This is a genomic window from Candidatus Poriferisodalis sp., assembly GCF_965221945.1.
GTDB lineage: Bacteria > Actinomycetota > Acidimicrobiia > Acidimicrobiales > Poriferisodalaceae > Poriferisodalis.
In genome coordinates this window covers 3,719,267-3,776,459 of sequence record NZ_OZ244925.1, presented here as the reverse complement: position 1 = coordinate 3,776,459, position 57,193 = coordinate 3,719,267, and the positions used below count along the sequence as shown (strand labels likewise).

At 66.1% G+C, this 57,193-nt stretch carries 56 protein-coding genes and 1 tRNA gene (2 of these 57 cut by a window edge); 18 read left to right on the top strand and 39 right to left on the bottom strand.

The genetic code is table 11. From position 1 onward, the window contains the following. Positions 1-289: the 3' portion of an ABC transporter permease subunit gene (locus tag ACOQPH_RS17690; RefSeq protein ID WP_420622622.1), read on the top strand. 1,406 nt of this gene lie to the left of the window's left edge; the window shows 289 of its 1,695 coding nt (coding positions 1,407-1,695); the start codon falls outside the window, past its left edge; its stop codon occupies positions 287-289. After that, the gene (locus ACOQPH_RS17685) at positions 286-1,014 is read left to right on the top strand and encodes an ABC transporter ATP-binding protein (RefSeq protein ID WP_420622621.1); all 729 of its coding nucleotides are present in this window, start codon (positions 286-288) and stop codon (positions 1,012-1,014) included. The genes ACOQPH_RS17690 and ACOQPH_RS17685 overlap by 4 nt, the downstream gene beginning before the upstream one ends. On the opposite strand, the gene ACOQPH_RS17680 is transcribed toward ACOQPH_RS17685, so the two are convergent. Further along, complete coding sequence (locus tag ACOQPH_RS17680; protein ID WP_420622620.1) at positions 960-1,772, bottom strand: response regulator transcription factor; 813 nt, start codon at positions 1,770-1,772, stop codon at positions 960-962. The genes ACOQPH_RS17685 and ACOQPH_RS17680 overlap by 55 nt on opposite strands. A gap of 412 nt (positions 1,773-2,184) precedes the next feature. Here ACOQPH_RS17680 and ACOQPH_RS17675 point away from each other — a divergent pair, with 412 nt between their 5' ends. Genes ACOQPH_RS17675 through ACOQPH_RS17665 form a run of 3 tightly spaced genes read left to right on the top strand, consistent with a single transcriptional unit; the run spans position 2,185 to position 2,988 of the window. Continuing rightward, the gene (locus ACOQPH_RS17675; RefSeq protein WP_420622619.1) at positions 2,185-2,424 is read left to right on the top strand and encodes a hypothetical protein; all 240 of its coding nucleotides are present in this window, start codon (positions 2,185-2,187) and stop codon (positions 2,422-2,424) included. Between the two features lie 55 nt (positions 2,425-2,479). Then, positions 2,480-2,614: a hypothetical protein gene (locus tag ACOQPH_RS17670; RefSeq protein ID WP_420622618.1), complete on the top strand. Its 135-nt coding sequence runs from the start codon at positions 2,480-2,482 to the stop codon at positions 2,612-2,614. After that, positions 2,611-2,988 (top strand): PIN domain-containing protein, encoded by a 378-nt coding sequence (locus ACOQPH_RS17665; RefSeq protein ID WP_420622617.1) that lies wholly within the window; start codon positions 2,611-2,613, stop codon positions 2,986-2,988. The genes ACOQPH_RS17670 and ACOQPH_RS17665 overlap by 4 nt, the downstream gene beginning before the upstream one ends. A 182-nt stretch (positions 2,989-3,170) precedes the next feature. Here the strand turns inward: ACOQPH_RS17665 and ACOQPH_RS17660 are convergent, their stop codons facing one another. From ACOQPH_RS17660 to ACOQPH_RS17650, 3 genes are all read right to left on the bottom strand, one after another. Then, the gene (locus ACOQPH_RS17660; RefSeq protein ID WP_420622616.1) at positions 3,171-3,794 is read right to left on the bottom strand and encodes a helix-turn-helix domain-containing protein; all 624 of its coding nucleotides are present in this window, start codon (positions 3,792-3,794) and stop codon (positions 3,171-3,173) included. A gap of 109 nt (positions 3,795-3,903) precedes the next feature. Continuing rightward, on the bottom strand, positions 3,904-4,122 hold the full coding sequence (locus ACOQPH_RS17655; protein ID WP_420622615.1) for a type II toxin-antitoxin system VapC family toxin: 219 nt from the start codon (positions 4,120-4,122) through the stop codon (positions 3,904-3,906). Continuing rightward, complete coding sequence (locus tag ACOQPH_RS17650) at positions 4,119-4,361, bottom strand: type II toxin-antitoxin system Phd/YefM family antitoxin (RefSeq protein WP_419551769.1); 243 nt, start codon at positions 4,359-4,361, stop codon at positions 4,119-4,121. The genes ACOQPH_RS17655 and ACOQPH_RS17650 overlap by 4 nt, the downstream gene beginning before the upstream one ends. A 289-nt stretch (positions 4,362-4,650) precedes the next feature. Here ACOQPH_RS17650 and ACOQPH_RS17645 point away from each other — a divergent pair, with 289 nt between their 5' ends. Beyond that, the gene (locus tag ACOQPH_RS17645) at positions 4,651-4,845 is read left to right on the top strand and encodes a hypothetical protein (RefSeq protein ID WP_420622614.1); all 195 of its coding nucleotides are present in this window, start codon (positions 4,651-4,653) and stop codon (positions 4,843-4,845) included. A gap of 303 nt (positions 4,846-5,148) precedes the next feature. Here the strand turns inward: ACOQPH_RS17645 and ACOQPH_RS17640 are convergent, their stop codons facing one another. Both ACOQPH_RS17640 and ACOQPH_RS17635 read right to left on the bottom strand, forming a co-directional pair. Next, positions 5,149-5,322, bottom strand: coding sequence for a hypothetical protein (locus ACOQPH_RS17640; RefSeq protein ID WP_420622613.1), 174 nt, complete (start codon positions 5,320-5,322; stop codon positions 5,149-5,151). Positions 5,323-5,380: 58 nt separating this feature from the next. Continuing rightward, positions 5,381-7,255 (bottom strand): RCC1 domain-containing protein, encoded by a 1,875-nt coding sequence (locus ACOQPH_RS17635; protein ID WP_420622612.1) that lies wholly within the window; start codon positions 7,253-7,255, stop codon positions 5,381-5,383. 394 nt (positions 7,256-7,649) lie between these two features. Between ACOQPH_RS17635 and ACOQPH_RS17630 the strand changes: the two genes are divergently transcribed. Both ACOQPH_RS17630 and ACOQPH_RS17625 read left to right on the top strand, forming a co-directional pair. Continuing rightward, positions 7,650-7,973 carry a hypothetical protein gene (locus ACOQPH_RS17630; protein ID WP_420622611.1) on the top strand — a complete coding sequence of 108 codons (324 nt, stop codon included), beginning with the start codon at positions 7,650-7,652 and terminating at the stop codon, positions 7,971-7,973. A gap of 21 nt (positions 7,974-7,994) precedes the next feature. Continuing rightward, a complete protein-coding gene (locus ACOQPH_RS17625; RefSeq protein ID WP_420622610.1) occupies positions 7,995-8,408 on the top strand; it encodes a putative toxin-antitoxin system toxin component, PIN family in 414 nt (137 codons plus the stop codon). 245 nt (positions 8,409-8,653) lie between these two features. Here ACOQPH_RS17625 and ACOQPH_RS17620 read toward each other — a convergent pair whose 3' ends face one another. From ACOQPH_RS17620 to ACOQPH_RS17585, 8 genes are all read right to left on the bottom strand, one after another. Continuing rightward, positions 8,654-8,806 (bottom strand): hypothetical protein, encoded by a 153-nt coding sequence (locus ACOQPH_RS17620; RefSeq protein ID WP_420622609.1) that lies wholly within the window; start codon positions 8,804-8,806, stop codon positions 8,654-8,656. Positions 8,807-8,825: 19 nt separating this feature from the next. Next, complete coding sequence (locus ACOQPH_RS17615) at positions 8,826-9,080, bottom strand: hypothetical protein (RefSeq protein ID WP_420622608.1); 255 nt, start codon at positions 9,078-9,080, stop codon at positions 8,826-8,828. Then, positions 9,074-9,274: a hypothetical protein gene (locus ACOQPH_RS17610; protein WP_420622607.1), complete on the bottom strand. Its 201-nt coding sequence runs from the start codon at positions 9,272-9,274 to the stop codon at positions 9,074-9,076. Before ACOQPH_RS17610 ends, ACOQPH_RS17615 begins: the two co-directional genes overlap by 7 nt. Next, a complete protein-coding gene (locus ACOQPH_RS17605; protein ID WP_420622606.1) occupies positions 9,271-9,867 on the bottom strand; it encodes a hypothetical protein in 597 nt (198 codons plus the stop codon). The genes ACOQPH_RS17610 and ACOQPH_RS17605 overlap by 4 nt, the downstream gene beginning before the upstream one ends. A gap of 178 nt (positions 9,868-10,045) precedes the next feature. After that, entirely contained in the window at positions 10,046-10,243 is a 198-nt protein-coding gene (locus ACOQPH_RS17600; RefSeq protein WP_420622605.1) for a hypothetical protein, read from the bottom strand. Positions 10,244-10,314: 71 nt separating this feature from the next. Then, entirely contained in the window at positions 10,315-10,503 is a 189-nt protein-coding gene (locus ACOQPH_RS17595) for a hypothetical protein (protein WP_420622604.1), read from the bottom strand. A 206-nt stretch (positions 10,504-10,709) separates the two neighbouring features. Further along, positions 10,710-11,420, bottom strand: a complete 711-nt coding sequence (locus ACOQPH_RS17590; protein ID WP_420622603.1) for a DUF3800 domain-containing protein — start codon at positions 11,418-11,420, stop codon at positions 10,710-10,712. A 585-nt stretch (positions 11,421-12,005) separates the two neighbouring features. Beyond that, positions 12,006-12,311, bottom strand: a complete 306-nt coding sequence (locus ACOQPH_RS17585) for a hypothetical protein (protein ID WP_420622602.1) — start codon at positions 12,309-12,311, stop codon at positions 12,006-12,008. 135 nt (positions 12,312-12,446) lie between these two features. Between ACOQPH_RS17585 and ACOQPH_RS17580 the strand changes: the two genes are divergently transcribed. The 3 genes from ACOQPH_RS17580 (at position 12,447) to ACOQPH_RS17570 (ending at position 14,925) form a co-directional block, all read left to right on the top strand. Next, entirely contained in the window at positions 12,447-13,658 is a 1,212-nt protein-coding gene (locus ACOQPH_RS17580) for an ISL3 family transposase (RefSeq protein WP_420622601.1), read from the top strand. Positions 13,659-14,296: 638 nt separating this feature from the next. Then, the gene (locus tag ACOQPH_RS17575) at positions 14,297-14,521 is read left to right on the top strand and encodes a ribbon-helix-helix protein, CopG family (protein WP_420622600.1); all 225 of its coding nucleotides are present in this window, start codon (positions 14,297-14,299) and stop codon (positions 14,519-14,521) included. Then, positions 14,458-14,925, top strand: a complete 468-nt coding sequence (locus tag ACOQPH_RS17570) for a type II toxin-antitoxin system VapC family toxin (protein WP_420622599.1) — start codon at positions 14,458-14,460, stop codon at positions 14,923-14,925. Before ACOQPH_RS17575 ends, ACOQPH_RS17570 begins: the two co-directional genes overlap by 64 nt. Before the next feature lie 329 nt (positions 14,926-15,254). Here ACOQPH_RS17570 and ACOQPH_RS17565 read toward each other — a convergent pair whose 3' ends face one another. The 5 genes from ACOQPH_RS17565 to ACOQPH_RS17545 all read right to left on the bottom strand — a co-directional run bounded on the left by ACOQPH_RS17565 (position 15,255) and on the right by ACOQPH_RS17545 (position 17,847). Next, on the bottom strand, positions 15,255-15,455 hold the full coding sequence (locus ACOQPH_RS17565) for a DUF2283 domain-containing protein (protein WP_419840507.1): 201 nt from the start codon (positions 15,453-15,455) through the stop codon (positions 15,255-15,257). Positions 15,456-15,561: 106 nt separating this feature from the next. Further along, the gene (locus tag ACOQPH_RS17560) at positions 15,562-15,906 is read right to left on the bottom strand and encodes a type II toxin-antitoxin system HicB family antitoxin (protein WP_420622598.1); all 345 of its coding nucleotides are present in this window, start codon (positions 15,904-15,906) and stop codon (positions 15,562-15,564) included. Then, the gene (locus tag ACOQPH_RS17555; protein WP_419551720.1) at positions 15,903-16,103 is read right to left on the bottom strand and encodes a type II toxin-antitoxin system HicA family toxin; all 201 of its coding nucleotides are present in this window, start codon (positions 16,101-16,103) and stop codon (positions 15,903-15,905) included. Before ACOQPH_RS17555 ends, ACOQPH_RS17560 begins: the two co-directional genes overlap by 4 nt. Positions 16,104-16,430: 327 nt before the next feature. After that, positions 16,431-16,664 (bottom strand): type II toxin-antitoxin system HicB family antitoxin, encoded by a 234-nt coding sequence (locus ACOQPH_RS17550; RefSeq protein ID WP_420622597.1) that lies wholly within the window; start codon positions 16,662-16,664, stop codon positions 16,431-16,433. Positions 16,665-16,710: 46 nt separating this feature from the next. Beyond that, positions 16,711-17,847, bottom strand: a complete 1,137-nt coding sequence (locus ACOQPH_RS17545; protein WP_420622596.1) for a Fic family protein — start codon at positions 17,845-17,847, stop codon at positions 16,711-16,713. 244 nt (positions 17,848-18,091) lie between these two features. Here ACOQPH_RS17545 and ACOQPH_RS17540 point away from each other — a divergent pair, with 244 nt between their 5' ends. Beyond that, a complete protein-coding gene (locus tag ACOQPH_RS17540) occupies positions 18,092-19,228 on the top strand; it encodes a metallophosphoesterase (protein ID WP_420622595.1) in 1,137 nt (378 codons plus the stop codon). 96 nt (positions 19,229-19,324) lie between these two features. Continuing rightward, positions 19,325-19,666, top strand: a complete 342-nt coding sequence (locus ACOQPH_RS17535) for an HNH endonuclease (protein WP_420622594.1) — start codon at positions 19,325-19,327, stop codon at positions 19,664-19,666. 33 nt (positions 19,667-19,699) lie between these two features. Here ACOQPH_RS17535 and ACOQPH_RS17530 read toward each other — a convergent pair whose 3' ends face one another. After that, complete coding sequence (locus tag ACOQPH_RS17530; RefSeq protein ID WP_420622593.1) at positions 19,700-19,945, bottom strand: hypothetical protein; 246 nt, start codon at positions 19,943-19,945, stop codon at positions 19,700-19,702. A gap of 251 nt (positions 19,946-20,196) precedes the next feature. On the opposite strand from ACOQPH_RS17530, the gene ACOQPH_RS17525 reads away from it, so the two are divergent. From ACOQPH_RS17525 to ACOQPH_RS17515, 3 genes are all read left to right on the top strand, one after another. Next, positions 20,197-20,269, top strand: a tRNA-Arg gene (locus ACOQPH_RS17525). A 254-nt stretch (positions 20,270-20,523) separates the two neighbouring features. Continuing rightward, on the top strand, positions 20,524-22,686 hold the full coding sequence (locus tag ACOQPH_RS17520; RefSeq protein WP_420622592.1) for a YncE family protein: 2,163 nt from the start codon (positions 20,524-20,526) through the stop codon (positions 22,684-22,686). 197 nt (positions 22,687-22,883) lie between these two features. Continuing rightward, the gene (locus ACOQPH_RS17515; protein ID WP_420622591.1) at positions 22,884-23,918 is read left to right on the top strand and encodes a TIGR03617 family F420-dependent LLM class oxidoreductase; all 1,035 of its coding nucleotides are present in this window, start codon (positions 22,884-22,886) and stop codon (positions 23,916-23,918) included. A gap of 27 nt (positions 23,919-23,945) precedes the next feature. Here the strand turns inward: ACOQPH_RS17515 and ACOQPH_RS17510 are convergent, their stop codons facing one another. From ACOQPH_RS17510 to ACOQPH_RS17455, 12 genes are all read right to left on the bottom strand, one after another. Then, positions 23,946-24,827, bottom strand: coding sequence for a DM13 domain-containing protein (locus ACOQPH_RS17510; protein WP_420622590.1), 882 nt, complete (start codon positions 24,825-24,827; stop codon positions 23,946-23,948). Positions 24,828-24,903: 76 nt separating this feature from the next. Next, on the bottom strand, positions 24,904-25,410 hold the full coding sequence (locus tag ACOQPH_RS17505) for a disulfide bond formation protein B (protein WP_420622589.1): 507 nt from the start codon (positions 25,408-25,410) through the stop codon (positions 24,904-24,906). 54 nt (positions 25,411-25,464) lie between these two features. Next, complete coding sequence (locus ACOQPH_RS17500; RefSeq protein ID WP_420622588.1) at positions 25,465-27,045, bottom strand: MFS transporter; 1,581 nt, start codon at positions 27,043-27,045, stop codon at positions 25,465-25,467. Between the two features lie 82 nt (positions 27,046-27,127). After that, positions 27,128-27,958 carry an enoyl-CoA hydratase-related protein gene (locus ACOQPH_RS17495; RefSeq protein ID WP_420622587.1) on the bottom strand — a complete coding sequence of 277 codons (831 nt, stop codon included), beginning with the start codon at positions 27,956-27,958 and terminating at the stop codon, positions 27,128-27,130. Between the two features lie 88 nt (positions 27,959-28,046). Continuing rightward, positions 28,047-29,621 carry a S1C family serine protease gene (locus ACOQPH_RS17490; protein ID WP_420622586.1) on the bottom strand — a complete coding sequence of 525 codons (1,575 nt, stop codon included), beginning with the start codon at positions 29,619-29,621 and terminating at the stop codon, positions 28,047-28,049. A gap of 19 nt (positions 29,622-29,640) precedes the next feature. Next, entirely contained in the window at positions 29,641-30,660 is a 1,020-nt protein-coding gene (locus tag ACOQPH_RS17485; RefSeq protein WP_420622585.1) for a phosphotransferase family protein, read from the bottom strand. After that, entirely contained in the window at positions 30,661-31,515 is an 855-nt protein-coding gene (locus ACOQPH_RS17480) for a 3-hydroxybutyryl-CoA dehydrogenase (RefSeq protein WP_420624383.1), read from the bottom strand. 79 nt (positions 31,516-31,594) lie between these two features. Next, positions 31,595-32,008, bottom strand: a complete 414-nt coding sequence (locus ACOQPH_RS17475) for a cobalamin B12-binding domain-containing protein (RefSeq protein WP_420622584.1) — start codon at positions 32,006-32,008, stop codon at positions 31,595-31,597. 9 nt (positions 32,009-32,017) lie between these two features. Further along, entirely contained in the window at positions 32,018-35,722 is a 3,705-nt protein-coding gene (locus tag ACOQPH_RS17470) for an adenylate/guanylate cyclase domain-containing protein (protein ID WP_420622583.1), read from the bottom strand. 84 nt (positions 35,723-35,806) lie between these two features. Then, complete coding sequence (locus tag ACOQPH_RS17465; protein ID WP_420622582.1) at positions 35,807-38,446, bottom strand: ABC transporter permease; 2,640 nt, start codon at positions 38,444-38,446, stop codon at positions 35,807-35,809. A 48-nt stretch (positions 38,447-38,494) separates the two neighbouring features. Beyond that, on the bottom strand, positions 38,495-41,071 hold the full coding sequence (locus ACOQPH_RS17460; RefSeq protein WP_420622581.1) for an ABC transporter permease: 2,577 nt from the start codon (positions 41,069-41,071) through the stop codon (positions 38,495-38,497). Between the two features lie 28 nt (positions 41,072-41,099). Beyond that, entirely contained in the window at positions 41,100-41,837 is a 738-nt protein-coding gene (locus tag ACOQPH_RS17455) for an ABC transporter ATP-binding protein (protein WP_420624382.1), read from the bottom strand. Positions 41,838-42,052: 215 nt separating this feature from the next. Here ACOQPH_RS17455 and ACOQPH_RS17450 point away from each other — a divergent pair, with 215 nt between their 5' ends. Next, the gene (locus ACOQPH_RS17450) at positions 42,053-45,424 is read left to right on the top strand and encodes a type ISP restriction/modification enzyme (protein ID WP_420622580.1); all 3,372 of its coding nucleotides are present in this window, start codon (positions 42,053-42,055) and stop codon (positions 45,422-45,424) included. Then, complete coding sequence (locus tag ACOQPH_RS17445; protein ID WP_420622579.1) at positions 45,415-45,828, top strand: PIN domain-containing protein; 414 nt, start codon at positions 45,415-45,417, stop codon at positions 45,826-45,828. Before ACOQPH_RS17450 ends, ACOQPH_RS17445 begins: the two co-directional genes overlap by 10 nt. 412 nt (positions 45,829-46,240) lie before the next feature. Here ACOQPH_RS17445 and ACOQPH_RS17440 read toward each other — a convergent pair whose 3' ends face one another. From ACOQPH_RS17440 to hemG, 7 genes are all read right to left on the bottom strand, one after another. Further along, entirely contained in the window at positions 46,241-46,603 is a 363-nt protein-coding gene (locus ACOQPH_RS17440) for a DUF5615 family PIN-like protein (protein WP_420622578.1), read from the bottom strand. 7 nt (positions 46,604-46,610) lie between these two features. Further along, complete coding sequence (locus ACOQPH_RS17435) at positions 46,611-47,093, bottom strand: hypothetical protein (RefSeq protein WP_420622577.1); 483 nt, start codon at positions 47,091-47,093, stop codon at positions 46,611-46,613. Between the two features lie 51 nt (positions 47,094-47,144). Beyond that, the gene (locus ACOQPH_RS17430; RefSeq protein ID WP_420624381.1) at positions 47,145-51,995 is read right to left on the bottom strand and encodes a DEAD/DEAH box helicase; all 4,851 of its coding nucleotides are present in this window, start codon (positions 51,993-51,995) and stop codon (positions 47,145-47,147) included. Further along, the gene (locus ACOQPH_RS17425; protein WP_420622575.1) at positions 51,965-52,168 is read right to left on the bottom strand and encodes a CDGSH iron-sulfur domain-containing protein; all 204 of its coding nucleotides are present in this window, start codon (positions 52,166-52,168) and stop codon (positions 51,965-51,967) included. The genes ACOQPH_RS17430 and ACOQPH_RS17425 overlap by 31 nt, the downstream gene beginning before the upstream one ends. Further along, a complete protein-coding gene (locus tag ACOQPH_RS17420; RefSeq protein WP_420622574.1) occupies positions 52,161-54,401 on the bottom strand; it encodes a HelD family protein in 2,241 nt (746 codons plus the stop codon). Before ACOQPH_RS17420 ends, ACOQPH_RS17425 begins: the two co-directional genes overlap by 8 nt. Before the next feature lie 140 nt (positions 54,402-54,541). After that, a complete protein-coding gene (gene lnt, locus ACOQPH_RS17415; RefSeq protein ID WP_420622573.1) occupies positions 54,542-55,996 on the bottom strand; it encodes an apolipoprotein N-acyltransferase in 1,455 nt (484 codons plus the stop codon). 11 nt (positions 55,997-56,007) lie between these two features. After that, positions 56,008-57,193: the 3' portion of a protoporphyrinogen oxidase gene (hemG, locus tag ACOQPH_RS17410; RefSeq protein ID WP_420622572.1), read on the bottom strand. It continues 383 nt past the right edge of the window; the window shows 1,186 of its 1,569 coding nt (coding positions 384-1,569); its start codon lies beyond the right edge, outside the window — the gene reads right to left on this strand; the stop codon is at positions 56,008-56,010.

Below are 57,193 nucleotides of genomic sequence, written 5' to 3'. Positions count from 1 at the left end.
TGTCGCCGCGCTCTGCTCGGTGCCTGCAGTTGCTCTCTTGGACGAGCCCGCGGCCGGCCTGACCGACACCGAGTCAAGACTGCTCGGATCAGCTCTGACCTGCGTAGCTGGCGAATGGGGCATCGGCCTGTTGATCATCGAGCACGATCTGCGGCTGATTCGCGATGTCTGTGAGACGGTTGTCGTCTTGGATCAAGGACAGTCGATCGCCGCAGGCCCGACCGCTCCGACATTGGCGAGCGAGCAAGTGGTTGCGAGTTACCTCGGCATAGAGCGGAAAGTCACATGAACTCAGCGCGGCGCCCTGCGCTCACAGTCCTCGATCTCGACGTGCGGCGCAATGGTGTGCCTGTCGTTCGCCACACCAGCTTCAACATCTGGCCATCAGAAGTCGTCGCCCTGGTGGGTGCCAACGGCTCAGGCAAGACGACGTTGCTCGAAGCGGTATCGGGGGTCGTCAAACCGTTCGAAGGCGCAATTCAGCTCCACGGCAACGACGTCACGAACAAATCGCGCCGCCATCGCAACCGGTGTGGCCTCCGCCACGTGCGACAGGGTCGACGGATCTTCGCTGATCTTTCAGTCGAGGAGAACCTGCGTGTCGCCTCGAACGATGTCGCGCTTGCGTATGAGGTCTTTCCGGAGCTTCGGCCCAAGGCTCGCATGCGCTCAAGCGATCTGTCGGGTGGGGAACAACAGATGCTCGTCCTTGCCCGCGCCCTCATCACGGACCCTTCGGTCCTGCTGATCGATGAGATTTCGCTTGGTCTTGCACCCCGCGTCATTCAGAGGCTGATCGGCGTCGTGAAGTCCGCGGCTGAGGCGGGTGTCGCAGTACTGCTCGTCGAGCAGTTCGCCACTATCGCCCTCGAGGTTGCGGAGACTGTCTTGGTGCTCGCACGTGGGCAAGTCGTCCTGGAGGAACGGGCAGATGTCCTGTTGAAAGATCCCAGTCCGCTTCACCGCGCATACTTCGGCCCAACCGCGGTCCCCAGTCGAGAAGAAAGTTTTTGACACGACTGACCTCGCGGCCGATGCGACTCAGGATGCTTATCGGCCTGGTCGAGGGGAATCAATCCCAGCCCAAGTCCAATGACCGCCGCGTGCGCACGATTAGCCGCGCCCAGCTTGGACAGGATGTGCTCTACATGGGTCGCGACGGTGCGCTGGGCGATGTACAGCGTCGCAGCGATTTGCGCGTTCGAATCGCCTCTTGCGACAAGTCCGAGAACTTCTCGCTCTCTCTCGCTGAGCAGGGCGCGCACGCTCGTTCTGGGGACGCAGGCCACGACGTTGTCCAGCGTCGGGGCAATAATGCACAGGCTCAAGTGCGCCAGGTCTGTGATGTCATCTTCCGTCTCGGTAGAGAAGTGCATGCCGCCGAATGCGTCGTCGTGGGTTGACAAAGGAACCGACACGCCGCCGCCGAAGCCCGCAGGTATGACGTAGTCCACCACTGTCTCCGGGAGTGGTTCAAGGCTCAGCGCCTCGTTCAATCGGGTTCCGCGTTGTGGCGGCTGCATTTCTCGCCACTCGTCGAAGAACGACTTGCTGCTCAGGTGCGTGACGAGGTCGTGAGAGTACCCCCGGCTGGACACGATCTCGCTCCGTCCGAGAGAGTCGGGCGGTGCCGTAATGCATGCCCCCACGAACGGCAGGACGTCGCTGACCTCGTCGAGAATGTCTTCGACTCGGTCCTCAGCCGGCGCGGAAGAAGAAGCGACAGCGGCCACAGAACCGACGAATCTCGCGACATCGGATTGCGACTTCACGGATGGACGCTACCACGCTGCTCTCATTCGCCAAGTCAGAACGATACGTTTGTTCGATCATTTCTCGCACCTGACGCGAGCGGTCAAGAACGCTGGCGCGCAACTACGAAACCATTCAGAAGGGATCCATGCGAGTGTGATCTCGCAGTGACGTCGACCGCGGTCAGCGGCTCCTAGGCGGTGATCGCGAGCACCGCCCTGATCGAAGGCGACCTCGCCACCCTCACAACCCGCACTTGACATCTATAGAAACGTCCCAGGGTGAATCAACGGGCAAACTGCGGGAGTGCGCGTGCTGTGGCGCGGATTGACGTTGGCCTGCCCGTCCTGTGGCAACCGCGGCTTGTTTCGACGTTGGGCCATGTTCGATATACGAGAGCGGTGTCCAAGCTGCGGCTTGAGATTCGAACGCATGGAAGGTCATTGGCTGGGCGCAGTGGCCGTGAACACGGTCGTGTCCGCAGCCGCCGTGCTGGCGACCGTCGTTGCGGCGATGCTGGTCTGGGGCACTGATATCAGCCGCAGCTTGCTGCTGGCGCTCGCCGCTCCTGTCGGGGTGCTGGTGCCGGTGCTGTTCGACCCGGTGTCGCGCACTTTGTGGACGGCGATCGACGCACTGATGAGGCCCCCGAGCCCGAGCGACTTCGACTGACCGACGGCGGGGCATAGTTCGAACGCTTCAACGAGGCGTCAGGTGCGAACACTGCGTGCGATGCCAGCTCGCGGCCGACGCTGACTTCGACGTGCTGCTGGCCACAATGCTCGACGAGACCGGCGGGCCGCTCACACCCGACGAACGCGCTGCGGCCAGGCACGTGCTGTCGGGCGACGCTGCTGCGTGAACAGCGCAGTTATCGACACCGGGGCACTCATCGCGTGGGAACGCGCGACCCGCACCATGATCGCGCTCGTCGCAGAAGCACGAGCTATCGGCGTGACGCTGACGGTCCCGGCGGGCTGTGTCGCCCAAGCGTGGCGCAACCCACGCCGTCAAACACGACTCGCAGCCCTGCTTCGCAGGCCCGAGATCGACATCGTGCCGCTGGATGCGAGCGACGCGCGTCTGGTCGGCGTGCTGCTGGCATCGACGCAGACCACCGACACCGTCGACGCGCACGTTGCCATCTGCGCCCTGCGTTTGGGCCTGCCGGTGCTCACCAGCGACCCGGGCGACCTGTCACGCCTATCGGCTGAGATCCAGACGGTCCGCGTGTAGCCACCAAGTCACTCGGTGAGCCGCCGGGGTTCACTCTGCCTTCGGGTTCGTATTCGGCCTGGGTCTTGAGCGGAAGGAGTCGGCGCAGATCCTTGGCGACTGCATTGCCGTCGGCGAACTCTTGAGCTTTGCGGGCGTATGCACGCACTTGAGCAGCTGACACGGGTCTTGTCCGAGACGATCTAGGCATTGGCCATGTCCTGGAGTTCGTCCAGGGACGCACCGAAGACAGCTACGCCATCGCGTTCGATTTCTTCCCACACCGGCCCACCGTCCGACAGCCTCTCGACGGCTTCGGTCAGCCCGACCTCGATGACCTCGATGTCGTTCCCCGCGATCGCTCGGGCGTTCTCGCGCCACCGATCGATCCCTTCGGCCCATGCGTCATCGTCGGGGTCCACCTCGTCGGGGCGCACCACGACGACATCGATGTCGCTGGTCCGGTCAGCCTCGCGGCGGCCGAATGACCCGAAGATGATGATGCTCGCAGGCGGCTGGGGCAGATTCCCTGCAGCGGTGCCGATTCGCTCGAGCACGTTGTCTCGCAATCGAGCCAGCTCGACGACGACTCGAGCGGCCTCGTTGTGGCGATTGAGGCGGAACAATGACGACGGCGGCACCTCTCGTCGCTCCACCAAGCCGAGTTCCACGAGGCCGGGAATCACACGCGACGCTTGTGATGCGCTCACGCCGGCCAGCCGAGCCACGGTGCGCAGGTTGAGCTCAGCAGATGTCTCCGCGAGCACAGCGAGCACTTGTCCTTGCGCTCCTGGGATCACGGCACTGACCGGATGCACGAAGTCCATGCCGACAGCCTAGTTCTATAGCCAGCATAAATGCAACAATCGTTGCATATTTGACCTATTCGGGCGTTGCGGTCGGGATCTGGTACTGCGAGTCCAAGCTGGCGGCCCTTCAGCGGTAGGTGGAAACAGAGACGCCGGTGAGGCCCTCAAACCCTTTGGGGTCGGCGGTGACGACAGTCCGATTCGTTGCTCGTGCAGTGGCAGCGATGATGAGGTCGTGGGCGCCGCGCGCCCGGCCGGCTCGTTGGGCCTCAGCCAGCAGCTCGGCGTGGACGACGGCGACTTCGGCGTCGATGAGGACAGTCGTGTCCAGCAGCAGCGCTGTCATGCGCGATCGTCGACCTCAAGCAGCCTGCGCAGCTCCGCGAGCTCGTCGGCCCATGCGGGGTCCGGACGTGCGGCGGAAAGCAGTTCCTTAACTTCACGGCCGTCGCCGCGGCCGAGCGGCTCGATGCGGGCGACCGCCTTGCCGCGCCGGACCACAGTGAATTGCTCGCCGCGGTGCTCGACGGCATCGAGGACGGAAGCGAAACCCCGTGCCGCATCGGTTGCGCTGATCTCCGCCATGGAATCAGATTATCCGATAAGCGCTCTTGCTTCACCCGAATTTCCGGCCGGTCGCAGCAGCGGCGGAGGCTCGGGCGGCGAGCTCGTCGGCCCGGCTGATCTGCCCTGCAGCGGTTCTTCGACAGCCGGCGTCTCGCCTCCGGATGGGGCTGCGGTTCGCGAGCGCTTGGTCGCGTAGTTTCGGCTCATCACGCCAGACCGTCCAAGGGTTCCCGCCACGGCCACGCCAGCTCGCCGAACACCCACGTTCGACGCCGCCAACGTCCCCCCGGCGCTGACCAAGTCCCATGTGACATCGACATGGGCCGAACTCGTCGTGGTCGACGGCTCGGTGCTGTTCGTCGATGACACGCCGCGGCGAGTCCACGCAGCGGCGGGAGAACGCGTTCCGATCATTCCCGGCGCCAGCCATCACATCGAACCCGCGCACGACGCCGCGTTCTATGTCCAGTTCTACGAACGCATGCCAGAAGCCCCCGATTGAGCCGAGGCGCCTGCGGACGACCTCGCGCAATGCGGCAGTCAGCCCTCTTCGATCATGGCTTTGAGGAGTCTGAGTTGTTTGCCGTCGGACACTCGGATGGCGATGCGCGGCAGGGGCGACATCAACCGCCACAACACGCCGGTGCTCCGGTCGTCCGTTGTGCCCCTGAGCACCTGGGTGCCCGAAATCCGGTGACCGGCCGGGGTTACGTCTTTCCAGGATCCGACACGTCCGGCACCGACGGCAACGGGGCTGGCGTCAATCACGCCTGCCGTGTGCGCAGTGCGACTCCGAGAGCGGCTGCTAGCCGCCCCGCCAACCCTGAGCCAACACGACCGCGGGAACCGTCGGCGTCAGGCCTTCTGAGAGTACCCCCTGATGCAACGCCCACACCCGTCGGTTATTGCGTTCCATCTGCACGAATGCGGGGATCCCCGCAGCGATCTTGCCGACCACGCTGCGTGCGCGAGGTTCCACATCGGCGTGGAGACGAAATTCCCGTCCCAGTCGATGAACGCCGCGGCCGTCCGACTGCTCAGAACCCGAACGTTGCCTTGGCTCGTTGCTCGGCGAAGGCCTGCGGGAACGGCTCAAAGGCCACGCCGCCGGGTGCTGGGGTCACTGCACCCCAGCAGTCGATCGTCCCGTCGGTGAACAGCGCGCAAACGTGCGTGGAGCCGCTCGACACCTGTGCCAATTCGCCCGCCATCGATTCGGGAGGACTGAAGACACCGACGTTGGAGGTACCGACCTGAAGCACGAGCCCGTCATTTTCACGGTCCTCGATCGGCCAGCAGGCGAGTTGCTTGTCGGTTTGCACGCCGCATGCGAATCCGGTTGAGACTGATATGTCGGTGAAGGTCTGATCCCCGATAGCGGTTGTGTCGCCGGAGAACGTGCCCCAACAGGCGACCTCGCCTAACGTCTGCAACGCGCACGAACCCAAGAAGCCTGCAGCGACCTGGGAGAACTTCCCAGCCGGCACGTCCAGGATCGGATCAGGAAACTCGTCGCTGAGGCCAAAGATGTCCCAGCACACCAGCGATCCGTCGTCCCGGACCCCGCAGGAGTTGTTGAGCGTTGAACTGATCGCCTGGAATGACCCTTCCGGGGCTTCTACGTAGGGATCAACGCTTGACTCCTCGAAACTCCAGCACGTGGCCGCGCCGTCCGGTCGCAGACCGCAAGCATGGTGGACGCCGGTGGACACGGCCGTGAACTCACCGGCCGGTGCCCATAGCTCACCGATGTCGATCGACGAGGTGGCCGAATCGCTGGCGTTGAACGTCAATCCCCAGCAGGCAATCGTCCCGTCGGTCCGCAGTCCGCAGTTGTGCCACAGGCCCAAGGAGACACCGGCGAACTTGCCCTCGGGGATGCCGCCTTGCCGGGGGAACTGGTTTCCCCAGCAGACGATCTCACCGCCGGCGGACACCGCGCACGCCCGTGCGTCGGCACTCGACACATCAGTGAACTCGCCATCAGGCACATCGAGGATCGCGGCGGGGTCATCGCCCCAGCAGATGATGTCGCCCGACGATCGAACGCCGCACACTGCCGAACTCGACACCGATATGGAATCCAGTCCCGTGTCGAACGTCACGGCTTCGGCAACTTCCTGCTCGCTGTCGGGCACCCAGCAGCTCGCCGTTCCCCCTGCACCCAGAACGCACGCCATCTCAATGCCGACCGACAACTGGTCGAATGCGCCCGCGGGAACGCTCAACGAACGCTGCTCGTAGTGATCCCAGCAGCCGACCTCGCCGCTCTCGTCGAGGGCGCAGGTGAAGCTCTCCCCCAATGCGATGTCGCCGAATCGGCGGCCGGGATCGATGAACGGATCGTCGATGGACACGCCGCCGCCCCAGCAGGAAAACGTCGCATTCTCCCCAAGAGCACAGGCGTGGTCGATATCGGCATCGACGGCAACAGCCCCCTCGGTCGGCGGCGCGCCGCGGTCGTAGTACGAGTTGCCCCAGCAGATGACAGCGGTGTCGGCCGTGACGCCACACGAGGTCCAGCCGCTCGTGGACAGCGTTACGAAATTCTCGTCAGGGGGCGACGCTTGCCCTGAGTTGTCACTGCCCCAGCACACCGCCGAACCCCCGGTCTCCAGTGCGCACGCGTGACTCGCTCCCGCCACGACCTCGGTGAATTCGCCATCTGGTGCGTCGGTTTGGCCGGCGTAGTTGTCACCCCAGCACGCGATCGAGCCGTCGTTAACGAGGCCGCAGACGAACCCCCTCCCGACCGTCACCGATGCAAACGACAGTGCGGGCCCCGACTCATCTGACTCGCCGTTCGCACCGTTGCTGCATGCGCCCAGGAAGATCAGGACAGCGGCGAGCGCCCACGGAACTGAGTTCCTCCGATGGGCTTGGCTACGCAGTGCCCGACCCCACACTGACACGACGGCCAGTATGACGTGACTCTGTCGACGAGCCGAGCCGCGAGGCCGATGAATCGGCATCGGCGCGGCTTGGGCGAGCGGGCGAAGTTGCGGCGCCGGAGCCGGTCTCGCCCGCTGGGCACCATTTCGGTCCGGGTTCCGGTGGGACCCGCTTTGCTGCCGATCTCTGTCGAGGTCCCGCTGGGACTCCCACTGGGGGTCCCATTATTCGTTTGGCGGGAGTTGTCGCCAGACATAGCGTCGCCGGGGTGTCGGGCAACTGCGCAGCGTTTGTCGATGTGGGCTACCTGCGCGGTCTAGCAGCAGAACAGCGGCAACTCACTGATGGGGTCTCTGCACGAACGCCGGGATTTCCGCAGCGGACTTGGTTATGTTGTCAGGCTAAGCTGACAACATGAGCCTCATCGCTTTCGATCGCCTGTCGGCGAAGCCCATCGAAGCGCTGCGAGAACTCGTGCGCGCTATCGACGAGTGCGACGATCTCAAGCGCGAGACGGTGGCGGCTGCTCGCGAAATGGGCGCGACTTGGGAAGCCATCGGCAAGGCCTTGGGCATCACTCGACAGTCCGCTTGGGCGCTCTACTCGGCCGACGCTGCTGCCATCAGCGCTGACCTAGCTGCGAACGCCGCGAACAACCCAGACCTTTCCGAAGACGAGGCGCTCGACATTGCCGTCGAGGGAGTTCGGGCAGTCCGCAGAGCTCGCCGAGCACGCTGATCCAGCCCAATGCGAGTTGTGGTGGACGCGAATGTGTTCGTGTCAGCTGTGATCACGAAGGGCTCGCCACACCGCATCTTCCAACGGTGGCTCGGAGGCTCAGACTTCGAGATCATCGCCTGCCAGCAGATGCTGGACGAAGTCCACGAAGTCTTGACGACCCGGCCGCGGGTGAGCCGGCGCGTCGACCAACAGCTCGCGAACAGGCTGATCTCGCACTTGGTCACAGGGATCGGTCTTGTGCCTGATCCCACCGACGTTCAGCAATGGACACGCGACGGCGACGACGACTATCTCGTAGCGCTCGCGAGAGAGCACGGCGCTGACTACATCGTGAGCAGAGACAAGGATCTCTTGGAATGGGATAAGCAGGCACCTCCCGTGATCACCCCGTCGGAGTTCGAGACGATCCTGGGACCGATACCGAAGCACTAGATCGCCGGCTCGTCTCAGGCAGCAGCGGCGGCATGGGCGACCAGCAGGCAGAGCTGGGCGACGGCCGGAGTGGCAACAAGGCGAGAAGCAAATCGAACTTGAACGAGCGGCCGGCCGGTCCGGACCGGTCTTCGACTCTGCCGATGAGTTTCTCGACGCTCTGCGAACCAGCGCCGACCAAGCCACCGGCCCAACCGCCATCGACGACTGAAACAACCGCGACCCGACTGGCGGCGAGTCGGAACTCATGCAATCTCGCGGCGTCCGTACCCTGCTGTCTGGGCGACGAGCGGGCGGAGCTGCTCGGCGGCTCGGTGCTGGCTGTCGAGCGTGTCGAGGATGCCGTCGCATTCCATCTGGGTGAACGCCGGAATCCCCGCAGCGATCTTGCGCACCACGCTGCGCCCGCAGCCGGTGCTAGAGCAGGTTGGCGAGTGCGTGAACTCGCTTGCAGCACTCCTCAAATGTCGACGTTTCGGCGTTGGGCCAAACCAGGAGCCGGAGGGCGTCGTTGTAGGACTGCTCAACTTCGTCCTGGCCGGATGCCCACGCGGGGCTTTGGGCAAGGCCGCCTGCGGGTCGCTCAGCACTCGGCAGGCCAGCCGCCGTGGAGTGCCGGGCGACCTCGCGCGCCAAGATGTCGGCGCCTTGCAGCTTGAGTTGGTTCAGCACTGCCCTGCTGCGCAAGAGCACATCGACGTCGTAGTAGTGCCGCGCAGTATCGCGGCGGCGTTCGCGACTCCTCGCAGTGCCTCAGTGATCCAGAAGTCCTTCTCGACGTGTTGCTGCGGAATTCCTGCAACTCGTGCCACGGCACTGGCGTAGCCCTCCATCTCGCTCGGGTCGTCGAGCATTCCAAAAGTCATCGTTGCAACATCTCTTCGAGGCGCTGCCAGCGGGCACGAGTGCCGGAATGGTGTTCATCGTGAATCTGCTCAGCAATCGTGGGAAGCCGAATCTCGCCCTTTGCCGCGAGTTGCGCCAGAGCGGCCACGGCGCTCTCCCAGTCCGCCCCGGCGAATCGGAGACCGTCGCGCAGCACTTCGATGACGGCGACTTCGAGGAAGCGCAGCTTCCGGATCCGGCGCTCAACTGATCGCGACACGAACTGCACGCCTTGAGGCGGCGTTGGAGGCCGTCCGGCAACCGCGACGACTTCCACAGATGGAACCTGGCTAGTCAATCCCAACGCCGCTGCGGCTGAGAACTCCGCTGGTCCGGCGCCGTCGACTGCCACTTCCAGCCCCACTTGCATCGGCCGTGGCGCCGGAATTCCGGCTCGTGTACGCGGCCCTTTCCAGTACAGCCCCTTGCGCACTCGCAGCAGTTCGTTCCTGTCAACGAGGCGCGCGAATTCGCAGTCGACCGCATGCGGAGGTGCTTGCAGCTCGCTGCTGAAAACAAACGAACGCTCTGGCATCCGTGCGACATGATCGCGGACTAGCCGGGCGGTGCTCATGAGAGCTTATTGTAGCGAAAACCTCCGAAACTCGTTGAGGCATCGGCGGCGTGGGCGACGGGCGCGCGGAGCTGCTCGCCGGTCTTGTCCTGATGCTCGCAACTGTGTCTTCTAGAACTGTCTGTCGTTGAGCAGGTCCGTCAGCGATGCTGCGAAGTCATGTGCCTGCCCACCGAGGTCACTCGGCACGAGGCGGCAAACAGCACCAGGTCTGACGTGCCAGTTCGGTCTCGAACCGACCGGCACATGCCTGTTCCTCAAGTTCCTCCCGTGTGAATCCGGTCTCGGCGATCGCCGCGTCAAGCGCTTCCTGAGCCTCGTCAGGAGTCGGCCGATGCACGACGATCTCGCTCGGCTCGGTGTACGAGGCAGACACTTGCTCACCCCTTTTCGCGGGTTGCATCTGGGCGTGGTCCAGTTGCTGCCAAGACTGACAGACCCCCAAGCTCAGTCGAACAGGCCGGGGCGCCCAACACGCTCGGCGCAACCAAGCTCATCGAGGACTTCTGCTGCTCGTAGCAGAAATGCGGCTTCATCTTGGCTGATGTGCCGGTTCTCGCTCCGAAGGTGGTGATGCGCAAAGCGCTTCACTGCTTCACCGAGCGTGAGGCCCCGGTAGTTGTCTTCGTCAGGCACGCCGGACATTCTCGCGCCCGCGACGCGCGTAACCAGGATGGTCGTGAGATGACGCCGAGCGCCGGCCGGTGCGGTAGGCCGATGATCTCTACCCGGTCGCCGTTTCCCGCAATAGTGGTCCTCACGGTAGATGCGGGCTATAGGTCGCGCATCCGCGCTGTAAGGACGGGACATTCTTCACGAGTTAACCGGTGTAAATCACCCACTCATCGCCGGCTGGCGCAGGCGGGACACCGGCAGCTTCCGAAGTAATCGCTGTCGTGGATGAGGCCGTGCATTCGTCCGCGGTCGGCATCGAAGTGTGGCCAGAGACGGCGCGCGTAGCGCTCATCGAGCCGTCCACCAGGTTTCGAGTAGTACCTGAACAGCGCGTACGCAACGAGGTCCGCCGCCTGGAGGGCTCTCGTGGCCCGAGAATCTGCGAACAATGGAACGTCAGCAAGGTTTCGCAGCTGGCCGAGCGAACTGCTCGCCGTGCGCCACTGATTCGTCCAGTTCTGCAGGCTGCCCTCGACATTGCTTCGATCGTGGACGATGAGGCCCCTCTGTTGCTGTCCCTGACGGCTCATCCGGTTCACGAAGTCGTCGAACTTCTTGGTCAGCAGTTCGTACGCCCGAAGCCGCTGGTTGTGGGGATCCCGTTCCATGACCGCACCGATGAGGCGCCACGGAAGTTCAGGATTGACCGGCGCGTAACCGGCAAGCGTCGCATAGGCGCCTGCGAGCACCTGGCGGCGGTCTGATTCGGCGATGTTTCCCCACCGTTTCCGGCCCCGCCAGATCTCGGTCGCATGAAGCTCGAACATGGTGTGGTCGTGCCCCAAAGGGCGGAACTTGCGGAACAGGAATGAATCAAGGCGCTGCTGGAGATGCCAGGCATCTTCCTCGTGGACAATGATCCCCCCGACCACGAACACGGGACTGGCGCCGTGTGACCCCGACTCATCGACGAAGCAGAGATACAAACTGACCCCCAAACGCGTTCGTGCCCCGCCGAAGCGGGGCACGTTCTGCGAGTCAGCAGAGGAGCAAGCTCACGGCACCGAATACTCGGGTCCTCTCCGCTGCGGACATGATACACACTGCCGTCGCACCGTACAGTCGGATTCCGAGAGGACAAGCACGGTTTTTTCAGGGCCTCATGATCACCCTTCGGTCTGGGCAAACTCGGCGGCAGCAGCGGCCTGTGCGACGAGCGGACGGAGTTGTTTGGCGGCGCGGTGCTAGCTGTCGAGCGTCTTGAGGATGCCTTCGCGTTCCATCTGGATGAACGTCGGAATCCCCGCAGCGATCTTGCGGACCACGCTGCGCCTGCAGCCGGCGATGACCTCGGCGACCATGTCCGCGAGCTCACCGGTCCGATCGCCCTACACGCCGACCCTGCACACCCACCGGAGCACGTCGTTTCGATCCCTTGTGGTTCCAGGCAAGTCGCAGGGAGCACGTTTTCGAACGACTTGCTGGCGACGATTTGGGCCGCTAGCGAGACGGCCAGCGACGCATCAGAGCAGAAGGTGCTCAAGTTGGCTGCGAAGCAGGGCGTAGTCCCACGGTGTCTTCGTGGTCTTGCGCTCGTTGACGAGGGTTTCCAGGTCATCGTCGCAGAGCGTGAGCACGTAACCGCGCCCATCGGCTGCGGTGTCCTTGCAGCGAGCAGTCCAGCGCGCTCGCCGCTGGAACGAACGACAGCAGATGATGCCGAGCCTTCCTCGTGCCTGTAAAAAGCGTCCGGTGAGCTGGTCGATCTCGGGGTTGGCGAGGTCGCTGCCGTGGTTCTTGCACTCGACGAACACGTATGGCGCGCCCATGACCTTGCCGTTAGCCCAAGCGAAAAATCCGGCTCTTCGTCTTTTGTTGGGATGAGGGGGGTTGTGGGTCCGCGTTGATGGGTCGAGGCCCTGCTGGGATCGGTGTTTGGACACGCCGAACCCTGGAGGGCCTCGATGGCGAGAGATGTTATTTCGGTGCGGCTGTGGCTGCCGCGTATCAGGGTGCTGGGGGTCGTCGTGGACGCGCCCGAGCGGCTGGAGGTGCGGGTGGCGTCGACGGTGCTGCGCCCGCGGTGCCCGGACTGCGGGACGGCGTGCAGCAGGGTGCATGACCGCCGTGACAACAAGGTGCGCGACTTGGAGGTCTCGGGCCGGCTGGTGACGCTGGTGTGGGAACGGCGGCGCATGGTGTGTGCGGGCTGTGGGCGGCGCTTTAGCGAGGATCATCGGGCGTTCGAGGGCAGCGTCACGGCGCGTCTGGCTCGGCGGCTGGTCAAAGACGCCCGGGCGATGACAGTCAACGCCGCAGCCCGCCGTCACCAGGTGAGCTGGAAGCTGGTCAACGCGTTGGTGGTCGCCTGGGCGGGGCTGGTCGCGGACCATCGCCGGCAGCGGCGCTGCCGGGTGCTGCTGGTGGACGAGACCTCGATCCGCAAACGGCATCGGTACGTGACGGTGCTGGTGAACGGCGACACCGGCGAGGTGCTCGCGATGGTGCCCCACCGCAGCGCGCAGGCGCTGTCGGGGTTCCTGGCCTCTCAGGGGCACCGATGGTGCAAGGGCGTCAAGGTCGTCGTGTCCGACGGCTCGAAGGCGTACAAGACAGCGATCGAGCAGCGGCTGGGCCACGCACGCCACGTCCTGGACCGCTTCCACGTCATCGGGTGGTTCGCCGCCGGGCTCACCGCGGCCCGCCGCAGCATCCAGCGTCGCCCCGAAGGCTCAAAGCCGGCGTTCGACCCCGAAGTGTTCCGGGCACGGTTCTTGCTCATGCGCAGACCCGACCAGCTCGACGCGTCCGAACGGGCACGCCTCGAGGGGCTGTTCGCCGCCCACCCGCGGCTGCGGCTCGCGTGGGACGCGCTCGGCGAGCTGCACGGCCTCTATCTCGCCGCCGACCGCAAAGCAGCGCTCGAAGCGCTGGACCGGTTCGCGGATATCTACAGCACTGGGCTGATACCCGAGTTCAGCGATGTCGTCGACACGTTCCTCGCATGGCACGAACAGATCCTCAACTGGCACACCACGCGACGGCTCCCCAACGGCCGGCGACCCAGCAACGGCCGCATCGAAGGCACCAACAACCTGCTCCAAGTCCTGCGCCGCAAAGCCCACGGCTTCACCGACTACACGAACTTCGAAGCCCGCGGCATCCTCACCACATAACCTGACAACACCGAACCCAGCAGCCCTCATCCCAACAAAAGACGAAGGCTCAAAAATCCTCGCTGTGCTTCGTTGGTAAAGGTGATGTCGATGCGCTTTCGGCCATCGTGTAACGGGACTTGTCCCCGCCTCGATCTTGACTGTGTGAGGCCACAGGAATAAGGCCCCATTGAGTCTTTCTCTCGATGATTTGGCTCGTATTCGACCGAATTGCTTCCTAGGTGCCATCACCACGAATTGCCAATTGGGCACATGCGCCTCCGGCCTCGCCGAACCGAGAATCTGATCTCAGAGACAGCCGCGTTCAAGCACAGCGCCAGCACCTGATTCGGTTCCCGGCCGGCCGCCAAGGACGTCAGCCGTCCGTGGGGTTTGGCTCAGCCTTTTGAGCCTTCGCGGGCCTGCGGGATACGGCCTGCTGGGTTCGGCGGGTCGTCGGCGACGGCCCTACTCGCCCAGAAGCTCAGCCCCACCCTGCTCCGGCTGCACACGCACGTCGATCGGACCCACGTCGGCACATGCGTGGTCCGAAGCATTGCCCGGTAGCCAGCCGACGAGCTGTGGCATCTGCACGGCACCGACACCGCGCCCACGAATCCCGTTACGCCCCGGCCAGCTCGCCGGGTATGCTGGCATACATGAATCGGACCACTGTCAAGCTCCCATTCGAGCTCGACGCCCGCCTTCGCCACGAAGCCGCTCGGCGCAACATCACTATCTCAGAGCTGACGAGAGAGGCGATCGAGCACCATCTCGGGCCTCGGCGACGCCTCGGCGCGGCGGCGGCAGGTCGCAGCGGTTGTTCAGACATCTCCGAACGCATCGAGGAGATCCTGGCCAGCGAGGTCCCAGCATCGCGCTGATCGTCGATGCTGGGCCGCTCTACGCCTACATCGACGCAGACGATCGACATCACGCGGCCAGCCTGAATCTGCTCTCGCAGCATCCGGGACCGCTCATCGTGCCGACCCTGGTGATCACCGAAGTCGCGTACCTCGTCGGTACGCGACTGGGTTCACGGGCCGAAGTGCGGTTCTTGGGCGACCTCGCTTCTGGAGACCTGCTTGTGGAGCCCGTGGCAGCGAGTGATTGGCTGCGCATCGCCGAACTGGTTCACACCTACGGCGATCTGCCGTTGGGTACCGTCGATGCCTCCGTCATAGCCGCTGCAGAGCGCTTGGGCGCGACAGCCGTGGCCACCGTCGACCGCCGCCACTTCGGCGTGGTCCGGCCTCTGCACTGCGAGCGGCTCGAGATCCTGCCCTGACCGGTCGCCTTCCGCCGGCGCGAAATGGGATGCCACCGACCAAATCGGCGTGCGGCGGGAACGTCGCAAATCAACTCTGGCGGGCTACCACGCCGGTGCTAGAACGACTGAACCCCGGAAGCCGCTCGAGCAGCGACCCCTCGGGGTTGTCGGACGCCACGATATGTGAACCATCGGGTAGACGGCAACGCACCTGACGCGCAGAACGGGAGGCCGGTCCGCCTGAAGTCGGCTCAGGGCCGAGTGCTCAGGTTCCCCTGCGCAAGCGGTGTGTGCCGCGCCTCCCGTTGGCCGTCACCATAGCCACGAGGGTGCGGCGCATCTCGCCGCTACGCGGTCTCGAACTGGAGCGCGTTGAGGTTGAGATGAGGCGATCTGGCCGACACATTCAGCATCTCGATGCCGACGACCTGTTCGGCAGCGTTGAAATCCAATACCACTCCGGGCGCGACCTCGAGCGAGTCGACAATCGCTGAGTCGTCGAGATGGAAGTACAGCGCGTCGTCCTCCTTGTCGATTCGCAGCTTCATGCCTCACCTCGCGTTCCGAGGTCAAAGAACTCCGTAACCACTCGCCACGGATCCGACGACGTGCTCACCGCCGCACGCAGCACTCGGCCGAGGGGCCAGGTCGGCGTCAGCCAGCGAGCACCGCTTGAGGAGTCGGGATCTCGATTTCGACCGTCTCGAATCGAGTCTCAACGGTTTCGCCACCACCACCGAACTCGGCGTAGGAGCTGAGCACGTCATCAGAAACGGGCCCACTGTGGTGCGCAACGGCATCGTCGATGCCGGTGGTCGGAGGCGGGGGCAGTTCGCCATCCGACATCATCGCTTCGATGTGGAATGCGAGCGCCTCCTGGATCATCTCCAGCGCCTCCTCCCGCGTCTTTCCGGTGCTGACGCAGCCTGGGACATCGGGCACGCAGGCGCTGAAGTTGTGCGGCAGCTCCTCGAGCGTGACCACGTAGGTCAACTTCATCGGCTTCGCCTCCTCAGACCCGCTTGGGTCATGATGCTCGCCCAGAGCCTCGGGCCTACATTGTCGCTCAGTTTGCCGGGGATCGTGACCGTGCCAGGTTTGTCGGGATGTCGAAAGTGGCGGTGGCTGCCTCGTGTTCGCGCATGGGTCCAACCGTCACGTTCAACGAGACGTATCGCATCGCGCACTGTCGGCATGCTTCGCTCCGTGCTGCCGACCGAGACAGGTACCCGGCGGTGGCGGGCGCAGCCTCGCGCCGCCTCCGACGCGAGGCCAGCGATTATCTCGGCGATCCGTAGGTCGGCTGCTTAGCTCGCCAACTCGAGCTGATGTCGAGGTTCGTCGGGGCGATCCTGGCCAGCACCAATACGTTCGAAGTGCCGCGGCGTGGGGCGCAGTACGGGAGGCCGGTCCGCCTGAAGTCGGCCCAGGGCCGAGTGCTCAGGTTCCCCTGCGCAAGCGGTGGGCTCCGCGCCTCCCGTTGACCGTCACCATAGCCATGGGGATGTGGTGCATCTCGCCGTCTAGGCCAGCGACTCGGACCCGCCCTGCTCCTGCATAAGCACGTCGATCAGGCCCACGTCGGCGGGATCGACGTCGAGCATCATGGCGATCGCCTCACGAGCGGCCGCCGGCACTTCGTCGAGGTGTCTCGCTTGCGAAAAGACGCCCCGCAGCGACGGAACCGTTATCGCCCACCACTCGCCGGATCGCACGACATCGACACGATGCCCCAAGGTGCCCGCGTCAGACTTCATGGTTCAACCATCTTGCCAACTTCGGCGAGGATGCCGTGGCGTTCGGTCAGTGGGTCCAGGTGTCGATGAGGTCGTGGGCGGCGTACCAGTCGCGGTTGCGGCCTACGCCGGGTGTGGGGGCTTCGACGGCGGTGAGGATGCCGCGATCGGCGAGCGTTCGCAGCGCGGTTCTCGCGGCGGGTCTGCTGATATGCAGCAGGGCGGCGGTGTCGGGGGCGCTCTGGAGGGGGTGGGCGACCAGCAGCGGCGCCAGCGCTCGTGCTGCGCTGTCGGCGCGCAGTCCGCTCAGCGTGTCCTGCCAGGTGTCGATGATGTGGCGTGTGCGGTCGGCGAGCTGATCGGTGATTGCTGCGGCGTGTTGCGCGACGCCGGCGAACCAGGCGATCCACGGGCCGGTGTGGCCTTGTTCGAACAGGTGCAGTCCCGACAGGTAGCCGCCGGTGTCTCGTGCGATCGCGACGCTGATCGGCACCGTCGAATGGCGGGTCAGGCCGACTCGCCGCAGGGCCCGGGTGACGAGTATCCGGCCGAGTCGGCCGTTGCCGTCGCCGTAGGGATGGATCGCCTCGAACTGGGCGTGCAGGATCGCCGCGTGCGAGATCGGGTCCAGGTCGGTTCGGTCGTTCGCGAAGCCGATGAGATCGTCGATCAGGTCGGCGATCTCGCTGGGCGGTGGTGGGACATAGGTGGCCGTGAGCGGCGAGCTGCCGCCGACCCAGCCGACCCGGGGACGGAACGCCCCGATCAGCTCGGGGTCCAGGTTGCTGTTGCGCATGAGGCGGGCGTGCCAGCCGTGCAGCACCTCCACGCTGAGCGGCTCATGTGCGCTGGCGAGAGCAGCGTCGATGACCGCGAGGTTGTCGGCCACCCATCCGGCGGCACCGCCCGCGCCGGTGCGTTCGGCTATCAGCACAGACACCAGCGGTTCTCGCAGTCCCTCGATCCCCGACGACGCGATGCCCTCGTGCCGCAGCAGCAGCCGCGACAGCGCCTCCCATGCATTCGGCACCGACCGGTCGGCGGCCCGTACCGCCGCTGCTGCCTGCTCGGTGGCGCGGACTTCTCTTGCGTCCAAGCTGAGGTCGCGGTCGCTGAGCCTCGCTGGCTTCCACGCTCGAACCTGGGTCCCGTTCCAATCACCGACAACGACCGTGCCCGCACCGCCGTCCTCGAACAAGCTCATTTGGAAAGGATAGCTGGACAATCTTTCCGAATGCTGGCGATTCGATAACGATGCGAGCACATCCTTTCCAAATAAACCTTCCACGGAAAGAATCGCACCCAAGCGACCCGTGACATGACTTGCACAGCGCAGCTCCGCACGCGACTTCCCACAACCGGAATGTTGCTCAGAACTTCGTTCACCTCGTCCCCCGGCTCCGGCTGGTCGGTGCGACGCATCTGTGACACTCTCCTGATTCGGGGTCGTGCAGCCGGTGCTTTTGAACTACTACTGCGTTGCGGTCGCTGTGCTGGTGGGGGCCGTCTCGGGGATCGTCTCGGTGCGGTGGCTGCGTGGCGGCCTGCGCAGCGGGCGGGTTCTCTGGCGCGCTGCGGGCGTGGGATTCGTGGGCACGGTGGTGTTCGGCGTCGGGGCGCTGGCAATCACCGGTGTGGACGGGTTCACGCTGATCCATGTCGCCTATGTCGTGGGGACCGTCGGGGTGCCGCTGGCGGGCGGCATCGTGCTGCTGTGGGCCCGGCCGCGCTCACGGGTGGTGACCGCCGTCTGCGTTATCGCCTTGGCCGCCGTCCCGGTCGGGGTGTATGCGACCTATGTGGAGCCGTTCTGGCTGAGGGTGGACGCCGTGGAGCTTGCGGTCGAGGGCGTCGACGAGCCGATCCGGATCGGCGTGCTGGCAGACCTGCAGACCACGGGCGTCGGCGACTACGAGCGCGATGCTGTCGAGCGTCTGTTGGGCTTGGGGCCCGACGTCGTGGTGCTGCCCGGCGACCTGTACCAGTTCGATGCCGACCTGCTGGACGAGCGAGCACCGCAATTCACGCAGCTGATCGAGCGGATTGTCGACGAGGTGCCGCTGGTGTACCTGGTGAGCGGCAACACCGACACCGTGGCGGGTCTGCGCCGGATCACCGCCGGCACCGGCGCGAGGGTGCTCGACAACGAGATCGACACGTTCGAGCTCAAGGACGTCTCGGTGAGCATCGGCGGCACGACGCTGTTCGGCGACGACGCGGCGGCTCAGCGGATGGCGGGGCGGCTCGCCGGCGACGGGCAAGCAGGGGTGCGGGCCGGGCTGCGGATCCTCCTCGGGCACAAGCCCGACGCCATCGAGCTGGTGGGAGCGACGCCTGTCGATCTCGTGGTTGCCGGCCACACCCACGGAGGGCAGGTCTCGCTGCCGATCTTCGGCCCGCCGCTGACGCTGACGAACGTGCCCAGGCATGTCGCCGCAGGCGGGCTGCATGAGCTGGACGGGACGCCGATCTATGTGTCGACCGGCGTGGGCCGCGAGCGCGGCAACGCCCCCCAGCTCCGACTCGGCGTCCGCCCCTCGATCGGGATCATCGACCTCGTGAGCGCCGGCGGTGGTTCCGGGTGATCTCCGGGGATCTCCTGGCGGCGCTGGTTTCGGTGTCCGGCACGCTGACGAAGCGGCCATCGCCGGCTACTGGCCTGCGATTCGGAGATCATCCCCATGATCCTCGGAGGCCCGGGTGGGTCCGCCGACGTCGGACGAGCCCGCCGCACCGTGCCGCTGCGACTGCGGAGACTGCTCATCGCACGCGACCGCCACTGCCGGTGGCCCGGTTGCGGGGAGCCGCCGTCACGCTGCGACGCGCACCACGTCGAGCACTGGGTAGCCGGAGGCCCCACCAACTTGGACAACCTGGTGCTGCTGTGCCACCGGCACCATCACCACCTCCACCAGCACGGCTACCGGATGAGCCCCCAACCCGACGGCAGCTGGGCTACAACCCAAGAATCAGAGCCCAAGCCCGCTCCCCAACGAGGCGCCGCACAAGCCCGAGCCCCCTAGGACTCATGAGGGGCGGGCGGGCCGACGTCGGTCTCAGAAGCCCGGGACGAAGAAGGTGTCTCGGTGGTACTCGAATTCGGCCTTCGCCTTGGCAGCCTTCGAGCCGCGTCGCTCAGCACTTCCGCTGAAGCCCCTCACATGGCCCCGTTCGAACCATCGGATCCGGGAGCGCATGGACAGGCCGGCGGCTGCATCGGCAGGTCGAGCGGAAAGCACCTGGCGGCGCTCGATCCGGTGACGACGAGCCGCCACCCCGCCGATGATGTCCCTCGGGACCATGCAATCCAGCCTATAGCGATCGGACACCTGGGTCGGCAGCGGAGCGATGGCTTGAGCCACCGGGACGAACCCGACACGAACCCAGGACGAAACCGGGAAAGCCGCAGCGACGAGAGCACCACCGACGCACCGCGGCGACGGCACGCCCCGTCACCGCACGGCACGGGACGTCAAGGCACGGTCCGGACCGGCACACTTGATTCCGCAGGTCAAATCGCACTGGACTCAGCAGTACATTCCGCACACACCCCGCCCTCGTAGCTCAGGGGATAGAGCGTCGGTTTCCTAAACCGTGCGTCGCAGGTTCGAGTCCTGCCGAGGGCGCAGATCTGAAACTGATGGAGGTTGTTGAGAGTCAGGGTTTCTCGCGAGAGGAAATCCTGATGGACGATCGAGAGTAGCTACGCAAGATCCCGCAGCATCAGCCTGGACCCCAAGCGCTGGCACAAATGCGTTGATCTGACGCATGAAATCCTCAAATACGTCGAAATAAGGCACAACCGACAGCCGCGGCACACGTCGCTTGGCATGGTGACGCCCATCGAGATCGAAACCCGACACCAACGCCAACCGGCGGCATGAATCCAACATCCCGCCTACGCGACACCCGCCGCATCAAGGGCTGGTCAGCTCGAGGAACAGCCGCTGTGGCGGTCTTCTTGGCAGCGCTGCTCGCGCTGTGGCTTGGCGTCCCCAGTGTGTCGAACGCACAATCCGCGGCGACGGTGTCGGTGGAACTGTCACCGGGCCGTGCCGTGCCAGCGAACACCGCCATCGACGTGACGGTGTCGGTCAGCAATCTTGAGGCCGACAGTCCGGTCACGTTCCGGGCCGACGTACAGCGCTACGGCACCGACAAGGACGAATGCGAGGGCAGCGGCATCGGCGCAGACACTCAGTACACGGCCCACAACGGCGACTTCGTTGTCTCGGCCACGATCAGTGCGCAGTGCCCGGTGGGCGGACCCTATGTGCTCAAGATCAATCTGGTCCGCCGAGGCGCCACGCCGTCAGATCCCGAAGTTCAGCTTGCGTCCAGCAGTACCACGTTCGTGGTCTCGAGGTACCTGGTAGCAGGGGTGACGCCAGGCCCGCCTCCCCGGCCTAAGCCCGACGCATGGCTCGATCCCGATCCGCGCTCGTTGGACATGCGCGTGCACGGCGAGTGGCAGCGGATAATCGTTCGCAGCGATGTTCTGCTGTCGATGTTCGGGCACGCCTACGTCTATATCAACGCCGCCCAGCCGGGCCAGTTCGCATCGCACGCGCAGCCCTACAGCGCCACCGAGCCGCCGTCGGTCGATCCTGCCCAGGCGTGCGCGGCGCAACAAGACGACACCTCCGGATGGCGTCGCGCGATCGACCAGTCGCTGTGGATCGTGGCCTGCAAACCGGGAAGCGCCGTATTCATCTTGACAGACGAGTTCGAGCCCGGGGCGCTGTACCGCTACGAGTTCACCGTCGCTGAGGCGGATGACACGCCCGCCGGCGATGACGGCGATGATGACGACGACGGCGGCGGCAGCGGTGGCGACGACGGCGGCAACGGCGACGAGACCAACACGGTCACTGTCGACCCGGCGACGTCCGAGTGGGGTGTGCTGCCGGACTACAAGTTGCTTGCCTCAGGCAACTCAACTGCCCGGGCGATCTGGTCTGACGGTGTGACGATGTGGGTCACCAACCTGGACGGTTACGTCTACGCCTACAGCCTGGCCGACATGACCCGCGACGCCTCCAAGGACATCAGCGCGCCGGGCTCGGCGGGCAATCACCACGCGAACGGCGTGTGGTCCGACGGCGCGATCATGTGGGTGAGCGACGACAACGACGACCAGATCTACGCCTATGACCTGCACACGGGCGCCCGTGTGGCGGGCCGCGACATCGACTCACTGGACAGTGCGCACAACAACCACCCCAAGGGCCTGTGGTCCGACGGGGTGACGATGTGGGTGGCCGACCACAGCGACGACATGATCTACGCGTACGACCTGCATACCGGCGCTCGGAGGTACAGCCAGGACATCACCGGGCTGGGCTCGGCTGGCAACGGCCGGGCTGCTGCTCTGTGGTCCGACGGCACGGTCATGTGGGTGAGCGACGACCACGATGCCAAGATCTACGCCTACGGCCTGCACACGGGCGACCGCAAGGCCGACTTGGACCTCGACGGGTTGCTTGCAGCGGGCAATGACAGTCCCAAGGGGATCTGGTCCAACGGCAGCATTATGTGGGTAGCCGACAACTCAGATGGCCGCATCTACGCCTACAACATGCCAGAGCTGACTGCGGAGCCCGTCGCGTCGACGGTCCCGCCGTCGCACGATGGCAGCGGCAACGACAACGGCGGCGATGACGGCAACGACGACCCGGCGCTGACTGCGGAGTTCGTCGCGTCGACGGTTCCTCACGCGCACGATGGCAGCCGCGAGTTCACCGTGCGTGCGCAGTTCAGCGAGCCGATCGCTGTCAGCTACCGCAGGCTGCGTGACGACTTGCTGGAAGTGACCAACGGCAGTGCCCTCAAGTTCAAGCGCGTCGATGGGCGCAATGACCTGTGGGAGATCCACGTCAAGCCGAGCGGCACTGGCGATGTCACGCTGTTGCTGCGGGCTGCAACCGAGTGCGCCACGTCGAGCGACGGGCAAGCCCGTTCCCAGACTCAGGTGTGCACCGCAGCGGGATTGGCGCTCTCGCACGATCTCACCCTGACAGTGCCACAGCAGGTCCCGTCGTAGCGGGCGGATCGTCCCCGCGGTCTGCTTGGGCCCTATAAGCCGGCATCACCAGCCTGGTCACCCACGACCGCGACAGCCCGTACTGGGCGGCCACATCAACGTGGGCTCGGCGTGGAGTTGCGGCGCCGACAGCGGCCGCCGGGCGGATGCAGCAATATGGCTTGGCGACTCGGCTCGCTGGAAGACGGGAGTGCACCATGGACGTCAGCGCGACATTGCCTCAGCACAACCTGCGAGATGTGCCAGACGAGGTGCGGCGGATCGAGGCCGACGGTTACGACTGCGTTGTCACCATGGAGAATCGGCACGAGCCGTTCATCCCGCTTGGCATCGCTGCGGTGCACAGCGAGCGGGTGCGGCTGTCGACCAGCGTGGCCATCAGCTTCCCGCGCAGTCCGATGGTGACGGCGTCGACCGCATGGGACCTCCAGGCGGCTTCGAATGGGCGGTTCGTGCTGGGCATCGGCAGCCAGGTCAAGGGGCACAACGAGCGGCGGTTCAGCGTGCCGTGGTCGGCGCCGGCTCCACGGATGGCCGAGTACGTGCAGGCGCTGCGAGCCATCTGGCACACGTGGGCCACGGGCGAACGGCTCAGCTACGAGGGCGAGCACTACCGCTTCTCGCTCATGACGCCGAACTTCACGCCCGAGCCGCTTGACGGCCCGGCGCCGCCGATCATGATCGCTGCGGTCGGGCCGGCCATGCTGCGGGTGGCCGGGCAGCACTGTGACGGGGTCCGCCTGCACGGTTTCTGCACGCCCGACTACCTGCGGGAACATGTCATGCCGCAGCTGCAGACCGGGCTCGATCGGGCCGGGAGCAGCCGCAGCAACTTCTGGGTGACCGGCGGCGGGTTCATCTGCACCGGGCCCGACGACGAGACCGTCGAACGCATGGTCGAGTGGGTCCGCTACCGGATCGGCTTCTACGGCAGCACCCGGGCGTACTGGCCAGTGCTCGAACAGCACGACCTGAGCGAGCTCGGCGAGAAGCTCAACCATCTCTCACGCAACGACGGCTGGGGCGAAATGGCCGGCTGCATCGACGACGACGTCGTGCGGCTGTTCGCCGCCGTCGGCCGCCACGACGAGATCGCCGGCGCCATTGCGGAGCATTTCGACGGACTTGTCGACGAGGTCAACGCCAGCGTCGCCATGGACATCGGCGCCGATCTGCCGCCCGATGTGATCCAGGACATCCAAGCCATTCCGACAGCCGGCAACTCAGCCTGAACACGGGCGCCATCGCGCCCGCTCGACTCAGCCCATCGGCTCCAATTCGGCCGTGCCGAACACGACGCTGAAGCGGACGCACCAGATGGCCACAGTGCTGTAGCGGTCGAGGTCTACATCGGCGGGGATCTCGTAGTTCTGTGCGCCGATGTTGCCCTTGAGGTCGCCCAGGTCGACGAAATCGGCTGCGAGATCGCCGACCGAGGCGTCGGGGCCCGCTGCTGTCAGGTACACGTTGAGATCGGGACCGTTGTCGGTGGCGAAGTCGTCGTCGAAGCGCAGGAACGTCTGGGTGCCGTCGGTGATCACCACCGCAACGCCGGAGGCGGGATGCGACCGGGCTCCGAACGTGCCCACTGAGGTCACCCGCACGCCGCCGTCATCGGCCATTTCGGCCATTTCGGGTTCATCAAGCATGTGCTCGGCTACCGACATCGAGTGCTCGGTGACCTGCTTCTCGGCTTCGGCAGCCTGCTCGACTTCAGTCGGGGTCATCAGCCGCTCACGCTCGGCCTCCAACTCCGCTAGCTCGGCCTGCAGCGCATCCACCTGCTCGTACATGGCCTCCATGGCCTCTTCGGTGTCCTGCGCCATCGCGGCATCACGCACGCTGACGATCTCTGATTCCAGCTCGGCGATCCGCTGGTCGACCGCGGCGCGCTCGTCGTCAGCGGCGGCTGCGTCAGTGTCGTCGCCCCGCGCCTCGCTGATCAACTCGTCGATGTCGGCATCGCCCCCGGCGAACTCGGGGGCCTCTTCGTCCACCACCTCGTCTACGAAGATCAGGTGGAAGCCAAACACGAAGAAGGCCAGGTAGAAGGCCAGCGCGGCTAACACCGCAGTGCCGGCAGCAGCAGCCCAGCAGCCGCCTGTGGTCCGGGGAATAAACCTGTTCAGCAACTGCCTCATCGCTCGGTCTCACTCTTGATCATGTCAACACCGTAGGAGCCAATCGCGCTGTCTCATAGTCAGGAGCGAAGAATGGTCAGGATCGCTGACGAGACAGGTTCAACAGCACCCCAACCAGGATGAACACGCTGCCGGCCATATAGGGGATCGACACGAAGCCGAACTCCCACGCGTACCGCACGGTGCACGGACTGGTCAGGCTGCACGTCGTGGCGCCCTCAAGACCCGGGAAGTGCTGCAGCAAGTAGTGCCAGGTCGACATCGCGGCGCCGACCACGCACATCGGCAGCCCGTAGCGGTACACACCCCGATCGCGGACAAGCAAACCGATCACCAGCACCAGCGCCAGCGGGTACATGGCAATGCGCTGGAACCAGCACCAGCGGCACGGCTCGAGGTGCGCAATCTCCGACAGATACAGCGAACCGAGCGTCGCCGCAACCGCCAGCGCCGCAGCGATTCCCGTGACGGAACGGGCGCTCAGCTGCCGCCCGCGCACCCGGCGAACGAGCACGACAATGGTCGCCGCATTACAGACGAGTGCGGCCACCGCAAACAGCCGGAGCATCTGGTCCAACGACACTGGTGATCAGCGTGCCATACACGATTGCAGGGCACCATTCGCATTTTCTGATCGTTAGCTGTGCGTGCGGTCCGGTCGTCCGATGGGAATCCACAGCGACAGGAATGCCGCAATCGCAAACACCAGGAAGAACGCCAGCACATGCTGGTAATAGACCAGCGCGCCCTCGCCGGATGCATCCTTCAGCAGCGCGAACAGGCCCGCTATGCCGATCGCCGAAGCCGCATACCGCAGCGTGTTGAACAGTCCGCTGATCTCGCCGAAGTACGACTCGTCCACCCAGGCCAACGCCACGCTGTTGAGCAGCGGTACACACATACCCCAGCCCAACCCGAACAGCGCAATGGTGGGCGCCATCTCACGGAGATAATCGGCTTCGGTGCCCAGCCGAAGCACCTGCCACCCGATGGCCAGGATCTGTATGGCCGCACCGGTGCGGCACAGCGTTATTGCGCTCCATCGTTCGCCCAGCCGGCTGAAGAACACCGTGGACGCGCCCGCCACGATGGGCCCGACCGTGACGCCGAGTCCGACTTGGTTCTCGGAGTAGTCCCAGAAGTTGAACATGAACAGCGGCCAGATCAGCCAGATCGCCTGCGACGAGACGCCCACCAAGAAGTTGGACAACTGCGTCACCCACACGCCGCGTCGACGCAGCAGGTGCAGATTCAGCAGCGGCTCCGGATGGCGCAGCGAGTTCTTGACGAACCAGGCGAACGCGCCCAGCCCAACGGCCGCCACGACGAGCGTGACCGGTGACGTCCAACCCCAGACGCGGCTGCCCTGCATGATTGCCGTGACCAGCGCGGCAAGCCCCACCGTCCCCGCTGCCGCTCCGGTGACGTCGAGCCGGTGAGAAATTTCGGGCGTCGGCAGTTCCTTGAGGATCCGCCACGCCACCAGGAACATCAGCGCAGCGACGGGAGCACTCACGAAGTACACGACCCGCCAACCGGCTACCCCCAACAGGACCGCAGCAACCCCCGGAGCAATGCCGGCAGCCAGCGGACCCGCAGCGGACCACAGACCGACAGCGGTAGTGCGTCGTGACGCAGGAAACAGCGGCAACACCAAGCTGAGGGAGGCCGGCAGGATCGCGGCGCCGCCCACGGCTTGCAGCACCCGGGCCAGATTGAGCGTCCATACGGTGGGCGCCAGCGCCGATGCGACAGCCGACAGTGCGAACAGCACCAGCCCCGTTTGGAAGATCAGCTTGCGCCCGATGCGGTCAGCCAGGCGGCCTGCCAGCGGCAAGAACGCGGCCGTACCGATCATGTAGCCGGCGATGCCCCACCCCACGTCTGCCGCGGTGGCACCGGCGTAGCTCTCCTGAATTGCATTCAGCGCGATGTTCGTTGCCGTGCTGTTAAACCCGACGAGCACCGTGCCCAGCGACGCCACGGTGAGCGCCCGCCAGGCCCGACCCGACACCGCTTCACGGGCTCGGGGTCGACCCGGCGGAACAAGAGCATCAGCTGGTGCCGTTCGGGGCGGCGAGATCGAGCGATTGCGGTCTTGGAGATCGCCGGCATCAGCTCCATCACGACGCTCAATGGTCGCCGCAGCCGTCGCGACGCGTGGAACGCGTCGCACCCGCGTCAGGTCGACCTGACCCGGGTCGACCTCGTTCCGCATCCGCACAATCGTAGGGCTCAGCCCATGCCGCCATTCGCAGAAATCGAACTGTTCTTAGAAGAAGCGCGGGCAGGCGAGACCGTTACCGGCCGTGGAAGACCGGCTCGCGCTTGTCCACGAAGGCTTGCGCCGCTTCCTTGTGGTCGTCGGTCTGACCGGTGTGGATATGGTGCGCGGCTTCCATGTCCAGGCACTCGCCCATGTCGCCGTGGACGGCCCGGTTCAGGTTCTCCTTCATGTACCGGTAGGCCACCGTGGGTCCGTTGGCCAGCCGCCGAGCGATGGCGCCGACCTCGTCCATCAAGCTCTCGGCGGTGAACACGCCGTTCACCAAGCCCAACGACATCGCTTGGTCCATATCGACCCGGTCCGACAGGAAGTACAGCTCGCGCGCCTTGGCCGAGCCGATGAGGCGTGACATGAACCACGTGCCGCCGTAGTCGCCGCTGAAGCCCACCCGGGCGAAGGCGGTCGTCATGACCGCATTGGGGGCGGCGTAGCGCAGGTCGCACGAGAGTGCCATCGACAGGCCCGCACCGGCTGCCGCACCGGGCAGCGCTGCGATCGTCGGCTTGGGCATCTCGTACAGCTTCCCGGAGGTGTCGCGCTGGCTGCGCCGCTGATTGTGCACCCGGGCGTCGTACTGCAGCGGGCTGGCACCACCCTCGCCGCCAGCAGCGGCCATGCCCTTCACGTCACCGCCGGCACAGAAGGCCCCGCCGGCCCCGGTCAGCACCAGCGCGCCCACATCGGAGGCCACCTCGGCGTCGGCGATCGCAGCGATCAGTCCGTCCATCATCGGGGTGGACATCGCATTGCGGCGTTCGGGACGGTTCAGCGTGATGGTCATCACGCCGTCGGCGATCTCGACCCCGATGTCGTCGGTTCCGGTATCGAAGACTCGATCTGTCATGACGCTCCCTTGTTGGTCGTGGCCCGAAGTATCGCGAACACGTGCGAGACGCGCTGAGCTACCCAGCGGCCCACGCCGGCCGGAGCATCTACTCCTCTGACTCGAAGGAACCCAGTTCCAGCTCGACCGACCGCAGCTTCCCGTCGAGGCCGATCACGCCCATGTCGACCCGATCCCCCGGCAGCCGCGCCAAGATCTCCACCACCAGGTCGTTGCTCGTCCGGATCGTCTCGCCTTCGAACTCGACGATCACCTCGCCCGGCTCGATACCCGCCCGATCGGCAGCTTCGCCAGGGTCGATGCCGACGACGAGCGCCCCGTACGTGACCTGGGGCGCAACCTCGATATCGGCGAGTTCGTCGTCGGGGTCGGGTCCCGGCTCCACCGTCTCCGGACCCAAATCGCCGATCCCGCCATCCGGTTCCGAGTCGTCGGCATCGGGCGGGTCGTCCCGGTTGATCCAGTCCTCGACCGAGATGATGCGCACGCCGAGGTAGGCCTTGGCCTGCACCACGCCCTCGAGCAGCAGGTCGATGATCGGTCGAGCATGATCGATCGAGATGGCGTATCCGATGCCCTCGGCGAGTCCGATGCCTGCGGAGAGCCTCCGGGCAATCGCCGTATTGACCCCGATGACTTCTCCGGCGGCGTTGACGAGCGGTCCACCTGAGTTGCCGGGGTTGATGGCAGCGTCGGTCTGGATCAGACGCACCAACCGCTTCCCGTCCTCGAATTCGATGTAGCGGTTGAGGCCCGACACGATTCCCGACGTGACGGTCGGCTCGCCGATGATGTCGAGGGCATTGCCGATGGCAATCACCTCGTCGCCGACTTCCACACCGTCAGTGGAGCCGAGCCGCACCGTCGGCAGGCCGTCCCGGTCGACTTGAAGCACCGCGAGATCCCGCGCGGGATCGGTGACCATGACCCGAGCAGGCACCAGCTCGCCCCCGAAGAACCGCACGTCCACCCTGTTCGCGTTCTCGACCACGTGGGCGTTGGTGACGATGCGCCCCTGCGGGGTCACGATGAAGCCGGAGCCTGTGACGTCGCCCTCATCGGTTGTGACCTTCACGATGACGACCGATTCCTGGACCGCCTCGAGAACGGCCTTGATGTTGATGCCTTCGATGCGGCTTCCCAACGGCGAGCCTGGCACGATCTCCTCACCGGTGAGCAGCCGCGCCCAGTACTCAGCGACGACAGTGGGTTCAAGCAACGGGTAGGCATCGTCCCCCAAGACAGGAGCGCTGTCGCTCACCGGCTCGTCATCGGCGGCGGCCGAATCAGGACTGGTCGACTCGGGAGCCGTCTCGTCCCGTGTGGTGCTGGTCGGCTCAGACATCTCGGACGTGTCAGCGGCAGCCGGCGACGCCGAACCGGCCTGCGTCTCGGCCACCGTGACTGTGTCGGTCGGCCTGGCGACATCCGAGTCGTCGCCGCTCAATGCCACCAGCAGGATCAGTCCCGCGATCAGCGCTCCCGCCAGCGCGCCTACCGCGCCGGCAATTCCTGCCAGCAGGCATCCCGGCCGCGCCAGCGGCTCTCGCACCGACATACCTCGGGACGACCCATCCTGCGTCTCGGCTGCCGGCTCAGCATCGGGCTGGGGATCCCGCGTCGGGTCGTCGGATTCGGGTCGGCTGTCGGGACCCTGTTCCATCAGCGATCAGCCGTCGCCGTCACCTGATGGCGAGCCGCTCGGCTGCGCTCGCCGACAGGAATTCGACGTTTTGGCGGAACACGTCTGTGTCGGTTTCTTCAGCGTCGGCCATCACGCCGCGCAGGTACCGGTTCAGCACTCCTTCGGATATAGCAGCCAATCGCCAGTACGAGAACGCGCGGTAATAGTCGATTTTCGACACGTCGCGCCCGGACGCGTCGGCGTACCAATCCAGCATGTCGCTGCGGGCCGCAAAGCCGCCCGCCTGCGTGGGCGCAGACGTGCCAGCCGACTGCTCGTCGGGTGCCACCCAGTTGTTCATCAGGAACCCCACGTCGGCCATCGGGTCGCCCAGGGTGCACAACTCCCAGTCGAGCACCGCCACGATGTCCCCGGCGCTCGACAGCATGTTGCCCAGCCGGTAGTCGCCATGGACGATGGCCGAGCCGATCTGTTCGGGCTTGCGGGCGTCCAGCTCGGTGGCCAATTCGTCCATGATCGGCAGCTCGCGCGTCTTGGACTGCTCCCATTGACGGGTCCAACGTCGCATCTGCCGCCCGAGGTAATCCTCCCGGCGCCCCAAGTCGCCCAGGCCCACGTCATCGGGTTCGATCGCGTGCAGTTCGGCCAGCACGTCAGCCACCCGGCGACTCAACGACATGCGCTCGGCATCGAGAACGAACTCGGATTCGTCCGCCGAATGGAGCACGGCGCCTTCTTCGTAGCTCATGAGGTAGAACGGCGCCCCGTTCACGTCCTCATCAGTGCACAGCGCGATCGCACGAGGCACCGGTACGTCGGTCTGCCCCACTCCCGAAATGATCTTGTGCTCACGGGACATGTCGTGCGCTGTGGCCAGCACGTGCCCCAGCGGCGGGCGGCGCAGCACCATCGAATCGCCGTCAGCGCAATGCACCCGGTAGGTCAGATTCGAATGCCCGCCCGCGATGAGCTCGAAGCGAAGCGGCTGGGCAGCCTGCGGGACATGGCGGGCGAACCAGCCGCTCACCGCCGGGGCATCGATGCCAGCGGGAGACATCTAGCCACCGTAGGTGTAGAAGCCCCGGCCGGTCTTGCGACCCAGCAGGCCGGCGTCGCACATGCGGCTGAGCATCGGCGGCGGTGCGTAGAGCTGCTCGCGGAACTCCTCGTACAGCGACTCTGCCACAGCCTGAGTCGTGTCGAGGCCGATGAGGTCGCACAGGGCCAGCGGGCCCATCGGGTGATTGCAGCCCAGGACCATGCCGGCGTCGATGTCCTCGGTCGAGGCGAAGCCGGATTCGAGCATCCGGATGGCGGACAGGATGTAGGGGATCAGCAGGGCGTTCACCACGAAGCCGGCCCGGTCCCCGCTGTCCACCACTCGCTTGCCGAGCCGATCCGAAGCGAACTTCCGGCACTTCTGGGCAGTCTCTTCGGCGGTCAGCAGCGACGAGATGACTTCGACAAGCCCCATCACGGGCACCGGGTTGAAGAAGTGCATGCCGATGACGTGCGAGGGCCGGTCGGTCGCCATCGCCAGCTTCATGATCGGGATGGCAGAGGTGTTGGACGCCATCACGGCGTTGGGATCGGTGAGCACTTTCGACAGCCGCCCGAACACATCCAGCTTGGCCGCCTCGGATTCCACGATCGCCTCGATCACAAACTCCCGGTCGGCCAGATCGTCGAGGTCGAGCCCGAACGACATGGCGCCGAGCGCTGTTTCCCTCCCGGCGTCGTCGAGCTTGCCGGCGTTGACCGCGCGGTTCAGGCTCTTCTCGATGCGCGCCATGCCGGCCGCGAGTGCATCCTCGTCGACTTCGACAATCTTGACGTCGCAACCGCTGCGAGCAGCTACTTCGGCGATGCCGGACCCCATCAGGCCGCAGCCCACCACCCCAATTCGCTCCATAGGCACGTCGGGCAATCTACCGGTCTGTTTGCGTTTGCCTGCCGGTAGGCCGGTATTTGCTCAGCCAACACTCAGGTTGTCACTCGCGAGATCGGTCGATGGCGCCACGCACGGCGGCCACTACTTCATCGGAGGTGGCGCCCGGGGTCAGCACCGCTGCCACGCCGGCCTCAGCCATCGCCTCGAGGTCAGCACCGGGCACGATGCCGCCGAGAATGACCGGGATGCCCTCGGCGCCCGCTTCGCGCAGGCGTTGGACAACCAGCGGCATCAATGCCTCATGGGCGCCCGACAGCATGGAAACCCCGATGGCGTCCACGTCCTCGTCGATGGCGGCCGCGACCACGCTCTCGGGGGTCTGGAACAGGCCGGTGTAGATCACCTCGAAGCCAGCGTCTCGCAGCATCCGGGCCACGACCTTGACCCCGCGGTCGTGGCCGTCGAGACCGAGCTTCGCAATCAGCACCCTTCCGCCCTGAACCTGCGCAGACATGCGGCGACCCTACAGGTCCGTCTCTCCGGGAAACGGAATCGCCTCGGGCAGCGGGCCGGTGATAGAGGGTGCCGCTGCTTCGAGGCCCGCGGCCAGCCGGAACGCCGTTTCCCAGCCGCTCGGGCGTGCGCCGAGCTGGGCCATCGCCACCTCCGCATCCGAGCGCAGCGCTGCCGTGTCGGGCGCTTCGAACGACTCGTGGCCGATGGCGCGGGCCAGCCGTACCACCGCTTGGCTGAGCCGGCTGTCGGTGGCGTCGATGAGCACCAAGGCCTGCTCGAACGCAGCCTCCATCGCCGGCCGATCGGCGTCGCGCGCATGCGCGAGCGCACGGGCCACGAGGGCGGTGCGCATGTCGAGATAGGTGCCGGTGCCGCTTGCCATGGCGAATCGGGACTGCTCCAACGCGTCGATCGTGCGCCCGACGGCCGCATACGCGATGGCCAAGCTGGAGTGCAGGTAGGTGGAAGGCAGGTCGTCCGAGCTCACGGCTTCGAGTGCTGTGATCGCGTCCGCCGGCCGGCCCAGCTGCAACAGCGCGAGCCCTAGGGAGACCTGCAGGTCGAGCAGGCCGATCACTGCGGTCCGCTCGGCTCGCTTCGTGGGCTCGGGCTGGCTCGCTCCAGCGTGCGGATCGCGCCCAGACGTCCGGTCCCAGCCGGCGCGCACCAGATCGTCCGTGACTGTTTCTGGGTGCCCCATCTGGACCGCTGCACCCGCTCGGACCGCCCGGGCGAATCCTTCGAGCGGACGACCTGGCATGTCGCTGGCCCGCTGGAAGCACTCCGCCAGCACCGCCCGGCTGCGCTGGAGTTCGCCCACTGCGGCGTACGACCGGCCCAGCAGGCCCAGCGCCTGCACGACGCCGAAGTCGCTGTGGACATCGCGGAAGACCTGTTCGGCGGCGCGAGCCCGTTCCACAGCTGCGAGCGCCCGCCCCGACCACAGCCCGAGCGACGCCAGCAGCAGATCCATCATCGCCTCGGTGAACCGCTCACCCCGCTCGTGGGCAATGGTGTGCACCGAGCCGGCCAGCTCCTCGGCCTCGTCGCGATCGCCCGAGTGGAACCGCAGGAACGCCAGCAGGCCTTCGGCGGTCGCCAAGCCGACGGTGTCGCCCAAGTCGATGAATCGTTCGATTGCGGTGGTCAGCCGGCGACCGGCCTCGGAGATCAAGCCCTGCTCGAATGACAGCCACGCCAGGTTCTGCAGGCACCACGCCACGCCGCTCTCGTCGCCGAGATGGGCGAAGGTGCCGTTTGCCTCGTTGATGTAGCGGTCGGCACGTGCGTAATCGCCCGCCCGCAGCGACGCAAGTCCTCGCAGCCGCAGCGACTCGGCGGCCTCGCGCACTTCGCCCATGGTGCGGAACTGATCCAGCGCGTCGGCCAGCAGCTTGTCGGCGGCGCCATGTTCGTCGCCGGCGAGCGCTACTTCGCCCAGCACCCGCAAACCATGCGCCGCGGCAACCCGGTTGCCGTTCAGGGTTGCCATGGCCCGTGCCAGCTCGGCATCGGCCCGGGCACCATGCAGCTCGCCGAGCCTCAGCCGGGCCGCGGCCCGGCCCAGTGCCATGTCGATAAGCCGCGGGTCGGCGTCACCGAGCATTTCGATGGCGCGGCGGTAGAACTGCGCCGATGCGTAGTGGCTGTCGCGGGCCGCGGCCCACCGGCCGGCCCGGCCGAGCCACTCGATCGCCACCTCAGTCATGCCGCCTTCGAAGGCGTCACGATCTCGGTTGTCTCGCTCGTCGGCACCTGCGCCCAGCTCGACGGCCGAAGCGAAGTGATCGGCGATCAGCCCGACCGACTCGCTGGAGGGATCCTCGCGGTTCTGTGCCAACCACAGCGCGACATCGAGGTGCCGCTCTGCCCGCCCGGCCTTGGTCAGCATGCTGTAGGCAACGTCGCGTACCACGTCGCTGCGGAACGTCCAGCCGTCTGCCTCGCTCGTGAAGATGTCCTTGTCGACCAGTCGCTGAAATATCGCTGAGTCCAATTCTGCGTTGGGGTCGGGTTCGGGCGATGCCGTCATCTCCAGCAGCTCGCTGATCGAACCGCCACCGCCGATCACCGACGCGGCGTCCACCAGACGGCGTTCGGGTGGGCTGAGCGTGTCGAGGCGGGCCGCAACCAGTCCTCGCAGCGTGTCGGGCATTTCCGCCAGCGAGCGTTCCTCGTGGTCTGGCCGAGCGCCGGGACCCACCACGCCCGACTCGCGCAGCAGGACGCACATTTCTTCCAGGAAGAAGGGGTTGCCCCCGCTGCGCTCATAGAGCTGCTCAGCCACGTGATTGGGAACGCTCACGCCCAGCAACTCGGCCACCAGGTCGGCGGTGGCCTCACGACTGAGCGCGTCGAGATTCAGCACCACCGTGCTGTGGCGGCCCGGCGGAACCGTCCAGCGATGCTCGTCCATGTTCCAGCGAGCCGTCGTGATGACGATGAAGGGCTGGTTGGCCAGTGCCGCCAGCAGCTGTTCGAGGACTCTGAGCAGCCGTTCCTCTGCCCAATGCACATCGCTGAGCAGCAGCACCACGGGCTGGCGCCGTGCCAACGCCCCAAGGAATCGACGCAGGGAACGGAACGTAGCCTCGGCGCGCCATTCGATCTCGGCGGGATCGCCGGTGCCGACCCGCCCGAGCACGGCCAGCACCACATCGGTGATCTCGTCGATCTCCTCGAACGTGACGGCGTCGGATGAGCTGGCAACGCCGTTCGAGTTGCCGTTTGTGCTCTGCAGGACATCGGCCACGAGCGACGAGATGCGCCTGGTGGCCAGCACCGTCGAATCGCTGGCGTTCACCCCCGCAGCGGCCGCGATGGCATCGCCCAGGCAGCGCAGCGGGTTGGTCTCGTCATAGGGCAGCGCCATGCTCTCGAGCACCATCGCGCTGTGACGCTCCACGGTGCCTTCCGCCGCCTCACGAGCCAGGCGAGTCTTGCCCATGCCGGCTTCGCCCACGATCTGGCACAGCTGAGCGCGCCGCCGAGCCACGGCGGTGTCGATCGCAGAGTCCAGCAGGGCGCTCTCGAGGTCGCGCCCCACCAGCGGCGACAGCGACGCACTGCGGCGGCGGCCTGGCGGCGCCAGCTCGCCGCTGGCCGCGAACACCGTCACGGGCTCGTCGCGACCCCGCAGGCCGATCTCGCCCCGCGGCGTGTACTCGACGATGCCCACCGTGGCTGCCTGGGTGGCGTCTCCCACCAGCACTTCGCCCGCTTCGGCGATGGTCTGGAGACGGCTCGCGATGTTGACGGTGTCACCCATTGCCGTGTAGTCGCCGCCGGCTCGCAGGGCGCCCACCAGCACTTCACCCGTGTTGATGCCGATGCGCATCTGGAGGTCCATGCGGCGCTCGGCACTGAACGCCTCCAGCGATCGACGCATCCGGAACGCGGCGCGCAGCGCCCGCTCGGGATCGTCCTCGTGCGCTGTGGGCGCGCCGAACAGGGCAAGGATCGCGTCGCCAATGATCTTGTCGACGGTGCCTCCGAACGCGGTGACATCGCCCACGAGCCGCTGGAAGCATTGATCGACGAGATGCTTCAGCTCTTCGGGGTCGGCGGACTCGCCCATCGAGGTGAACCCGACCAGATCGGCGAACAGCACCGTGACCACACGACGTTCCTCGGTCTGCACGAGCAGGTTGCCGCAGCTCGGACAGAAACGTGCGCCCTGCGGGACCTCGGTAGCGCAAGCAGGGCACGTCATTGCGGCATTCTAGAAACCGCGCCGGAAACCGACCGCATGCGGGGTCATGAGCCACCGGTTCCCGGCTCCAGAGCCGCATGGCAGCTACTCGTGTGCGATGGCATCGAGGATGTTCATTCGGCCGGCGCGGCGGGCTGGCAACACCGCTGCCAGCAGGCCTGCCAGCGCAGAGACGGCCACATAGATCACCAGTGATCCGACAGGCACGTCGACGTCGGTCACGAACGAATCGGGCAACGCCAGTGCGGCTGCGACGCCAAGTACCACGCCGACCATGACGCCCAGCAGCCCGCCGAAAGTCGCCACGATGGCAGCCTCCCACCGCACCGCCCGGCGGAGCTGCCGCCGGGTCATGCCCACGGCGCGCAGCAAGCCGATCTCGCGGGTCCGCTCGAATACCGACAGCGCCAGCGTGTTGGTGATGCCCACCAGCGCGATCACCAGTGCAAGGCCCAATAGCCCGGTAATCGTGGCGAGGAAGGAATCTAGCAATCTCTCTTGGCTCTCGCGAAATTCCACCCGGTTCTCCGCCTTCACGCCCGGGTACGCCGCCATCACCTTTTCCACCTCAACGCGGCTGCGTTCGAGCAGTTCGGAGCGGCGCTGGGCGAGTGCCTCGGTGCTCAGGTCGGGAGAGTTCTCCGCCGTCAGCTCGCGCATGCCCGCGACGGTCACGCTCACGAACCGGACATCGCGACGCCCGAAGTGCTCGTCCCACACGACGTTGTCAATGACCCAATTGCCGTAGATGACAGCGTCGGTGTAGATCGCCGCCACCGTCAGCGTGTCGGTCTCGTTGTCGGGGAAGGTCGCCTCCAGCGTGTCCCCGACGGCGACGCCCAGATCCCCGGCAGGATCGACATGCAACGCCACGCTCGCACGCGGGTCCGAGCCAGCGAAGCCGCCAGAGACGACATTGCCGTCGAAGTGATCCTCCACGACGTCGAAATCGGTCGTGACGATGTCGCGGCTCTCACCGCCAACGTTCATGCCGCCGAACGCCACGCGCAGCGAGGTGGTGCTGTCAATGACGTCTAGAGCATCGAGGTCGTCCGCCACCTGGGCGGAGAAGCCGGCCGACGGATCGAAACCGGCTTGCTCTGTCTGTACGAAGTAGTCGGACCTGACGGCGTCGGACAGCGTCTCGACCACGGTCTTGCGCACCGATGCGCCGACCACGGCAGCGATTGACACCAGCGCCAAGCCGATCATGAGCGCACCCGCAGTCGATGCGGTGCGCCGGGGGCTGCGCGCTGCGTTCTCACGGGCGAGCTTGCCCGGAACGCCGAACAGCGCCTGTATCGGACGGCCGAGCCCTCGGGCGACCGGTCGGGCGATCACTGGGCTGCCGATGTTGATGCCGACGAAAGTGACAAGCGCGCCGACGCCGGTCAGCGCGAGCACGGGTTCGGTATCGAGGTCGGCGAACATGCCCAGCGCCAAGCAGATGAGACCGATTCCCGTGACGGTGGTTCCGAGGACCATGCGGCGCCGCAGTCCGCCCGTGTCGATGCGGTAGTCGTGCGCCAGCGCGGCAACCGGTGCGATCCGTCGTGAGCGCACAGCGGGAACGATCGATGCTGCCATCGTGACGCCGAATCCGATGACGATCGCCAGCACCAGCGTGCGAGGGCGCAGCGCCAGCGGCCCGGCAGGCAGCGAGAACCCGCCCGCACGGATCACGGCGCGCATGACGACGCTGAGCACCATGCCGCCGGCAATGCCGATGGCGGTGCTGATCAAGCCCACCAGTGCCGATTCGATGACGATCGACCGCGACACCTGTCGGGGCGTCACACCAATGGCCCGCCACAGCCCGATCTCGCGTACTCGCTGGCTGACGATGATCTGGAACGTGTTGTTGATGATGAACGCCGACACGAACACGGCGATGAACGCGAAGACCAGCAGGATCGCGCTGAAGATGTCGACGGCGCTCTCGAACTGGTCCTCCTGCTCCTGCGCGGTGACCTCACGGGTGATGACTTCGTACTGGCCTGATCGGTACTGATCCGGATGGCTCGCCAGCAATTCCTCGATCGACGAGCGGACTTCTTCGGGATCGACGCCCGGATCGACCCCGATGCGGATCTCGGCGACTTCATCCTCGAAGCCCAGGAACCGCTGCGCCGTACGCAGATCGAAGACCGACATCGTCTGACCGAGACTCGTGTTGGATTCCGGCGAGCCGAAGTTGAACACGCCCACCAGTCGGAATGGCTCCGCGCTGAGCGGGCCATGGACGTCGTAGATCCTCCCGACCGCCAGGTCGTTCCGCTCGACCGTCGTGGCATCCACGACGAACTCGCCGGGGCCAGCCGGCTCGCGCCCCTCGATGACGTAGAGGTTCTGCGGCGAGAAGCTGAGTCCCAGCGCTGGCGGTCCTTGCGGCCGGATGGACTCCCCCTCGTCGTCGATGATGACGACGTTGAGCGCCGCGACGTTTCCGACAGCCTCGGCCACGCCGTCGACTGCGGCAATCTCTGCCATCAGCGAGTCGGGCACCGTCGGACGGTCGGCCTCGTTGCCGATGTCCTGGAACGCCCGCACCGTCAAGTCGGTCTCGCCGGCGATGTCCTGGGCCAGATCGCCGAAGGCAGATCGCAGGCTGTCGGTCAGCACGAACGTCCCGACCACGAACATCACGCCCATGACCACCGACAACGTGGTCAGGACAAAGCGGATCTTCTTCTCGAACAGGTTCCGCAGGGCGAGCTTCAGCACTGCTTCACCCTTCCCTGCCCAGCCTTGCCGGTGTCGTCCCTCGATGCCCTATTCGTCCGCGATGGCGGCGAGCACGTTCATCCTGCTCGCCCGGAACGCGGGGAACAGCGCTGCGATCAGCCCAAACACCAGTGAGAGCACCAGGAACACGACAAGCCACACAATCGGCACTGCCACGGTGCCGATGATGTCGTCGGGGATCGCGGCGATCGTGGCGATGCCGAATGCCAAGCCGAGGACCAGGCCGACAAGCGCCCCGTACAGGGCGACAGCGACGGCTTCCCATCGAATCATGCGGCGCAGCTGGCGGCCGGTCATGCCGACAGCGCGCATCAACCCGATCTCACGGGTCCGCTCGAACACCGACAGCGTCAACGTGTTGACAATGCCGATCAGCGCGATGAGGAGCGCAAAGCCCAAGAACACCGTGGAAATCACGAGCACGGTGTCGAGGTTCGACTCGATGCCGGCCTGGAATTCCTGGCGGTCGTCGACGTCGGCTTGCGGATAGGTCTCGAGCACCTGGTCGACTGATGCGCGGGCAGCTTCGGGATCATCAATCGTGGTCGCCACCAGCAAGATGTCGTCGAACGAAGCCGTCGACACCTCGGCGTACAACGACTGGTCGATGATCCAGTTGCTCCACAGTGCATTCCGGGTGAAGACAGCCTCCACCGAGACCACCCTGGAGTCACCGCTCACGAAACCCAGCACAACTTCGTCGCCGATGTCGAGGCCGTAGTCGGCAGCAGCATCTTCATGGATCAGCAAGCCCGCTGCGGGGTCGAACCCGCCCAGCGAGCCGGCGGTGATGTCGAGGTCGGCGACCTCGCCTAGTCCTGCCACGTCGACCGCCGTCATATCCGTGATGAGCTCGGTGACGAACCCGTCGACGTCACGCAGTCCCGTGAGCTCCACCCGGTCAAAATCGAAAGCGACGACCGTGCCGATGCCTGCTGCACGAAGCTCGGAGCCCGCGGGTTTGGGCAGACCGGCTTGAGTGTTGGCGGTGATGACGAAGTCGGCCGTCACTGCGGTGCTGAACCGCTCGCCGAACGACACCTTGAGCGACTCGGCCATCACTGCGACCATCGTCACCAGCGACAGGCCAATCGTCAGCGCGACCGCCGTAGCCGCCGTGCGCCGAGGATTGCGGATCGAATTGTTGCGCGCGAGCTGGCCGGGTGTGCCCAACAACCCGGGCAACGGTCGGGAAATGGCGCCCACGATGGCTCCGGCAACCAACGGGCTGAGCACGGCCACGGCAATGAAGACGATCGCGCCGCCGGCGGCGAGGGTGATCAGCTGAGGCGTTGCACTGTCGAAGTCTCCGAACAGTGCCCACCCGGTGAGTGCCAGGCCTGCTGCCAACAGCACCGCCCCGACGACGGGGCGCATCACGTTGCCCTGCCGGGATGTGCTGGCGTACTCGTCGTGCAGGCCGGCCATCGGCGAGATGCGCGACGCCTTGATAGCGGGCACCAGCGACGCCATCACGGTGAAGCCGACGCCGACGACGGCTGCCCAGATCACCGTCCGAAGACTGAGCGGCAACGACCCCGCCGGCAGCCCTTCGGCGAACGTCGAGAATATTGCACGTATCCCCAGCGCGCCCGCCATGCCCAGTCCGAGGCCCACGACCGACGCGACGACGCCGATGGCGAACGACTCGGTCAGCACCGAGCGGCGCACCTGGCGCGGCGTCGCACCGACGGCCCGCAGCAGCGACAGCTCACGAACCCGCTGGCCCAGCACGATGTTGAACGTGTTCGAGATGATGAATGCGCTGACAAACAGCACCACAAAGGCGAACGCCAGCAGGATTGTCTGCAGCGGCCCGATGAAGGTCTCGAAGGCGTCGCTGAACTCTTCTGTGGCGTCGGAGGCGCTGATGATCTCGACGCCGTCGGGCAGCACTGCGGAGAGCTGTTGCTCGACCGCTGCGAGGTCTGCGCCTGGTTCGACACGCACGCCGATCTGATCGAACTCGTCGCCGTAGCCGAGGACTTCCTGCGCCGTCTCCTTGTCGAAGATAGAGAACGTGGCGCCGACGCCCGCATTGTCTGGGAAGCCGAACTGCATCGTGCCGGTCAGCGTGAACGTGCGAGGCCCCGTTGGTGTGATGACCTCGTAGTGCTCGCCGAGCTCGAAGTCGTAGTCGGCGAAGGTGCCCACGTCGAGCGCGAATTCCGTCATCCCGACCGGTCGCTCGCCGGTGATCAGAAAGAACTGCGAGATCGTTTCGTCGACGGTCCAGTTGGCGCCCGCGACGGGCGGCCCGAAGGTGGTGACCGCCACGCCACTGCCGTCCACGGGGACGACGCCGTCCACGAAGAAGCCGCCTTCTGCTGCGGCGACGCCCTCAACGGCGAGGACGCTCTCGACCAAGTTCTCGGGCACGGGCGGCGGGTCACCCTCGGTGAGGTCGCCGAAGGCCAGCTGTCCTCGGATCGTGAACTCCGTGCCCGTGTTGATGTCCTCGGCGAGATCGCCGAACGTGTCACGCAGCGAATCGGCGGTCACGAACGCTGCGACAACGAACGCGACGCCGATGGTGATGGTGCTCGCGGTGAGCGCGAATCGGATCTTGTTGGCCAGAAGCGATTTCAGGCCTAGGCGCAGCATGGCGACAGCTCGTCTCGTCGAACGCCAGTCAGGCGCCGAGCTGGTTCATGTGTGCGCGAATGCGCTCCGGTGTCGGGTCGGCGAGCTCGTCGACGATCTTGCCGTCGACGAGAAACACCACCCGGTCGGCGTAGGAAGCGGACACCGCGTCGTGGGTGACCATCACCACGGTCTGACCCATCTCGGTCACGGCCCGCTTCACGAAGCTCAGGATTTCCGCGCTGGTGTTGGAGTCGAGGTTGCCTGTCGGCTCGTCGGCGAAGATGATCTGCGGCCGCCCTGCCAGTGCGCGAGCCACGGCGACGCGCTGCTGCTGGCCACCTGACAGCTCATTGGGTCGGTGGCGCACACGGTCGGCCAGACCGGTGGCGTCGACGACCTCGTCGATCCAGTCGCCGTCGCCTTTCGCACCGGCGAGGTCCATCGGCAACGTGATGTTCTCGATTGCGGACAGGGTCGGCACCAGGTTGAACGCTTGGAAGACGAACCCGACGGCGTCACGACGCAGCAACGTCAGGTCGCGCTCGGACAGCTGCGACAGATCGACATCGCCGATGAGCACCTGACCCGAGGTCACCGTGTCGAGACCTGCCATGCAGTGCATCAGCGTGGACTTGCCCGAGCCAGACGGGCCCATGATCGCCGTGAAACGGCCTTGTTCGAACGACACGTCGATGGCGTCAAGGGCACGCACGGCGGTGTCCCCCGAGCCATAGATCTTCGATGCCGCAATGGCTTGCGCCGCGGCGTGAATGGGCGGAGCCAAGACAGACACGGAGCCTCCAGGATTTTGACAACCGACGGGCAACTCTACGCACGCCATCACCGTGCGTACGTTCAGGTATTTCTCAGGTTCGCAGTGTGGGGTCCTTGTAGCCGGCGGGGAGTCGCGTGAATTCAAGCTCCTCACCGTGAGTCCATCCTCTCGTGAGTCGTCCCGCTACTTGGGAGACCATGTGACACCCTGAGGCGAGACTCACGTTGTCCATTCGCGATGTCGAGGAGTTCCCAGTGCCGTTCGCCGAGTACCGCCGATCCCTGCGTAGGACTTTCAGCAGTGGACAGGCGACCGAGCACAGTTACCGGCCCGCGCTGCAGAAGCTGCTGAAGGATGTTGGCGGCAAAGGGGTCGATGCGATCAACGAGCCGACGCACGCGGACTACGGCGCGCCCGACTTCGTTGTCGAGCAACAGCAGGTTCCCATCGGACATGTCGAGTGCAAGGACATCGGCACAAATCTCGATGCCGAAGAGGAAAGCGAGCAGCTCCAGCGGTACCGCGAGGCACTGCCCAATCTCATCCTCACCGACTACTTGGAGTTCCGTTGGTTCGCGAACGGAGAACTGCGCGCCAAGGCAAGGCTTGGACAGCTCGACAGCGCTGGGCGCCTGTCCGTGGAAACTGGCGGCGACGATTCCGTACGAGAGTTGTTCACCGACTTCTTCGATGCCGAAGTGCCCGTTGTCGGAGAGCCAGCTGACCTCGCCAGGCGCATGGCATCCAAGACGAGGCTGCTGCGTAACACCATCGAACAGCTCCTGACGCACGATGCCGGTAGTGCCTCAGCGTTGACAGGACTGCTGGCGAGCTATCGAGAGGTGCTGATCAACAATCTCAGCATTCGCGACTTCGCCGACCTGCAAGCGCAGACGGCCGCTTACGGACTCTTCGCTGCGCGGTGCCTCCATGATGGGCAGCCAGCGGCGTTCACTCGGCAGTCGGCGGTATTCGCGCAGACCACGCCGTTCCTGCGAGATGTCTTCGGGCACATCGCCGGACCCAACACCGACGCTCGCATCGCATGGATCATTGACGACTTGGCCCTGCTGCTCGCACGCGCCGACATGGCAGCGATCTTGGAGGGTTTCGGGAGGCCCACGCGCCAAGAAGACCCCGTCGTTCACTTCTACGAGGACTTCTTGGCTGCCTACGATCCGAAGCTTCGCGAGCTGCGCGGCGTCTTCTACACGCCGGAACCAGTCGTTTCGTACATCGTCCGAAGCGTCGATTGGCTGCTACGCGAGCGATTTGGGCTGAACGCCGGTCTAGCTGATACTGCCGAAGTGGAGTTGTCCGCAGAAGACGGACAGACGCGCAAGCTCCCGAAGGTCTTAATCCTTGATCCGGCGGCTGGCACGGGCACGTTTCTTCGCGAGGTCGTGTCGCATGTCCGCACCAGTCTCGCTGACACTGGACTTGCTGGTGCTTGGGAGCCATACGTACAGAAGCACTTGCTACCGCGCTTGTTCGGGTTCGAACTGCTGATGGCGCCGTACGCCATTTGCCACCTGAAGCTCGCTCTGGAAATCAGCGGCGAGTCTGACCAGTTCGTCATGCCCGAAGGGGAACGATTGGGCGTGTACCTCACAAACTCCCTTGCTGAGGCGCACGAGACCGCAAGCGGGCCAATGTTCGCCAGCGAAATCGTCCGCGAGGCTCGCGATGCCGACGCAATCAAGCGCGACCATCCGGTGATGGTGGTCATCGGCAATCCGCCCTACTCAGGTCATTCGGCGAACAAGGGCCCGTGGATCAACGATCTGCTGCGAGGCCGAGTCGCCGAGGACCCGGAGAGCTACTTCACGGTCGACGGCGAGCCGCTCGACGAGCGCAATCCAAAGTGGCTCAATGACGACTACGTGAAGTTCATACGATTCGCGCAGTGGCGTATCGGGCAGACCGGTGAGGGCGTGCTCGGCTTCGTCACGAATCACAGCTACCTCGACAATCCGACGTTCCGCGGGATGCGCCAGTCGCTCATGGAGACCTTTGACGAGATCTGGCTGCTCGACCTGCACGGCAACTCCAAGCGAAGGGAACAAACCCCAGACGGAGGCCCCGACCAGAACGTCTTCGACATCCAGCAAGGCGTCGCAATCGGGATCTTCGTCAGGCACGGTGACAGCCTTGGAGGCCTAGCGAAAGTCATGCATGCCGATCTCTGGGGCAAGCGGGGCGACGAGAAATCGGGGAAGTACGCGTGGCTGGCTGAGAACGACATCGCTAGCACCCCGTGGCGGGAAGTTTCGCCCCGCGCGCCGGACTACTTCTTCGTGCCGCGCGACTATGCCCTGCTCGACGAATTCGAAGCTGGCTGGAAACTTACGGACATCGCACAGGTGAATTCGGTGGGCATCGTGACGGCACGGGACAAGATCGCTATCCAGTGGACCGAAGACGACATGCGCCGCGTCGCCGAGGCCTTCACCAGTCTCACCGGAGATGCAGCGCGGCAACAATACGAACTCGGGGAAGACTCCCAAGACTGGAAGGTCACATCTGCGCAAGAAGACATCCGGTCACATGCCGATGCGAATGAGCACGTCAAGCCGATTCTCTACCGGCCGTTCGACGTCAGGGCCACGTACTACACGGGTACGGCCAGCGGCTTCATTTGCAGGCCGCGATCGGATGTCATGCATCACATGTTGGCCGGGTCGAATCTTGGCCTGGCAGCTGGTCGCGCAGGCAACGTCGTCGGGTCCAGCAGCTGGGATGTTGCGATCGCCGTGAATGCGCCGACGGACTTCAATCTGTTCCGGCGAGGCGGCAACTGCCTGTTCCCCCTGTACTTGTACCCACAAGGTGGTGATGGAATGGGCCTCGGTGCCGACCAACGCTCACCGAATCTTGCACCGGAGTTCACCGAGGCGTTTGCAGTTTCGGTCGGAATGCGCTTCGCCCCGGACAACCCAGGCGATCTGGAGTCGACGTTCGGGCCAGAGGACGCCTTTCACTACATCTACGCAGTGCTCCACAGTCCGGAATACAGACGCCGATACGCCGACTTCTTGAAGTCAGATTTCCCGCGCGTCCCGCTGCCGCGAAGTCGAGATCTGTTTGCTGGCCTGGCGGGACTCGGCGCAGAGCTCGTGTCGCTCCACCTGATGGACGCAGATGGAGACGACAAGCCGTCCTTCGCGGTGCCAGGAACTGGAAAGGTAGAGGGCGTCCGCTACAGCGGACCGGCGGACGATGCACCCGGTCGAGTCTGGATCAACCGGGATCAGCACTTCGAGGGCGTCTCGCCTCAGGCATGGGAATTCACCATCGGCGGGTACCAGCCGGCAAAGAAGTGGCTCCAAGACCGCAAGGGACGCGTCCTCGACTTCGAGGACATTCAGACCTACCAACGAATCTGCGCTGCCCTCGCCGAGACACCGCGCATCATGCACCAGATCGACGACATCATCGAAGCCCAAGGCGGCTGGCCCTTAGGTGCGCATCGCACGCATGGCTCGGAGTCAGAGCTGCCTCAAATCAAGGACGCAAGTGAGCCGCAACGGGTCACGAAAGCACTCGACACCCTGGCGGACTTTGAGTTCGAGGACCGTAAGAGCGCGTGGAGCTGACTCACATATTCGACACCAGTGTGCTGACCAGGCTGTCGTCTGACGCTATTCGCGCGGTGGCCGAGCCGCTCGTCGCCGCAGGCCGCGCAGCACGTGCGGGCATCAGCGACCTAGAGATCGGCTTCTCGGCTCGCGACGTCGACGAATGGGAAAAGTTGGCAAACAGTCTCGACGAACTGCACTTGATCGAGACGTCGGCCGATCATGTACGTCGTGCTCGTCAAACGCAGCGCCTGCTTGCGGAGCGGGGCTTGAAAGGAAGGTCGATCCCTGACCTGCTGATCGCGGCGGCAGCAGAAGTCGAACAGCTCACTGTGCTGCACTACGACAAGGACTACGACTTCATCGCAGAGGTGACCGGCCAACAATGCGAGTGGGTCGTCCCACGAGGATCCATCGACTGAACCAGGCGCGAAACTCCATAAGCGTGTTGCCTGCCGCACACTGGCCGTTCGAATGAATATCGGCGCTGGCTTCTTACACCCCGCAGGCCCAGCCCAGCTTCGATTCGCTGGAGGGTTATCTGGCAGATCGCCTAGCGATGGCCGGCCCGGGAGCTGGCAGCCCCGATCTGTGCCGTTGTTGTTCAGGACCGCTGGTCCGCGTGCGGAACACTCAGGCGCCCACGCTTCGCCAACTCGTCTTCAGCGTCGTCCAGCATCGATTGGGCATGTGGCCGTGCCGAGAACTCATCGTGCAGGTCCGAGAGTGGTCGTAACCGGAGATCACGACGCCGATGGAGCCAAACCATGCCACCGACGTTAGCCATGTCGTGATGTGCGCTCTTCATCGGAAACAGCGCCGCCCTCGCTTCAACTAATGATGGCGTGCATCCAGATAGTGAGCACCGAGAAAGGGCTCGGGATTGTCGACCGACCAGCTATGCAGTGCTCTGGCCAAGTTGTTCGGCATCGCACCACCACGGCCGAGCCGGGTCCTGCGAACCACGACCACAGGAACCACTGTGTCACCCGCTTCAAACGCCTGCCTCAGGATGCGTCCAAAATCGCCTTCGTCCTCGGTGACCACGACGCGGCCTTGTTCCACGGCCGTCGCGTAGACCACTTCATCGGCAGCGGACCGCAGTTCGGTCTCGGCGACGCTCACGGCATCGTGGCCTTGTTCGTTAAGGATGTCCGCGGTTGCGTACGGCAACATCTCATCAAGAAGCCACCGCATTCGCGGATTAGAGACTTGGACCCGAGTAGCTGCGCTGCGTCTTGGCTCGCTTGTACTTCGCTGTATTTCCTTGCGCTACTGCCTGATCGCGCTCTGCGATCATCTCGTCGATGAGCGTGGCAGCAGCACGGTTGTCTTCGATCTTTGCCTCGATCTCATCGGGGTAAGCCTCGAAGAAGCGGACAGCGAGATCTACCTGCCGCTCATGCAAATCCGACTCGATGCAGACGGTTTCGACAGGGTCGTGCTGGTCCGCCGGCACTTCCTGCAGCGCCCGAATGATCTGCCAGACATCCGGACCGTCGGCCAAGCTGGCCCGGCGTCCCGATGGACCGTCCATGTACACGATGCCGGGGAACTGGCGGGTCTTCAGGCCCTCATCCATGAGCGAGGCGGCCAACACGGGCGGCGGTAGGTCGCTCGCCTCACCCTCGGCGCGCAGACGTTCAGCGAGATCCTCGGAAATCGGAAGAGACACCGCGCGTGCCATGACAAAGAGCGTAGGCGTGTGCCTCGTGCATCAGCTAACGGTTTTTCGCGATCAAGCGCGCAGTGTGGGGCCTCGGTAGCCGGGGGTGAAGCCGTTGGCCAGCAGGGTGTCGTGCATCGGGTGTTCGGCGGCTGGGGCGGCATCGATGCGTGCCAGCTCGACTCTGGTGAGTCGACCGGTGGCGAGAGCGTTGCGGAGCGCATCGATCCAGCGCAGGTCAGTGTTGGCGTACTCGAAGGTGTGGAGCGTGCGGCCGCCCCGGTCCAGCATCACGAGCGGAAAGCCGTCGGAGAGCACCACATGGCCCCCAGCGGTCCGGCTGGGCCGGCCCTCGCTCTGCGGCCAGCCGAGTGCGGCGCCGTAGGGCTGGGCCGGGTCTGCCGCTCCGAGCACCACCATGTCGCCGGAGCCCTCGCGGTGGTCTCGCAGGCGCTCCACTGCCGCGGCGGTGGCGAACTGTGCGGCCCCGAGGCCTTCCACGAAGTGACCACGCCGCACGCTGCCCCGCTCCTCGAGCGCTCGCAGGATGCCGTAGGCCGCGGCGAAACCTCCTGGGTGACCCTCGGCCAGCACGCCGGGACGGGTGACGATGCCTTGGCGTTCCAGCAGCGCTTGCGCCGCGCCGTGAGCACGCTCAGTCGGCGACGGTGCGGGTTCGCGCAGCAGCGACACCAGCGACCAGCGACCCGCCGCGCTCGGCGGCCCCCCAGCACGCAGGCGTCCCGGGCGGGGCCGATGACTAGGACCCGAGCGTGTCAGCACACCCGATCGGCCTCGTGACGCACCAGCTGCCCGCCTGCCGGGACGCTTGGCCTTCGCTGCACGACCCTTGCGTGGGCCGAGGGCTCGCAGCGGGACGAACGTGTCGTTGGTGACCAGACCGGCCCACACCAAGTCCCACAAAGCTGCCAGCACCCGCTCGGACAGACCGGACAGATCGGCTGGCGCATCGCCTGAGATGGCGGTGTGCACTGCTGCGAACAGATCAGTCCAGAACGCGGCCCCGCGCTCGCCGAGGTGGCTGAGCACGGCTGCCGCCACAGGGTCGTCAGGCTCGTCATCGGGCGGCGGCGCCAGCGTGGCGATCTCGTCGCGCCAGTACAGGCGGACGCGGCCGTCGTTGGGACCGAGCGATCCCGCCCCGATCCACACCAGCTCTCCGCTGGCCAGCAGCGCGTCGAGATCGGCCCCGCTGTAGCGGGCCAAGCGCACCGGCAAGACGTCGGCCTCCAGGATCGACGCCGCCACCGGCGCACCTGCCAACTGGGTGATGGCATCGGCCAGCGCGTCGGCACCCCGACGGGGCCGGTCAATGCTGTGCCAGGCGGACAGGAAACGCGCGTAGGCCTCAGTCAGTACCGGTTCCACCTCGCGGCGCAGTCGGGCCAGGGAGCGCCGGCGCACGGTTCGCAGCACCGTCATGTCACACCACTCGGTGCCAGTGCCGTCGGGACGGAACGCGCCTCGGGTCACCCGTCGGGCCGCCTCGAGGCGGTTGAGCGCCGCTGTTGCCCGAACCTCCGGAATGCCCAGTCGCTGCGCGGCCGACTCGGCTTCAAACGGCACATGCGTTGCTGCGAAGCGAGCCACCAACTCGTCAAGCGGATCGGTGCCTTGGTACGCATCGACTGTGAATGCAGCCGGCAGGCCGACCGGCAAGGCGCACCCCAGTGCGTCACGGCAGCGCGCTGCGTCCTCGACGGCGACGTAGCGGGTCTCATCGGCAATGCGAACCTCAACCGCACGGCGCTCGGCCACCAGCTCGGCCAGCCAGCGCTCTCCCGGCGGCGAGCCTGACGGGTCCGGCTCGCAACGGTGCGTGATTTCCAACGCCGTGAGATCGCCAACTCGGCTCAGCACATCAGCGAGCTCGTCGGCATCGCGGGCACGGCGGCCGTCAGCCAGGCGCTGAAGCTCGAGCTCGAGGGTTGCCAGCACCTCGGCGTCGAGCAGCTCGCGTAACTCCTCGGCACCCAGCAGGTCGGCCAGCAGGTCGCGATCCAGCGCCAGTGCCGCCGCCCGGCGTTCAGCCAGCGGCGCATCGCCGCCATACATGAAGACCGAGATCCAGTCGAAGAGCAGGCTTTGGGCCATCGGCGAGGCACCGTCGGTGTCGACGGTGACCATGCGGATCTTGCGGGACTTGATGTCGCCCAGCACCTCGGCCAGCGCCGGCACGTCAAACACTTCCTGCAGGCACTCGCGGGAGGTCTCGAGCAGCATCGGGAAGCTCGGGTACTTCGCCGCAACCTCCAGCAGTCCCGCCGAGCGCTGACGCTGCTGCCAGAGCGGGACCCTCTCGCCCGGTCGTCGGCGCGGCAGCAGCAGGGCCCGACCGGCAACCTCCCGGAAGCGGGACGCGAACAGTGCCGTCGAGGGCAGGTGGTTCACGATGGCTTCGCGCACCTCGTCGGGATCGAGCGCCAGATCGGGCGCATCGAGGCCAGGGCCGCTTTGGGAGCCCGCCTCGTCGTCTGGAGACCAGACGTCGCCCAATCGCAGCACGATGCCGTCGTCGCTCCACAACAGCTCGACTGGTCCTTCGCCGTGTTGGGCAGCCCCTTGCGCGAGCTTGGCCTGCAGCGCGATGCCCCACGGGGCATGCACCCGGGCACCGAACGGGGTGAGGATGCAGATCCGCCAGTCGCCGATCTCGTCGCGGAACCGCTCCACGACAATCGTGCGGTCATCGGGTACAACGCCAGTCGCAGACCGCTGCGCGTCCAGATACCGCAGGATGTTCTCTGCGGCGGTTCGGTCCAGGCAGTGCTCGCGCTGCAGACGCCCAATCAGCCCAGCGACCGCATCGTCAGAGCTGTCCGTGGCGAAGTCGAGCGGCAGCGGGTCGGGCAACTGGTCGCCGACCGAGCGGATGAACGCCCCCACCGCCCGGCCCAGCTCGAGCGGTCGGCCAGGGCCGTCGCCGTGCCAGAACGGCATCTTGCCCGGCTCGCCCGGCGCAGGCGTGACCACGACACGGTCGAAGGTGATCTCGGCAATCCGCCACGTGGACGCCCCCAGCAGGAACGTCTCGCCCACGCGGGCCTCGTACACCATTTCCTCGTCCAGCTCGCCCACACGCGATCCGTCGGTGGTGAACACTGCGTACAGACCCCGGTCGGGAATGGTGCCGGCGTTGGTGACCGCCAAGCGGCCTGCCCCCTGACGAGCACGGAGCATCCCGGTGGAGCGGTCCCAGACGATGCGCGGCCGTAGCTCGCGGAACTCCTCTGACGGGTAACGGCCGGCGAGCAGGTCGAGCACCGACGAGAACACCTCTTCGCTGAGCTGTTCGTAGGGGGCGGCACGGCGCACGACGCCAAGCAGGTCGTTCACCGACCAGTCGTCGACCGCGACCATCGCCACGACCTGCTGGGCCAGCACGTCGAGCGGCTGGCGGGGGAAGCGGATCGATTCGATCTCGCCGGTGCCCATTCGCTGTGCCACCACTGCCGCCTCGACGAGATCGCCGCGGTGGCGGGGGAAGATCTTCCCCACACTCGGCGCGCCGACTTGGTGACCCGCGCGCCCGATGCGCTGCAATCCCGCCGCCACCGACGGGGGCGAGGCCACCTGAATCACCAGGTCCACCGCTCCCATGTCGATGCCGAGCTCCAGCGATGAGGTAGCCACGATGGCGCGCACACGGCCCGCCTTCAGGTCGTCTTCGATGGATAGCCGCTGTTCGCGGCTGAGCGAACCGTGGTGGGCTCTCACCAGCTCTGCGCCCTCCGGCGGCGAGGTGCCTTCGGCCTCGGCGGCGCGGTTCAGCCCGTCCAGATGCAGTTCGTTCAACCGCGAGGCCAGCCGTTCGGCCAGCCGGCGAGCATTGGTGAAGATGATGGTGGATCGGTGCGCGTAGACGAGCTCCAGCAGGCGCGGGTGGATGGCGGGCCAGATGCTGTTGGAGTGGGTCTGCGGTGCTGGACTGCCTGGGACTGTCGGCGCTGTGTCCGATGGCGCCACCGCAAGCTCCGGCGCTGTGTCCGATGGCGCCACCGCAAGCTCCGGCGCTGTGTCCGATGGCGCCGCCCCACGCGGCGCTGCGAAGTCATCGTCGTGATCGACTCGCACGTTGCCGTTGGGCGTTCCCGCAGCGCTGGCAGCTGCCAGGTCGCCCATGTCGGACACCCCGACGATGACCTCCACGTCGAGCTGAGAGCTCATGCCCGCATCGGCGATCACGACGTGCCTGGAGGCCGGCTGGTCGGGATCGTTGCCGCCGAGGAACCGGGCGACTTCAGACAGTGGTCGTTGGGTGGCCGACAAGCCGATCCGCTGCGGTTGCTCGACGGTCAGCTCGCACAGCCGCTCCAGCGACAGCGCCAGGTGCGTGCCCCGCTTGGTGGCGGCCACCGAGTGGATCTCGTCGACGATGACCCAGCGCACCCATCGCAGCGTCTCGCGCGCCTGCGAGGTCAGCATGAGATACAGCGACTCGGGCGTGGTGATGGCGATGTCGGGTGGCCGGGTGATCAGCCGCCGCCGCTCAGCGGCGCTGGTGTCACCCGTACGCACGCCGACGGTCGGTGTGTGCATATCGGTGCCAAGGCGCTCGGCGGCCAGGCCGATGCCAGCTAGCGGCGCTCGCAGGTTCTTGTCGATATCGACTGCCAGCGCCCGCAGCGGCGACAGGTACAGCACCCGGGTGCGTTCGGCACGCGGCGGCTCGGGCTCGGACATGACCCGATCGATGGCCCACAGGAATGCAGCGAGCGTCTTGCCCGAGCCGGTCGGCGCAGCGATCAGGCAGTGGCTGCCCGCCGAGATGCTCTCCCATCCCGAGACCTGACATTGCGTCGGCGCGGCAAATGTTGAGGAGAACCACGCCGCAGTGGGCGTGGAGAATGCCGCGAGCGAGGGGTGCGTGTCTAGCTCGGGGGGTTGAGGGCGCCGTCGAATCCTTGATTGTGGCTGCCGTCGCACATCGGCTTCGTGCCCGACTGGCCGCAGCGGCACAGAGCCACGACCGAATCGCTGTCGGCCACCGAGTTTCCTTCGTGGTCGTCGATCTGGCACAAACCGCGGACCAGCAGCGGTCCGTTGTTCAGCACTGTCACCGTGACATCAGCCATGTGATTCTCCCGAGTTCACCTCAACCGCATCGGCGTTTGCGGCGGTGCGGCCAGTGTTGCACGACTCGGCGCCGCGCATGATCTCCGCCCGGAGCGGATCGGGCAGCGGCTGTGAGTACACCACCGCAACTCTCTTGGTAGCGCGAGTCAGCGCTACGTAGAGAGCCCGCAGGCCCTGGGGTTCCTCATCGACCATCGCGCCGGGTTCCACCACCACGACACCGTCGGTTTCGAGGCCCTTGCACAGGCGCACGGGCGCCAAGGTGACGCGCGGGTGCAGCGCACCGGTGGCGTTGCGGCTGGCCGCGGTGGCGCGGCCGAAATCCACACCAGCTTCTGCCAACAGCGCCGCGATCTCGTCCATGAACTGGGTGGGCGACACCACGAGCATGCTCCCGCCGTCGAGCGCGACAGCCTCGGAATTCACCGTCTCAAGCACGGTGTGAGCCAAGCTCAGAGGCGCCGGCACAAAACGAGGCGGCGACCCGTCGATGCGCACGGCAGCTGGCGGCGCGAGACCGGGCGCAGCTGCCGCGAGCACACGATTGGCGAGTTCAAGGCTGGGCTGGGGAATGCGGTAGCTGAGGGTGAGCTCAGCCAGCCGCGGAGGCACCGGACCCGACGGCAGGTGAGCGAGGATTTCCTGCCAACCCGATGGCGCGTGCGCAGACGTGGCCTGGGCGATGTCGCCGACCAGCGTCATCGAGCCGTTGAGCGAGCGCCTGGCAATCATCCGCAGCGCCATCGGTGGCTGGTCCTGGCACTCGTCGACCACGATGTGCCCGTACGTGCGCATCTCGGTGTCGCTGCGTCGCTTGCGTGAGCGCGACCGGGGCCCCAGCACGGCATAGGCCTCATCGAGCAGCGCAACGTCGGCATCGCTCCACTCGTAGTCAGCTTCGCTGTCGCCGCGGGGCCGATGCAGCGATTCCCATTCGACCTCACGCAGCACGCCGGCAGCCGCTGAACGAAGCAGCGCGCGTGAGCCGAACAGGTCGCGCAGCAGCTGTGCCGGCGTCAACAGCGGCCACATGCGCTCGAACGCCGCCATCACCTCAGGGTGACGGGCGAATCGGTCACGCAGCTTGACGGGGTCGGGCCGACGCCGGTGAGAGGCCGACATGGCCGCGTAAACCTCCTGCTCCACGAAGGCACGACCGGCGTTGTGATGGCGGAACCGGCGGCGAGCCTCGGCCACGATGGCGCGTGACGTGCTTGCGGCAAGGGTGACGTAGCTCAGCCCGAACTCCAAGCGAAGGTCGCTGCGGAGAGCTCGTTGGCGGTCCCGCACGGCGTTCACGATGACCTGTGACATGCGGGCATCGCCCTTGGTGCGAGCGACGTCGGGTGCGTCTGCAAATCGGATCCGCACCTCGGGGAAGATGTCGTTGAACAGATCGGCCAGCACGAACAGGTGCACGCCGACCTCGCCCAGGCTGGGCAGCACGCGCTCGACGTAGCGCAGGAAGAGTCGATTGGGGCCGACAACCAGCACACCTTGGCCTGCGAGCGGGAAACGGTATGTGTAGAGCAGGTAGGCGGCACGGTGCAACGCCACGATCGTCTTGCCGGTACCGGGGCCGCCCTGGCAGACCAGGATGCCCTTGCGTGGGCTGCGGATGATCTCGTCCTGCTCGGCCTGAATGGTCGACACGACCTGGCGCAGCTGGCCGTCTCGGCGCTCTTCGAGGGCCGCATAGAGCGCCCCGTGGCCGTTCAGCCGCGGTCGGCCATTGTCGGAGGAGCCGCCGTCGAGAGCGTCGAGGTCGAAGACCTCGTCTTCCAGGTCTGCGAGGATCCGGCCACGGCACACGAAGTGGCGGCGCCGCAGCAACCCCAACGGGTCGCCGCCGGTCGCACGGAAGAACGGCTCCGCGACCGGGGCCCGCCAGTCCACCACGACGGGCTCCTGCCGCTCGTCGGCAACGCCCAGCCGGCCGATGTAGAAGGTCTCGCTGGGACCGGTGGCACCGGGCTCGGGGGCGTCGTCGCTGGTCTTGGCCGGCCGGTCGATGCGGCCGAACACCAGCGACGACGAACCCAGCTCGAGCTGGCTGAGGCGACCTGCCACGGCGTCCTCGATGACGTCGCGTTCGAACCTCGCCTGCCGGGTGCCACCGCGGCCGACCTCGACCATGTCGCGCAGCCGCGTCGCTCGCTCCCGGGAAGACTCCAGAAGCGCATGCGCGCGGTCGATATGTGCTTGTTCTGCCTGGATTTCCGGATGGCTCACGCTTGGCTCGTCACCGTTATTGAGGCTGATCAAGGCTACTTGGGGCGGGTGGTACCGGTGCGCCTCTTGGCGCGCGCAAGTGACACAGCGCGCCTCTTGGCGCGGGCGAATGGCACAGCGCGCCTAGGGGCGTGCGTCATTCACACAGCGCGCCCATTCGTGCGCGCAGCTGTCACGGCGCACGATGCCAGAACGACGACAGCAGCCAGCATGAGGGGCCATGAGCCCAGCACCGTCGCCGGGGTGGATCCCGAGCGAAGGTCCACATTGGCGGCCAGAACGACGGATTCGCGTAGCTCGCTGCGATGTGTGATCTCGCCCTTCGGGGACACGATCGCGCTGTAGCCGGTGGTGGAGGATTGCAGCACCCAGCGACCCGACTCGACGCCTCGCAGCCGGGCGCTGGCCAGCGACTGCGCCGGTACCACCGACGTGCTGTACGACGACGCGAGCGTGGGGTTGGCCACGATGCGCCCGCCCGCACGGACACCGTCGCGGACCAACTCGCTGAAGTACACCTCGTAGGACGTGACAGCAGCAATGTCGCCCAATGAGGTCGTCAACAGGCCCGGACCGGCACCTCCGATCGCCTCCCGGGAAATCAGCGACAGGTCGGCGAACCGCTCCACCACGCTGCGCAGCGGCACGTACTCGCCGAAGGGCACCAGGTGGGCCTTGTCGTACCGGTCCGACAGTCCGGTGTTGGGATCGACAGCAACGGTCGCGTTGCGGAAGCGCTGGCCGTCGGGGGTCCGCTCGTAGAAGTTGGCCACGAGCACCACATCGCGTTCCGCGGCCAGCGCCTCAAGTTCTGCCAGACGGTCGGACGCCTCGAGGGGACCGTCGCTGGAGGTGCTGCTCTCGCTCCACAGCATCAGATCTGCGTTGCCCCCCCAGGCCGCGGTGGCCTCAAGGTGCCGAGTCCGCACGCTGCGCTGGGGCGTGTCGACGTTCGTACCCAACTCGCCGCCGGCCTGCACGACCGCGGCGGTGATGGTGGCATCGACGGTCGTCGCCGGCCAGGCCAGTGCCGCGAGGGGAAGGCCGATCGCAGCCACCGCTGGCCACGCCACGTCGCACCATTCCCGAGCACAGAGCCGCTCGACGATGACGGCCCCGACGCCGACCAGCGCGATCACGCCCAGCGGGCCGGCCAGGACGGCGACGCCCAGCCATGGCCCCTCGACCTGTCCCAGCGCCAGGTTGGACATCGGGACGCCGCCGAACGGCACGCGCCAGCGCACTGCCTCGCCCAGCACCAGCGCTGCGGGCACGCCGAGGGTCCGCCGCCAGCCGCTCGGGGCGACGAGCGAGGCCGGGAGCGCCATGATGAGCGCTTCGACCGGTACGGCCACGATCCATCCCGGCAACGTCAGCTCGGTCATCCAGAACAGCCCGAGCACGTACGCGCCCAGCCAGAAGGCGCCTGCTGCTTCGAGCCGGTCGCGCCAGCGACCTGCGCCCCGGTTGCAATAACGCAGCCACAGGCCCAGGCCGATGGGCCCGAGCGGCCACAGCCCCCATGGAGGCAGCGACAACATGGTGAGCGCCCCGAGCGCGACGGCCAGGCTGTCGCGTAGGAGTCGTTGTCTCATCGCTGGACGGCTCACGGCGAGGTGATGGGCGGGCCTGAGCCGAGGTGCTGCACCACTGCTGCTGCCGCTTCATTGCCTTGCCGGATGCAGGCGGGGATACCAAGTCCCCGGTAGGCTGCACCGGTCACGAACACACCGGGGAGTTCGCGGGCGAGTGCGCTCTCGATGCGCTCGACGAGATGTCCGTGACCCGGCACGTACTGGGGCAGTGACCGCTCCCAGCGCGAGACGCGCCACGACGTGATTGCCGCGGGATCGCGCAGCGCTCGCAGGGGCGCCAGGCCAGACAGCTCCCCCACCACGGTTTCCAGCAGCTCGCGGTCACCCACGCGCGTGTGGCGGTCGTCGTCATGCCGGCCGACCGAAACACGCAGGATGGCGTTCGGGATGCCCCCGTTGCCCCCATCGCCGGCGTCGCTGTTGCCGGCGTCGCTGTTGCCGCCGCCGGACCACTTCGGCCACTTCGCCGACCCGTAGCTGCAGGCCGTCGTCAGCCAGCCGGTGTCTCGGGTGACCAGCAAGCCGGCCTCCTGCGGCGCTTCGATGGCATCGGGGCGCACGCTGAGCGTCACCACGGCAACCGACGCGTAGTCGATGCGCGCGAGCGCAGCGGCAGCGTCGGGCGCGCTTGGCAGCATCTGGGCCGCCGCGTGGGCGGGTGCAGCGACGATGACTGCGTCTGCGGCAAGCACCTCGGACCCGGTGTCCACGGCGAACCGTGTTCCGGGGCGCCGGATTGCTTCCACCGAGTGGCCGAGCCGCAAGATGCATCCGTCGAGCCGCTGCATTAGCGCTTCGACCAGCCGACCCATCCCGCCTTCGAAGCTGCCGAAGATCGGTGCCGGACCGTCGGCACCTGGGATGGGGGCCGGTTGCATCGCGCGCAGTCCCCGCATGAGCGAGCGGCTGCGTCCGAGCGCTTCGCCCAGGATCGGCGCCGACATTGTTGCGTCCAGCCGGTTGATGTCCCCCGCGCTGATGCTGCCGAGCAGCGGGTCGACCACCCTGGACGCCACCGCCGCTCCGAGCCGGGAGCGCACGATGTCGCCCACGCTGGCGGACTCGAGCCGTAAGCGCACGTTCTCGCCCGGGTCGGATGTCACCACGTCGATCCCGTCAGGACCCAATCGGCGTGCGGTGAACCGGCGCGGCAGCACATAGTCGGCTGCGGCGCGCAGCGTGCCCGCAAGGCCCAAT

Coding starts and splice junctions, on each gene's coding strand:
- ACOQPH_RS17685 (WP_420622621.1), top strand. CDS start 286: ATGAACTCAGCGCGGCGCCCTGCGCTCACAGTCCTCGATCTCGACGTG.
- ACOQPH_RS17675 (WP_420622619.1), top strand. CDS start 2,185: ATGGAAGGTCATTGGCTGGGCGCAGTGGCCGTGAACACGGTCGTGTCC.
- ACOQPH_RS17660 (WP_420622616.1), bottom strand. CDS start 3,794: ATGGACTTCGTGCATCCGGTCAGTGCCGTGATCCCAGGAGCGCAAGGA.
- ACOQPH_RS17655 (WP_420622615.1), bottom strand. CDS start 4,122: ATGACAGCGCTGCTGCTGGACACGACTGTCCTCATCGACGCCGAAGTC.
- ACOQPH_RS17650 (WP_419551769.1), bottom strand. CDS start 4,361: ATGGCGGAGATCAGCGCAACCGATGCGGCACGGGGTTTCGCTTCCGTC.
- ACOQPH_RS17630 (WP_420622611.1), top strand. CDS start 7,650: ATGAGCCTCATCGCTTTCGATCGCCTGTCGGCGAAGCCCATCGAAGCG.
- ACOQPH_RS17610 (WP_420622607.1), bottom strand. CDS start 9,274: ATGACTTTTGGAATGCTCGACGACCCGAGCGAGATGGAGGGCTACGCC.
- ACOQPH_RS17605 (WP_420622606.1), bottom strand. CDS start 9,867: ATGAGCACCGCCCGGCTAGTCCGCGATCATGTCGCACGGATGCCAGAG.
- ACOQPH_RS17585 (WP_420622602.1), bottom strand. CDS start 12,311: ATGGGCGCGCCATACGTGTTCGTCGAGTGCAAGAACCACGGCAGCGAC.
- ACOQPH_RS17580 (WP_420622601.1), top strand. CDS start 12,447: ATGGCGAGAGATGTTATTTCGGTGCGGCTGTGGCTGCCGCGTATCAGG.
- ACOQPH_RS17575 (WP_420622600.1), top strand. CDS start 14,297: ATGAATCGGACCACTGTCAAGCTCCCATTCGAGCTCGACGCCCGCCTT.
- ACOQPH_RS17565 (WP_419840507.1), bottom strand. CDS start 15,455: ATGAAGCTGCGAATCGACAAGGAGGACGACGCGCTGTACTTCCATCTC.
- ACOQPH_RS17560 (WP_420622598.1), bottom strand. CDS start 15,906: ATGAAGTTGACCTACGTGGTCACGCTCGAGGAGCTGCCGCACAACTTC.
- ACOQPH_RS17555 (WP_419551720.1), bottom strand. CDS start 16,103: ATGCCGACAGTGCGCGATGCGATACGTCTCGTTGAACGTGACGGTTGG.
- ACOQPH_RS17550 (WP_420622597.1), bottom strand. CDS start 16,664: ATGAAGTCTGACGCGGGCACCTTGGGGCATCGTGTCGATGTCGTGCGA.
- ACOQPH_RS17545 (WP_420622596.1), bottom strand. CDS start 17,847: ATGAGCTTGTTCGAGGACGGCGGTGCGGGCACGGTCGTTGTCGGTGAT.
- ACOQPH_RS17535 (WP_420622594.1), top strand. CDS start 19,325: ATGATCCTCGGAGGCCCGGGTGGGTCCGCCGACGTCGGACGAGCCCGC.
- ACOQPH_RS17530 (WP_420622593.1), bottom strand. CDS start 19,945: ATGGTCCCGAGGGACATCATCGGCGGGGTGGCGGCTCGTCGTCACCGG.
- ACOQPH_RS17520 (WP_420622592.1), top strand. CDS start 20,524: ATGAATCCAACATCCCGCCTACGCGACACCCGCCGCATCAAGGGCTGG.
- ACOQPH_RS17515 (WP_420622591.1), top strand. CDS start 22,884: ATGGACGTCAGCGCGACATTGCCTCAGCACAACCTGCGAGATGTGCCA.
- ACOQPH_RS17510 (WP_420622590.1), bottom strand. CDS start 24,827: ATGAGGCAGTTGCTGAACAGGTTTATTCCCCGGACCACAGGCGGCTGC.
- ACOQPH_RS17500 (WP_420622588.1), bottom strand. CDS start 27,045: ATGCGGAACGAGGTCGACCCGGGTCAGGTCGACCTGACGCGGGTGCGA.
- ACOQPH_RS17495 (WP_420622587.1), bottom strand. CDS start 27,958: ATGACAGATCGAGTCTTCGATACCGGAACCGACGACATCGGGGTCGAG.
- ACOQPH_RS17490 (WP_420622586.1), bottom strand. CDS start 29,621: ATGGAACAGGGTCCCGACAGCCGACCCGAATCCGACGACCCGACGCGG.
- ACOQPH_RS17485 (WP_420622585.1), bottom strand. CDS start 30,660: ATGTCTCCCGCTGGCATCGATGCCCCGGCGGTGAGCGGCTGGTTCGCC.
- ACOQPH_RS17480 (WP_420624383.1), bottom strand. CDS start 31,515: ATGGAGCGAATTGGGGTGGTGGGCTGCGGCCTGATGGGGTCCGGCATC.
- ACOQPH_RS17475 (WP_420622584.1), bottom strand. CDS start 32,008: ATGTCTGCGCAGGTTCAGGGCGGAAGGGTGCTGATTGCGAAGCTCGGT.
- ACOQPH_RS17470 (WP_420622583.1), bottom strand. CDS start 35,722: ATGACGTGCCCTGCTTGCGCTACCGAGGTCCCGCAGGGCGCACGTTTC.
- ACOQPH_RS17460 (WP_420622581.1), bottom strand. CDS start 41,071: ATGCTGCGCCTAGGCCTGAAATCGCTTCTGGCCAACAAGATCCGATTC.
- ACOQPH_RS17440 (WP_420622578.1), bottom strand. CDS start 46,603: ATGCGGTGGCTTCTTGATGAGATGTTGCCGTACGCAACCGCGGACATC.
- ACOQPH_RS17435 (WP_420622577.1), bottom strand. CDS start 47,093: ATGGCACGCGCGGTGTCTCTTCCGATTTCCGAGGATCTCGCTGAACGT.
- ACOQPH_RS17425 (WP_420622575.1), bottom strand. CDS start 52,168: ATGGCTGATGTCACGGTGACAGTGCTGAACAACGGACCGCTGCTGGTC.
- lnt (WP_420622573.1), bottom strand. CDS start 55,996: ATGAGACAACGACTCCTACGCGACAGCCTGGCCGTCGCGCTCGGGGCG.